We start from the raw sequence: 57,671 nt of genomic DNA on the forward strand, positions 1-57,671 counted from the left end.
CATCACGGCCTGTCCCTGCTTCATGTAGACTGCAGTCGCTGCTGGCATGTGGACTGCCGGCAAGTGCTCAATGGCCTTGTCGGCTGGACGCAATAACGCATCAACAGCCTCCAGCCCCCGGGCTTCATGCAGCTCTTTCAGGGCGTCGAGCGTCACGCACTCGTCAATTCCAAAAACGCCGGCCTGCAGTCTTCGCAGCTCCGTCACGTGCCCGCCGCAACCCAGGCTTTCTCCCAAGTCGTCAGCAATGGTACGCACATAGGTTCCTTTGCTGCAACGTATTTCCAGTTCAGCACTGTCACCGTCGAACGACTTCAGCCGAAGCTCGTGAACCGTCACCAGGCGTGGTGTCCGCTCCACCTGTTGCCCCGCCCGGGCGAGTTTGTACAAGGGCTGACCTTTGTGCTTCAGGGCAGAGTACATCGGTGGCAACTGCTCAATTTGACCGACAAACTGTGTCAGCGCCGTGACAACATCTGACTCACTGACCGAGACCGGTCGGCGACTGATTACTTCGCCTTCAGCGTCTGCAGTGTCAGTCCTTTCTCCAAACTTTACCCGTGTCAGATATCGCTTGTCCGCTTCCAGCAGAAACTGCGACACTTTGGTTGCCTCTCCAAAACACAGTGGCAACACGCCGGTAGCCAGAGGATCAAGCGCCCCGGTATGTCCTGCCTTGGCGGCCTGCAACAACCTTTTGGCTTGCTGCAGACAGGCATTGGAGCTAATACCCTGAGGCTTGTCTACCAGCAGAATACCGCTTATCGGGCGGCCTTTCTGCTTTCTGCCAGCTGCCAATTCAGTGCCTCTCTTCCTGACTGTCACCCGTATCCGGGGTGTCCGCACCTTCACCGTGCTCGCTATCCTCTTCAAGCGCCCTGTCGATCAGGCTGGAGAGGTACCGCCCACGGGCAATACTTTCATCGTAGCGAAACTGCAGGGCGGGTGTTGTTCGCAGGCGCAATTCTTTGCCCAGCAGACTGCGCAGATAGCCAGAGGCTTTGTTGAGAACCGCCAGGCTGTCATCAATCTGCTTGCGGTCCAGCTCGCCCATATCTTTAAGCTGGCTGTCCAGACCAACTGCGTCGCGCGTCATCACAGTCACAAATACTGTGGCATGCGCAAAATCACGACTTACATCAACACCTGTTACCGAAACCATGCCAAGCCGGGGATCACCTATTTCGCGCATGATCAGATCCGCGAGAATTCGCTGGATCTGATCGGCTACCCGTTGTGCGCGCGGAGATGTATTACTCATCAGAGTGTTCTGGCTACCTCAATGGTCTGGTAAACCTCGATCTTGTCGCCTACTTTGACATCGTTGTAGTTCTTCACGCCGATACCACATTCCATGCCGTTGCGGACTTCACTGGCGTCGTCTTTAAAGCGGCGCAGAGATTCCAGCTCGCCTTCAAAGATCACCACGTTGTCACGCAGAACACGGATGGGACGGCTGCGGTATACCGTGCCTTCCACCACCATACAGCCGGCCACCTGGCCAAACTTTGGTGAATTGAACACGTCACGAACCTCAGCCACACCCAGGATTTCTTCACGCAGCTCAGGCTCAAGCATACCGCCAAGAATGGCCTTCACGTCATCAATCACGTCGTAAATGACGTTGTAGTAACGCAGGTTGATGCCTTCGTTTTCGATGACATCACGGGCAGACTTATCCGCACGGACGTTGAAGCCGATCAGCATCGCATTGGAGGTTGCCGCCAGGTGCGAATCGGTTTCGGAAATACCACCGACGCCAGCGGCTACCACGTTGACTTCTACCTCATCGGTACCAAGCTTCTGCAGCGAGCCGACGATGGCTTCCATCGAGCCACGTACATCTGCCTTGATGATGACGTTGAGGATGCTCTTACCCGCTTTGCCGATACCGGCAAACATGGCTTCCAGCTTATTGCCCTGTTGCAGTGCGTTTTGCTTTTCCTTGTGCTTTTCACGGCGGAATTCAGCAACTTCCTTGGCGCGCTTCTCGTCAGCTACAACAACAAATTCATCGCCTGCTTCAGGAACGCCATTGAAACCCAACACCTCAACGGGGATGGAGGGTCCAGCCGACTTAACCTGGCGACCCGCCTCATCAATCAGTGCTCGTACACGGCCAAATTCGTAGCCGGCAAGAATAGTGTCGCCAACATTCAGCGTACCGTTCTGAACCAGAACTGACGCAACCGGGCCACGCCCCTTGTCCAGACGTGACTCGATCACAACACCTTTGCCTGGTGCATCGACAAAGGCCTTGAGTTCCAGCAGCTCAGCCTGAAGCAGAATGGCTTCCAGCAGTTCTTCAATACCCTGGCCAGTATGAGCAGATACCTGAACAAACTGGACGTCACCGCCCCAGCTTTCCGGTATCACGTCTTTGGCAGCCAGCTCACTGGTCACTTTATCAATATCGATATCTTCTTTGTCGACCTTGGTAATGGCGACAACGATTGGCACCTCCGCAGCGCGGGCGTGCTGAATTGCTTCCTCAGTCTGCGGCTTGACGCCATCATCTGCTGCAACCACCAGTACTACAACGTCAGTTGACTTGGCACCGCGTGACCGCATGGCACTGAAGGCCGCGTGTCCCGGGGTATCCAGGAAACAGATCATGCCGTGGTCTGTCTCAACGTGATAGGCGCCAATGTGCTGGGTAATACCACCGGCTTCGCCGGCAGCAACAGATTCTTTGCGAATGAAATCCAGCAACGATGTCTTACCATGGTCAACGTGACCCATGACAGTAACCACAGGTGCGCGTGTGATTGCTTCATCACCGCCTTCATAGACCAGTGACTCGTACAGATCGTCTTCGATTGCATCCGCCGAGACGAATTTTGCGGTATGACCCATCTCTTCAATCAGCAGTGTCGCAGTATCCTGATCCAGAGCCTGGTTGATGGTTGCCATGACACCCATCTTGAACAGCGCCTTGATCAACTCAGCCGACTTGACTGACATTTTTTGAGCGAGGTCGCCAACGGTATTGGCTTCACCGATGGTGATTTCGCGAGAAATAAACTCAGTGGGCTTCTCGAAACCGTGCTGCTTGTTGCGCGACTTCTTGCGGGGACCGCCGCGACGACCACGCCCACCATCGTCGAACTCGCCATCTTCGAGCACAAAATCATCAATCCTGGCTTTACCAGGCTTCTTGCCAGCAACCGCCTTTTTGCGGAAACCGGATTTCTTTTCTTCATCCTTGTCATCGACATCAGCTTTACGCCCGCTTTTTGCAGCGGGTTTCGCTTTACCACGACCGGGTTTGGCGCTGTCTGGATCCTGAGCCGGAACATCGGCAACCGGGGCGGCTGGCTTAGCCTCTGCTGTATCAGCAGCTGGTGCCTTTTCCGGCTCCGCGGCGTCGGAAGTTTCAGCCGGGGATGCATCAGTAGCAGCATCTTTCCTGCCCACGTCTGCGTCTTTACCAGATTCTTCTGCTGGAGAATCAGTCGTCGCTTCAACTGCAGGCTCTGCTGCTGCCAGTTCCTGATCCAGCGCCTCTGGTGGAACAATCAGTTCCTCTTCAGCCGGCTTCTCTGGTTGCAGTTCACTGCGTTTTACATAGGTACGCTTTTTACGTACTTCAACGCTGACGGTTTTTCCGCGCCCCTGACCGGAGGCGGTTTTTAGGGTTTCAACCGTCTTTCGCTTCAGCGTAATTTTCTTCGGTGAAGCATCGGCGCTGGCCGCGGCTCCATGACTGCGACGCAGGAACAGCAGCAATGTATTTTTGTCTTCATTGGAAATAGGCTCCTCCGCACGCTTATGCGGGAGACCTGCCTCCTTAATCTGGGCAAGAAGCCTTTCTGTGGTCACACCGACCACTTTGGCCAGTTCACCGACTGTTACATCTGCCATCTAGTTACTCCTGTCTGCTCTTGCCGCCTGGTTATTCAAACCACGGTGCACGAGCCGTCATAATCAATTTGCCGGCACGCTCTTCAGTCATGCCGTCAATATCCATCAATTCGTCGATCGACTGTTCAGCCAGATCTTCCATGTTGAGGATGCCTTTCTCTGCCAGCGACATCGCCAGCGCATCATCCATGCCTTCCATGTTCAGCAGGTCTGCTTCCAGATTGGCGCTGGACAGTCCTTCCTCGGATGCTATCGCCTGTGTCAGCAGCGCATCACGGGCACGATCCCTAAGTTCTTTAGCGATATCTTCATCAAAGCCGTCGATACTCAGCAATTCGTCCATCGGAACATAGGCAATCTCTTCCAGTGAGGTAAAACCCTCACTGACCAGCAGTTCGGCGACATCTTCATCCACATCCAGCTTGTTCATGAATGCAGTGATGTAGGTGCTTGCCTCACGCTGCTGTTTGTCCTGCGCTTCCTCAATGCTCATTACATTGATCGCCCAGCCGGTAAGCTCAACGGACAGACGCACGTTCTGACCGTTGCGACCGATTGCCTGTGCAAGATTGTCTTCTTCAACAGCAACATCCATTGTGTGGCTGTCTTCGTCCATGACGATAGACGCCACTTCGGCAGGCGCCATCGCATTGATCACCAGCTGCGCAGGGTTGTCGTCCCACAGAATGATGTCGATACGCTCATTGGCCAGCTCGTTAGAGACCACCTGCACGCGTGAACCGCGCATACCTACGCAGGCACCAACCGGATCGATCCTGCCATCATTGGTACTGACGACGATCTTGGCGCGCGAGCCAGGATCTCGCGCTGCTGCGCGAATTTCGATTACACCATCAGCAATTTCCGGCACTTCAATCTTGAACAGCTCGATCAGCATGGCCGGAGCGGTACGACTGAGAAACAGCTGAGGCCCACGGATCTCCTGACGGACATCCTGAAGCAACGCACGAATGCGATCACCAGTGCGGAACATCTCTCTGGGGATCATCTGATCACGAAGCAGAATCGCTTCTGCATTGCCACCCAGATCGACGAGCACACTTTCGCGAGTAACTTTCTTGACAGTACCCGACACCAGCTGACCGATACGATCGCGGTATTCACTGACGACCAGTTCGCGCTCAGCCTCACGCACCTTTTGCACGATAACCTGTTTGGCGGTCTGGGCAGCGATTCGACCGAATTCTACGTTTTCGATTTTCTCTTCCCAGACATCACCGATGTCCAGATCCGGGTTCTTTTCGCGCGCCTGATCCAGAGTCATTTGATGACCTGGCTCTTCCAGATCTTCATCAGCCACTACATCCCAGGTGCGAAATGTTTCGTACTGACCGTTCTTGCGATTAATGGCAACCCGGCAGCTGGCTTCTTCGCTTTCAAAACGCTTTTTGGTCGCAGTCGCCAGAGCAGTCTCAATGGCTTCGAAAATAACGTCGCGTGACACTCCCTTCTCGTTAGAGACCGCGTCTGCAACTGCCAGAATTTCTTTACTCATCATAGTAGTGTCACCTTACAAACGAAACACGCGAATCAGAACGCGATGTTGGCCTTGTCAATCTGGTCAAACGGGATTTCAACCGGTTCGTTATCGACGATCATGGTGATATTGCCCGCTTCAGCGTGCTGCAATAAACCTTTAAATTTACGTCGCCCATTGATCGGACCACGCAAGCGCAAACTGATTACCTCACCAAGGAATTCCTGATACTGCTTGAGCGTAAACAGCGGTCGGTCGAGGCCGGGCGAGGAAACCTCCAATGTATACTCACCAGGGATGGGGTCTTCAACGTCAAGTACCGCACTGACTTGTCGACTGACGCTTTCGCAGTCGTCGATTGTGACACCCTCCGGGCTGTCGATATAAATACGCAGGAGTGATGAGCGCCCTCTGACGAGGTACTCCACACCCCACAGTTCAAGGCCAAGGGCCTTAACCGTCGGTTCCAGCAGCTGTGTAATCTTGTCAGTTGATGTCGCCAAATTTCCGCCAATCCATATCGACTGCACAAACAAAAAGTGGGCCTGCGGCCCACTTTGAAGAATGCTATCACTTGCTTTCGGGGCCAGCCAGTTACAATTCGTCCGCTCTCGGACGACCTGTTTCAGACCACCTAACAAAAAGCCCCATCATGGGGCCTTTTGTAGCAGCGCCGGCAAACGGCTCGGCGGCTGCGAATTGGTAGCGGGGGCAGGATTTGAACCTACGACCTTCGGGTTATGAGCCCGACGAGCTGCCAGACTGCTCCACCCCGCAACAAAACTTTAATTATTTCAATTTGATGCAAAAGATCTTCGCTATTTGCACCCAGATGGCTTCTGGCGTTGCCATCATCTGAGGGTGGGTATTCTAGCGCCGGGCCGGAGAAATAGTCAAGCCCGATTTTACTTTTGCGGTAAGTTGGTGCCGAAGGCGAGACTTGAACTCGCACGACCAAAAGGTCACTACCCCCTCAAGATAGCGTGTCTACCAATTCCACCACTTCGGCTAAAGGTTTACTGCGGCTCCGACTCCGGGACCGCCGGTATATCTGACGAATCTACAGGCGCACTCACCTGCGGAATATCTGATTGCTGCTCCATTTCACGCAGCAACTCCGGATTTACCAATGGCGCGCCGTCTTCCGCACCTGCACCAATGCTGTACTGCTTTGCGTAAATCGCAAGAACCAGACTGGTCGCAAAAAATATCACAGCAGCCACGGTTGTGGATTTAGTCAGGAAGTTACCGCTTCCGGACGCACCGAACACCGTCTGCGAGGATCCGCTACCAAACGCCGCTCCGGCGTCTGCGCCTTTGCCCTGCTGCAAAAGCACCAGCCCGACAATCGCGATCGCGGCGATGACATGCACTACAACTATCAGCGTTTCCATAATTAACTCACGCTCTTACAAATTCGTATAAAGGCCTGCGCGTTCAGCGAGGCACCACCCACCAGACCACCATCTATGTCCGGGCATGCAAACAGCTCTTCAGCGTTATCAGCTGTGACGCTACCGCCATAGACAATCTGCACAGCATCGGCGACTGCTGCATCATGTCTGGCCAGGTACTGCCGGATCACTGCATGCATATGCTGCGCCTGCTCACTGGTTGCGGACAATCCCGTTCCTATCGCCCAGACTGGCTCATAGGCAATCACCGAATCAGCGAACGCGGAGACCCCGTGTGCCGCTACCACGCTCGCAATCTGCGCCAGCACCGTCTCTTCAGCAGCACCTCTGTCGCGCTGCTCACGCGTCTCACCCACGCATAAAACCGGAATCATTCCCGCTTCCGATACTGCCCCGACCTTGCTGGCAATCAGCTGGTCGGTCTCGCCGTACAGCTGGCGACGCTCCGAATGCCCTACGATCACATAGCGCACATTGAAGTCGCGCAACATACTAGCAGCAACCTCGCCTGTGTAAGCCCCCGAAGACTGTTCGCAGACATTCTGGGACCCAACAATCAGTTCGCTGCCGTGTGCGGCTTCGGTCACCTGTGTCAGATAAGGGAACGGCGGACAGACAACGACATCGACACCGTTGACTCCCTCGGACAGACCGGTCAGCAGACCCTGCATCAAGTCATTGATATCGGCTCGCGAGCCATTCATTTTCCAGTTGCCGGCCACCAGCGCCCGTCGCATACGCTCAACCCTCTATCCTTCGGCTGCCTGTCCTCGACAGAGCGGGGGCGACACTATAACCACTTTGCTGAAGGCATGCAAGCAGACTCAATACAGGCATGATTCTGCACCTGACCTACTCGACAGCACGCACGATATCTGCCAATTGTGTGGCATACCGGCTGACCTGCTCAGCCTGCTCACCCTCGACCATGACCCTGATCAGAGGCTCGGTCCCTGACGGGCGCAGAAGCACTCGACCACGACCAGCCATTTCAGATTCGAGCTGCTTGACTGCATTGATCACATTGATGTCATTCATCACCCGCTGCTTGTCCGCAATACGGACATTGATCATGGTCTGCGGCATTTTTTGCATTTCAGTGCACAGCGCGTTCAGCGAACTGCCTGTCTGCACCATCGCCGCCAGAACCTGTAGCGCAGAGACGACGCCGTCGCCAGTAGTCGTCGCATCCAGGCAGATGATATGGCCGGATGACTCCCCACCGAGCTGCCACTGGTGCTGCTTAAGAGCCTCCATTACGTACCGGTCGCCCACACTGCTGCGCACAAACGGCACTGCCAGTGACTTCAGGCCCAGCTCAAGACCCAGATTGCTCATCTGTGTGCCAACCACACCACCCAGGTTGACGCCTCGTCGTCGACGGTCCTTCGCAATGATAAACAGCAATTCATCACCATCAACGATGTTGCCCAGGTGGTCGATCATGATGACACGGTCACCATCACCATCGAAGGCAATACCCAGGTCGGCCTTCTCGGACAGCACCTCTCTAACCAGTTGGTCGGGCGCTGTGGAGCCGCAGCCCTCATTGATATTCAAACCATCCGGCTTCACGGAGATTGCCTTGACACTGGCACCCAGTTCAGAAAATACACTGTTGGCAATGTGATAGGTTGAACCGTTGGCACAATCGACCACAATCCTCAGGCCTCGCAGCACACTGCCACCAGGAATCGTGCGCTTGCAGAACTCGATGTAACGCCCAGCCGCATCAGAGATTCGCGACGCCTTGCCCAGCTGCTGGGAAGGAACCGTGGTCAGGTCGCGCTCAAGGTATTCCTCGATGGCAAGCTCGGTTTCGTCAGGCAACTTGGCGCCGTCCCCAGAGAAAAACTTGATGCCATTATCCTGGAAAGCGTTGTGGGAAGCACTGATGACGATACCTGCTTGCGCCTGAAAGGTTCGTGTCAGATACGCAATAGCGGGCGTTGGCATCGGACCAAGCATGTGGATATCTACGCCTGCGGAGGCGAGCCCCGCCTCCAGCGCCGACTCGAACATATAGCCGGAGATGCGCGTATCTTTGCCGATCAGAATCTTGCTACGACCACCACTCTCCCGCGCAAAGACCTTGCCAGCGGCCCATCCCAGTTTCAGCATGAAATCAGGCGTGATGGGATACTCACCTACGTGCCCGCGAATTCCGTCAGTACCAAAGTATCGTTTTTCCTGCATCGTAGACGATTCCTTATTGTTCTTTGATCGTTGTGATATCTGCCATCAGTGTTTACTGCCGCAGATTCAGCCAGCGAACGCCATCAGCGCGCTAGCCATGTTGTACTGTTGCCGCCAGAACCCGCATGGCATCGACTGTCTCTGGCACATCGTGAACACGTATGATGTCTGCGCCATTCGCAGCCGCTATGACTGCCGCCGCCAGACTGCCCGCCATACGCTGATCAACCGGCCGATCCACGACACGACCAATCATCGATTTTCGCGACATACCGACCAGCACCGGCAGATTGTGCCGCCCCCGAAAATAGCTCAAGTGTGCCAGCAGATGATAATTGTGTTCGTCAGATTTACCAAACCCGAAACCAGGATCAACACACAAACGTGATCGGTCGATTCCTGCGGCCTCTGCACTGATAACGCGCCGACTGAGAAAATCATCCACTTCTTCGAGAACATTCTGGTAGCTCGGCTGATCCTGCATATTGGATGGCTGGCCCTGCATATGCATCAGGCAGACGGCCATTTCGCTGGCGGCGGCAGCGGCGAGTGCACCTTCACGCTGCAGGGCCCGCACGTCATTAACCATGCCCGCACCCGATGCAGCTCCCGAGGTGATGACCGACGGCGTGCTGGTGTCGATCGAGATGATGACATCCAGCTCTCCGGCAATCGCCTCAACAACCGGTATTACCCGGTCGAGCTCCTCCTGCTCTGAGACCGGTCTGGCGCCAGGCCGGGTCGACTCACCGCCAACATCAAGCAAAGCAACACCCGCCGCGACCATGGACTCTGCCTGGCGCAGTACTTTGTCGATTGATACGGAGAAGGAGGTTTTTCGTGCGGCAAATTGACCGCCATCCGAGAAGGAGTCAGGCGTTACATTAATGACGCCCATGACAACAGGCGTAGAGAGATCAAGCCAGCGGCCTGAACAACACAGCCCCCGTTGCCGGGGGCGTGCCAGATTGGATCTATCAGTTGTCATTCGTGCCGACTAGCTGCCACTCATGAAAGGACGATCAATGTTCGCTGGCCGGACCACCGATCGGATTGTCAGTCCGCTCGCTTTCATCGCTGACCTTGTCGTCGCTCGCATCAGAGCGCGCAGAGCCGGACCCACTGCTCGGGTCAGACCAGTCAGCTGGTGGACGGGGCTTGCGCCCGTCCATGATGTCATTGATCTGCTCAACGTCAATGGTTTCGTACTCCATCAAGGCGTCTTTCATCAACTCAAGCTTGTCGCGGTTCTCATCCAGCAAGCGCTTGGCAGTGCCATAGCAATAATCAATGATACGCTTGATCTCTTCGTCGATCAGTTTTGCGGTTTCGCCCGAATGCTGAGTCTGCGACCCACCAGCTGAGCGCCCCAGGAACACTTCACCATCGTCCTCGGCATACATCAGTGGTCCCAGTTTTTCGGACAGACCCCACTTGGTTACCATGTTTCTGGCCATCTCGGTCGCGCGCTGGATGTCGTTGGACGCACCCGTAGTAACGCCTTCCTCACCCAGAGTCATCTCTTCCGCGATACGACCACCATAGAGGCTGCATATCTGGCTGATAATCGCGCGTTTGCTGATGCTGTAACGATCCTCTTCAGGCAGGAACATTGTCACACCCAGCGCACGGCCGCGCGGGATGATACTGACTTTATAGACAGGATCATGTTCCGGCACCAGGCGCCCCACGATCGCATGACCTGCTTCGTGGTAGGCAGTATTGGTTTTTTCTTTCTCGGACATGACCATGGACTTGCGCTCTGTGCCCATCATGATCTTGTCTTTGGCTTTCTCGAACTCCTCCATGGTGACCAGGCGCTTGCTGGCACGCGCTGCAAACAATGCAGCCTCGTTAACCAGGTTGGCAAGGTCGGCACCGGAGAAGCCGGGCGTGCCGCGCGCAATCACTGCTGCATCAACGTTGTCCGCGATCGGCACTTTACGCATGTGCACCTTGAGAATCTGCTCGCGACCACGAATGTCCGGCAACCCTACGACAACCTGTCGGTCGAAACGACCAGGGCGCAGCAGAGCCGGATCAAGCACGTCAGGACGGTTGGTAGCTGCGATAACAATAATGCCGTCGTTGACCTCGAAACCGTCCATCTCAACCAGCAACTGGTTCAATGTCTGCTCGCGCTCATCGTGACCACCACCAAGGCCGGCACCACGGTGACGACCTACTGCATCGATCTCGTCGATGAAGATAATACAGGGAGCCTGTTTTTTGGCCTGATCAAACATGTCGCGTACACGAGACGCACCCACACCTACAAACATCTCGACAAAATCAGAACCCGAGATGGAGAAGAATGGCACTTTGGCCTCACCGGCGATGGCTTTTGCAAGCAATGTCTTACCGGTACCCGGCTGACCGACCATCAGAATGCCGCGCGGGATGCGGCCACCCAGGCGCTGGAATTTGTCGGGCTCGCGCAGGAAGTCGACCAGCTCTTTGACGTCTTCCTTGGCCTCTTCAACACCAGCCACATCCGAGAATGTCACTTTGATCTGGTCTTCACCCAGCAGTTTGGCCTTGCTCTTGCCGAATGACATGGGACCGCCCTTGCCGCCGCCAGCACCACCCTGCATCTGCCGCATAAAGAAAAAGAACAGCGCAATTATGATCAGAATCGGGAAACTGGCCACGAGCAGCTGCGTCCACAGGCTCTGCCGCTCAGGTTCCGAGGCCCTGATCTCAACGCCATTGTTAAACAGGTCAGACATCAGTTCATCGTCACCGATCATCGGGATCGTGGTGGTGAAACGGCTGTTGTCAGTACGGACGCCACTGACGGATACGCCGGAAATATTGACCGACTCTACCTGCCCGCTGCGGACTTCCCGAATAAATTCGGAGTAATTAACCTGCGAAGTTGCCGGCTCCTGATTGATATTGTTGAACACTGTCAGCAATACCGCTGCAATCACCATCCAAAGCAGTAAATTCTTCGCCATGTCGTTCAAGGGAGACCCCCTTTTAATGTGTCATTTTCAAACTGATAAGACCGCCTAAACGGCCTTTGCCATTCCCTCAGATCCCGACGTCATTATTGTTGAGTTCGTGACTGCTGCGCTTGGCAACAATGAGACAACCGCGTCTCGCCGGCTGGATTTTCACTATCTGATACGTTATTAAGATGGGGACCGGATTCGATATTACAAGATACAACTCTTGATTGTCCAAGAAATGCTGACCTACAATGCGCGTCCTTTCTTCAAATCACCCGGATTTTTTATGAGCAATCGCAAGCAACCACTGAGTAATCAGGAACTTAAAAAGCTTCGCGCTATCGCACACGGGCTCAAACCAGTCGTGACCATCGCCCAGAACGGGCTCAGCGAGGGCGTTTTGAAGGAAATAAACCGGGCTTTGGCACAGCACGAACTGATTAAAATAAAAGTCAGCGTCGGAGACAGGGATGCTCGTCAGGAAGTAACCGAAGAGGTGTGCCAGCAAACCGGCGCGCAATGTGTGCAGAGTATCGGCAATGTTGTGGTGCTGCTAAAGCCTGCCGCCAAACCCGATCCCAAACTGTCTAATCTGCTTCGTTTTGGCGGAACTCCGCAGTAATCGGGGCGCCGTCACCAATCTGGAGGGCCAGGCACTTGGCCCGGCCCGCCAGCGATTAGAGGTGTTCTACCTGATCCACCTCGTACTCGATGTCGCCTGATGGTGCTTTGACCACCACAACGTCACCTTCTTCCTTACCCATGATGGCTCGCGCGATCGGTGAGGCAACAGAGATTTTTCCGGCTTTTACATCAGCCTCATCTTCACCCACGATCTGGTAACGCACGGTCGCATCAGACTCCAGATTCAGCAGCGTCACGGTAGAGCCAAAGATGACCTTGCCAGACTCGGCTATGGTCGTAACATCAATGATCTCAGAATCGGCGAGTTTGCCCTCGATCTCCTTGATGCGACCTTCGCAGAAGCTCTGCTGCTCGCGGGCAGCATGGTACTCCGCGTTTTCGCGCAAATCGCCGTGTTCACGCGCCTCCGCAATAGCCTGGATGATTGCTGGTCGTTTCACCGTCTTCAACTCATTGAGTTCTGCGCGCAGTTTCTCCGCGCCGCCAATGGTCATGGGCACTTTTCTCATATCACTCTCACAGATTCCCCTGGAATCTAAAATCAAGGAATAAAAAAAATACCGGCGGGACTTCCCCAGGGAAGCCCCGCCAGCACTCTCGACTCTATATAATGCTTAGTTTGGACTGCGTTGTCCAGCCACCAGGAATCAGCTCACCGTCAGGCGCGCATGCAGCTCCTGTAGGGTGTAGACGGAAAGCTGATCACCGAATGCCAATGCATCACACACTGCGCTGGCACTGGCCAGTGTCGTCGTGCAGAACACATCATGTCGCAGAGCAGTCCGGCGAATCGTTGATGAATCGGCGATCGCCTGCTTGCCTTCGGTTGTATTGACGATAAGGTCAATTTCCTCATTTTTGATCATATCAACAACATGAGGACGCCCTTCCATCACCTTGTTGACACGCTTGACCTCAAGACCCGCTGCCTCGATGACCGCCGCCGTGCCTGTCGTCGCAACCAGCGAGAAGCCCAGCTCATGGAAGCGTCTGGCAACCGCCGCCACTTTGGGTTTGTCTGCCTCACGAACACTGATGAAGACCGTGCCGCTGCGGGCAATTTCTTCACCGGCACCAAGCTGCGACTTGGCAAAGGCTTCCGCAAAAGTCTCACCAACACCCATTACTTCGCCGGTAGATTTCATCTCCGGACCCAGAATGGGGTCTACACCCGGGAACTTGTTGAACGGGAACACAGCCTCTTTAACTGCATAGGTTTTCGGTATGATCTCTTTGGTGAAGCCCTGTTCCGCCAGTGATGTACCGGCCATGCAGCGCGCCGCAACCTTGGCCAGCGACACACCGATGCACTTGGACACAAACGGCACGGTACGCGAGGCACGCGGATTGACTTCAATCACATAGATTTCACCGTCCTGGTAGGCCAGCTGCGTATTCATCAGGCCAACCACGTTCAATTCTCTTGCCAGGCTGGCAACCTGCTCACGAATCAGATTCTGAACATCCGCCGGCAGGTTGTACGGTGGCAGCGAGCACGCTGAGTCACCTGAGTGAACACCGGCCTGCTCAATATGCTGCATGATGGCACCGACGACGACATCCTTGCCGTCGCTGACCAGATCGACATCGATTTCGATGGCGGCATTAAGGAAGTAATCCAGCAGCACCGGACTGTCATTGCCGACCTTGACGACGTTGCGCATATAACGATTGAGTTCTTCCTCGTTATAGACGATCTCCATCGCGCGACCACCCAGCACGTACGACGGACGCACGACCAGCGGGTAGGAAATACGCTCGGCTTCTGCGATGCACTGTTCGACGCTGCGCACGATACAGTTCGGTGGTTGCTTCAGGCCCAGCTTCTGGATCAGTTTCTGGAAGCGCTCACGATCCTCGGCCAGATCGATGGCATCCGGGCTGGTACCAATGACAGGTACGCCAGCCTGCTCCAGTCGGGTCGCCAGGTTGAGCGGTGTCTGGCCGCCAAACTGAACTATCACACCCACTGGTTTTTCGACTGCCACAATCTCCAGTACATCTTCCAGCGTTACCGGCTCGAAGTACAGGCGATCGGAGATGTTGTAGTCTGTAGAAACAGTTTCCGGGTTGCAGTTGACCATGATGGTCTCGTAACCGTCTTCCCGCATCGCCAGTGCCGCGTGCACGCAGCAATAGTCAAACTCAATGCCCTGACCGATGCGGTTCGGACCACCGCCAAGCACCATGATTTTTTTCCGGTCACTGGGCCGTGACTCGCACTCCGGCTCGTAGCATGAATACATGTAAGCGGTTGTTGACTTGAACTCGGCGGCACAGGTGTCAACGCGCTTGTAGACCGGCCGCACACCCAGAGAATGCCTGCACTCGCGCACAGCCTGTTCGGTCTCAGCGAGCAGATCAGCCAGGCGTGCATCCGAGAAACCCTTACGTTTCAGCGCAAACAGCTGTTCCTTGTTCAGATCCTGCAGGCGCAGCTGCGTTATGTTCAGCTCATCCTTGATCAGGTCTTCGATCTGCGCCAGGAACCAGGGGTCGATGCCCGTCAGCTCAGCCACGGTATCAACTGACCAGCCCTGCCGGAAAGCGTCGCCCACATACCGAATGCGGTCACTGCCCGCATCCATCAGCTCGCCTCTCAGGATATCCATGGCATCACTGACGCCCGTATCCAGAATCGGATCGAGACCATTGATGCCTACTTCCAGTCCACGCAAGGCTTTCTGCAGCGACTCCTGGAAGGTGCGACCTATCGCCATGACTTCACCGACCGACTTCATCTGGGTCGTGATGCGGTCATTGGCTTCCGGGAATTTTTCAAAGGTGAAGCGCGGGATCTTGGTAACCACATAGTCGATGGATGGCTCAAATGAGGAGGGCGTGGCTCCACCCGTGATTTCATTGCGCAGCTCATCCAGTGTGAATCCCACAGCCAGCTTGGCTGCAACGCGGGCAATCGGGAAGCCGGTTGCCTTGGACGCCAGCGCCGATGAACGCGACACGCGTGGATTCATTTCGATAACTACCAGCCGGCCGGTCTTTGGGCACATACCGAACTGAACGTTGGAACCACCGGTTTCCACACCGATCTCGCGAAGTACCGCAATCGACGCGTTTCGCAGAATCTGGAATTCTTTGTCCGTCAGGGTCTGTGACGGCGCCACCGTGATAGAGTCGCCGGTATGCACACCCATCGCATCGAAGTTTTCAATGGTACAGACGATGATGCAGTTGTCATTTTTATCGCGGACAACTTCCATCTCATACTCTTTCCAGCCAATCAGCGACTCATCAATCAGCAGCTCATTGGTAGGGGACAGCTCCATACCACGCGTGCATATTTCAACAAACTCTTCCTTGTTATAGGCAATACCACCACCAGTGCCGCCCATTGTGAACGAGGGACGAATAATGCAGGGGAAACCCACTTCATCCAGCGCTTTGAAGGCCTCCTCCATGCTGCGCGCAATGCCGTGGCGTGGCGTTGCCAGCCCGATGGCTTTCATCGCGTCATCGAACAGCTCCCGGTCCTCTGCCTTGTCGATTGACTCGGCGCGCGCGCCAATCATCTCGACATTGTACTTGGCCAGCACGCCATGCTTTTCAAGATCCAGCGCGCAGTTGAGCGCCGTCTGACCTCCCATTGTTGGCAATATGGCGTCAGGACGCTCTTTTTCGATGATTTTTTCCACGATCTGCCAGGTTACCGGCTCGATGTAGGTCGCATCGGCCATCGCCGGATCGGTCATGATGGTTGCGGGATTGGAGTTGACCAGAATGACGCGGAAACCTTCCTCGCGCAGCGCCTGGCAGGCCTGGGCGCCCGAGTAGTCAAACTCACAGGCCTGGCCGATGACAATCGGACCGGCCCCGATGATCAGGATACTTTTGATATCTGTACGTTTAGGCATAACTGAACCGTATCTGTATGTTGTGTTGGCCGGCGGATCATCGCGCGGCGCGTTTTTCCATCAGGTCAACAAATTTGTCGAACAGCGGTGCAATATCGTGCGGACCGGGACTGGCTTCCGGATGCCCCTGAAATGCGAATGCTGGCTTGTCTGTCCGCTCGATGCCCTGCAGGGTGCCATCGAACAGTGATCGATGCGTTGCCCGCAGGTTAGCCGGCAGCGTTTTTTCATCCACGGCGAAACCATGGTTCTGACTGGTGATCATCACCGTGCCATCGTCCAGGTTCTGTACCGGGTGGTTGGCGCCGTGATGCCCCAGCTGCATTTTGACGGTTTTGGCGCCACAGGCCAGGCCCAGCAGCTGACAGCCCAGACAGATTCCGAATACCGGAATATCTGTTTCCAGTACTTCGCGGATCGCAGCGATTGCGTAATCGCAGGGCTCCGGGTCACCGGGGCCATTGGACAGGAATATGCCATCGGGATTCATGGCCAGCACTTCGCTGGCCGGAGTCTGCGCCGGCACGACTGTCACCTTGCAGTTGCGCTGCGCCAGCATGCGCAGAATATTGCGCTTAACGCCGTAATCGAAGGCCACCACATGGAAGGGTTTCTCGTGCTGCATTTCCGGATAACCTTCGCCACCCGGACGCCACTCACCCTGCGTCCACTCATAAGGTGACTTCACTGACACCACTTTGGCCAGATCCATACCTTTCAGCCCAGGGAAACCCTTGGCCTGGTCGATGGCATACTGTTCACCTTTCTCAGCCAGCATGTCGCCGCTGAGAATACAGCCATTGAGAGGACCTTTGTCGCGTAACAGCTGCGTCAGTGCACGCGTGTCAATTTCTGCAATCGACACAACATTCTGGTCTTTCAGAAATTCTTCGAGACTCTGCTCGCTGCGCCAGTTACTGACAGTCATTGACAGATTGCGGATGACCAGGCCTGCGGCCCAGACGCGATCAGATTCATTATCTTCGGCATTGGTGCCGGTATTGCCGATATGAGGATAGGTCAGTGTAACAATCTGTCTCGCGTAGGAAGGGTCAGTCAATATTTCCTGATAACCGGTCATTGCCGTGTTAAATACCACTTCTCCACTCGCCAGACCCAGGGCACCGATAGCCCTGCCTCTGAAGACACTACCATCCTCAAGGGCCAGAACTGCTGGATTATTCAATGTGATCTCCCGGATAAGTAGACAGGCGAAAAAAAGCGGAATGAAAGCTGTCTCTCATTCCGCTTTTTCAAAAAATCTGTCTAGTGTTGTGCTCAGTGTTAATCATACTGAGGCGTAATTATACGGAAACCGATGCCATACTGTCTATGACGAATCTGGCCTTTATCCGACATTAAGTCCCAGCACATCATCAATTGAGTACAGCCCCGGAGATTTTCCGGATAGCCAGATGGCAGCACGGACTGCGCCACTGGCGAATGTCATGCGACTGCTGGCCTTGTGTGTGATCTCCAGTCGCTCCCCGTTGCCCGCGAAAATGACGGTGTGATCACCTACAATATCCCCTGCGCGAATGGTCGCAAACCCAATGGTCTTGCGATCACGCTCATCGCTGATACCTTCCCGGCCGTATACTGCCACCTCGTCCAGCTTGCGACCCAGCGCATCAGCAATCACCTCACCCATGCGCAGTGCAGTACCGGATGGCGCGTCCTTTTTGTGACGGTGGTGGGCTTCGACGATCTCGATGTCCACATCATCACCCATCGCCCGTGCCGCCAGCTCCAGCAATTTGAGACTGATATTGACGCCAGCACTCATATTGGGCGCCATTACCACCGGCATGCTGCCAGCCGCGGCGCTGATCTGCTGCTTCTGATCCGGCGTAAAACCGGTAGTGCCGATGACGATGGCCTTGCCAGCCGCCTGGCAGATGCCGAGATGTTCGAGCGTCGCCTCAGGCGAGGTGAAGTCGATCAGAACATCGAAGTCCTGCACGCAGTCGGTCAGCGCGGCGCTTGCAGCCACTCCCAATACACCGGTGCCTGCAATCAGGCCGATATCCTGGCCATGCTGGGGGTCGTCCGGCAGTGTTGTACCGGCTCCCACGACTGCCACATCGTTCTTGTCGACAACGGCCTGTACCAGCGTGCGTCCCATGCGCCCTGCGACGCCGGCAATTGCTATACGAATCATTGACTTGATATTACTCATGTTGGAATGGACGGAATGAAGGTCGGAAGTATAACGCGATAACACCTCGGGGCACTAATAGGTCGCTGCCATGGTCAACGGCACGACAGTCAGCTAAGCTAGAAACCGAATATGGAGTCAGCACGGAATAAAATGAGTAAATCTACGGTCTCAGGACCCGACAACGAGCGACGTCAACGCTATCAGGCGATGGTTGATGAGCTGTATCAGGATGTCTATCGTTACGCATTTTGGCTGACACGCAATCAAAGTGTCGCTGAAGACCTGGTGCAGGAGACCTTTCTGCGCGCCTGGCGGTCTTTCGACAGCCTGCAAAGCCAGGGAGCAGCCAAAGCCTGGCTATTCACTATTTTGCGGCGCGAGAATGCGCGCATGTATGAGCGCTACCGCCCCGAGCTGGTCGATATAGAGGATGTGTCTGTCGCTGAAGAAAATGAGATGGAGCCAGACCAGCGCCAAAAACAGGTGGAGCTGCATCAGGCCATCATGCAGCTGGACAAGGATTATCGAGACCCTTTGTTATTGCAGGTAATCGGCGGCTTTAGCGGGAAAGAAATTGCCGAAATTCTCGATCTTAATAACAACACGGTCATGACTCGGCTGTTCCGGGCACGTAGCAAGCTAAAGGCAGTGTTACAGGATGACGAAGCAGTAGACACCGGCGAGGATGTCACTGTCGACTGATCCGGCATTCAAGAGCAGCAAAACAACAATACGATCGGCGAACATCAGAGAGCATACAAACAACTATGGATGATTTGGAATTCCGGACCCGGGCGTACAGCAATCCGAGGGACGACCGGGCGGATTTTATCTCGGCAATTGCCACTGACCCGTCCAGACAGAAGTTAGTCGCAGAACTGCGCGCCCTGGACGATGAGCTGCTGGCCAGTGTCAGCGCTATCAGGGTACCTGACGGCCTGCGTCAGCGGCTGCTTGAGCAGACCCACGGTGAGGCTTCACGGAGCAACACCGTTAGCGACATCCCAGCCGCAAACCAGCCCTGGTGGCGATTCCGCAGCCGCGGTGCCTATGCGCTGGCAGCCAGCATGGTGATCACTGCCGGCCTTGGCTTGAGCCTGTTGCCGAACCGCCCAAGCGCGCAGGACCTGGAGTTTCACGATCAACTTGTCGAACACCTGTACAGCGAAGCCCCCAGCTTCAGCAACAGCGACGCTATAGCCTGGGAGCAGGTCGAACGGGTACTGACTGATGCGGGCGCTTCTCTGGTGATGGACGATGCGACACGGGCATTGCACATGACCTTTGCCAACTATTGCGGACTTGGCGGCGCGCAGCATGGCGCCCATCTGGTAGCCCGCGGCGAACACGGGCCAGTATCCATCATCTTTGTAGACAACACCCCGGTCAGCACGCGCGTCAATCTGAAAGACGAGCGGTTTCAGGGTCGCATCATCCCATTGAGCCAGGGCAATATTGCAGTGATTGGGGAAAAGAACGAATCGCTGGACTATTATGAGCAGTTAATGGTCAGCCATCTGCATTGGTCAATCTGACATCTGATAATGCCCGCACCGGCGCCCGACGCGCAGGTGCGGCCCTCATCGTCGACCATTCAATCAGAACAGTTCGGCATCCATCGCCATCAGCACGTCACTGCCCGCCTTGATTTCTGCCGACAGAGCTTTATAGCGCGGCATCAGCCGATCCAGGAAGAAGCAGCCCACATGGATCTTGGCATTGTAAAACGCCGTATCCCCTGATTTGTCAGACAGTGCCTGCTCAGCAGTTTTAACCATCCGCGCCCACATATAGCAGTAAAGCACCAGAGTCATCAGCTCCAGAAACGGCACTGATGCAGCACCAACTTCATGCGGATTATCGATATTGGCCTGTTTGACCCAGTTGGCAGTGTCTTCCAGACAATCAACGGCGTCAGCAAGGACGCTTGCAAAAGCGGCAACCCGTCCGCTCTTTTCCTTCTCCACAAAAGCGCGAATTTCAGCTGACATCTCGGCCAACAGGCCGTCACGATCAAAAACCACCTTGCGGCCCATGAGGTCCAGTGCCTGAATGCCATTAGTGCCTTCATAAATCTGCGCAATTCGGGCATCCCTTACATGTTGCTCCTGCCCCCATTCGGACACATAGCCGTGCCCCCCCAGAACCTGCTGCCCCAGCACAGTCGCCTCAAAACCACGATCAGTGAAGGCGGCTTTGGCAATTGGCGTCAACAGCGCGACCAGTTTACTGGCTCGGTCACGCTGCGCCGCATCCGGGTGAAAGTAGGCGATATCCAGCTGGCTACCCACATAGGCAGCCAGCGCACGGCCACCTTCGGTATAGGCCCGCATGGTCAACAGCATGCGTCGCACATCGGGGTGAACCAGAAGCGGATCGGCAGCCTTCTCTGGCTGCTCAGGGCCCGCCGGCGAGCGACCCTGGATTCGTTCTTTGGCATATTCAGCTGCCGTGGTGTAGGAGGCTTCTGCCAGACCCAGACCCTGCAGCCCAATAGTCAGTCGCTCATAGTTCATCATCGTGAACATGTAGGTCAGGCCCTTGTGCGGCTCACCAATCAGATAGGCCGTGGCGTCGTCAAAGTTCATCACGCAGGTTGCCGACCCCTTTATACCCATCTTGTGTTCAATCGAACCGCAGCTGACGCCATTGGCTGCACCCGGATTACCGTCAGCATCAGGCATCAGTTTGGGGACCAGAAACAGTGAGATGCCTTTCGGACCAGGGGGCGCATCAGGCAGCTTGGCCAGCACCATATGAATGATGTTGTCAGTCAGATCATGCTCGCCACCGGTGATAAAAATCTTGGTTCCGGTCAGCTTGTAGCTGCCGTCTGCCTGCGGCTCTGCGCGTGTTTTGATAATACCCAGGTCGGTGCCCGCATGTGGCTCAGTCAGGCACATGGTGGCGCTCCAGCTGCCTTCGTAAAGTTTCGGCAGATAGGCCTGCTTCAACTCGTCGCTGGCGTGCCGGGCCAGCGCCAGTGTCGCGCCAGCGCTGAGGACAGCGTACAGCGCCAGCGAGCTGTTGGCGCCCATGATCATTTCCTCAAAACAGACTGACAGCATCTTGGGCATGCCCTGGCCGCCATAAGCCGGGTCACCAGACAGACCGATCCAGCCACCGGAAGCAAAGGTGCGATATCCCTCCACAAAGCCTTGCGGCGTTGTCACTTTGCCCTCTTCGAAGCGACAGCCAATCTCGTCGCCCTGCCGATTCAGTGGCGCCAGCAGTGTCTCTGCAACTTTTGCTGCCTCATCTAGAACGGTATTCATCAGCTCGGCGTTTACCTCACTGGTTTTTGGCATTGACGCCAACAGTTGCTCGGCGCCCAGCACCTCATGGAGGACAAACTTCATATCACGCACGGGGGCTTTGTAATCTGGCACAGGTGACTCCACTCACTTAGGAACGTTGGATTGAAAGGGAATGCGAGTCGATAACTTACCGAGACCTGACGTTAACGTCAACGTCAACTTGTCGGACGCAGCTCAGCTCAGCAGCGGGTCCAGATCAAGATGACGGGCAACCTGCCCGGGGTCTGCGCCTGGCTCAAACGGCAGGACCCCCAGCAACGGTCCTGGCAAGAGCGACTGCAGAGTTGCCACGTTGGCATCAGCAACTTCGTCCGCCTCACTCAGATGATTGGCGACCCAGCCCGCCAACGGTACTCCGTCAGCCCGGATCGCCTCTGCCGTCAGCACTGCATGATTGATACATCCGAGACGAATGCCCACCACCAGAACAACTGGCAGCTTGAGCTCAACCGCCAGCGATGACAGCATTTCGCGCGAGTTCAGAGGTACACGCCAGCCACCAGCGCCCTCGATTACAGTAAAATCTGCCGGCGCCATCAAAACGCCGCGCGCCAGCCCCACCAGGCGGGACAGGCTGAGACTTCGGCCCTGCTCGGCAGCTGCCAGATGTGGTGCGATTGCCGATCGCAGAGCGACCGGGTTGATCTCCTGATAACTTAGTGGGGCACTGCAGAAGCGCTGCAAGGTCAGGGCATCTTCGTTGCGCAGCTCCCCGTCTATCTCCTCGCAACCCGACGCAACCGGCTTCATGGCCGCCGTGTTCAGCTCACGCTGTCTGGCCGCCGCCAACAATGCTGCAGCTACTCGGGTTTTGCCCACCTCGGTGTCAGTTCCAGTCACAAAAACGGCAACTCGCCTCAAATCCGCACCTCCTGACCAGCCTTAGTAAGCGCAGCTGGTTGACCCATTGAAAACAATTGCCGCTGAACTGATTCCAGAGCATGCAGCAACCTATACAGCTGTTCGTCACTGTGAGCTGCTGACAGAGTAATGCGCAGTCGCGACTGCCCCTGCGGCACAGTTGGTGGCCGGATAGCACTGACCTGCACACCCTGAGCGCGCAACAGCTGGCTGGCTCTGACGGCCGCCTCGGCAGAACCCATCATGACTGCCTGTACCGGCGTCTCCGATGGCAGCAGAACAAGTCCCAGCTCTGCGGCCCCGCGCCTGAAACCTGAAATCAGTTGCTGCAGACGATCGCGCCGCCACTGCTCGCCGACCACCAGCTTCAGACTGGCCCGGGTCGCCTCTGCCAGAGCTGGCGGCATCGCCGTGGTAAACACGTAAGTCCTGGCGAATTGTGCCAGATAATCGATAAGCACTGCATCACCGGCAACGAATGCACCGGCAGTACCAAATGCCTTACCGAGTGTCCCAATCAGAATCGGCACCTGCGTCTGGGACAGACCCGCTGCGCTCACCGTGCCACTGCCATTTCTACCCAGCACACCCAGCCCATGGGCATCGTCGACCATCAATGCGGCGCGATGCTCATCGGCGATCTCTGCCAGCAGCGCCAGCGGCGCGCAATCGCCATCCATGCTGAAGACTCCGTCAGTAACGATCAGCCTGGATGGGGCGGCTGCGGCCTGCCTCAACTCCAGTTCCAGACTGTCTGTATCACTGTGTGCGTAACGGATGCTGCGTCCACGACTCAGCCAGCCGCCATCCAGCAGGGACGCGTGATTCAATGCATCCTGCAGCACCAGTCCATCGGGTTCAGTCAGTGCGTTTATGACGCCCACATTGGCCATGTAACCACTGCAGAACAGCAGGGCTTTTTCTCTGCCAGTGAATGCCGCCAGCTCTTCACTCAATTGATCATGAACGCGGCAGTGACCTGTGATCAGATGCGAAGCACCGCTGCCAACGCCATAATCGCGCGCCCCCTTCTGAAGTGCCGCAATAACATCCGGATGATTGGCCAGCCCCAGATAGTCATTGCTGCAGAAACCAAGCAGCTCCTCACCATCGACACTCATGGTGACCTGATCCGCGTTGCCACGGACCAGGTGCGTGCGAAGTAATTGCTGTTCGCGCCTTTGGGCAAGACTGGACTGCAGGCGCGACAGGAGCAGCGCAGAGCCCCTGGAATGATTACTCATGTCAGGCATTAACCGGCCGCTCAAACGGCAGAATAAAAGCGATGGTCACCCGTAATCGGTCGTTCAGGCTGCAGGCCCAGACGATCAAACAGCGCGATGTCCCGGTGCTCTTCCGGCAGCGGCGTAGTGAGCAGCTTGTCACCATAAAATATCGAGTTGGCACCAGCCATGAAACACAATGCCTGGGTCTGGTCGTTCATCTGCTGCCGGCCGGCCGACAGCCTGACGTAGGACTGTGGCATCAGGATGCGCGCCACCGCAATGGTGCGGATAAAATCGAAGGGGTCAATTTCCTCGACATCCTGCAGCGGGGTGCCTTTGACCTTGACCAGATTGTTGATCGGAACGCTGTCAGGGTGCACTGGCATATTGGCCAATTGTTGCAACAGCCCGACGCGATCCTCGGCCTTTTCACCCATACCAACAATGCCACCACTGCATACTTTCATACCAGCGTCCCGGACTCGACCCAGGGTTTCCAGGCGCTCCTGGTAGCTTCGAGTAGTGATAATCTCGCCGTAGTATTCCGGTGAGGTATCCAGGTTGTGGTTGTAATAGTCCAGCCCTGCCTCTGCCAGCGCAGCAGTCTGCTCGCTGCTCAGTGCCCCCAGTGTCATGCAGGTTTCCATGCCCAGCTCTCGCACCTGCCTTACCATGTCCAGCACATAGGGAAAATCTTTTTCCGAGGGATGCTTCCATGCAGCACCCATGCAGAAGCGCGAAGCCCCGCGATCGCGCGCGATACGAGCCTGCGCCACGACTTTTTCGACCTCCATCAGCTTCTCTTTCTGCAGACCTGTGTTGTAGTGGCCGCTTTGCGGGCAGTACTTGCAGTCCTCCGGGCAGGCGCCGGTTTTTATCGACAACAGCGTACTCATCTGCACTTTGTTGGGATCGAAATGGGTACGATGGATGGTCTGAGCCTTGTGCAGCAGGTCCATAAAAGGCAGGTCAAAAAGCGCCTGAATCTCTTTGCGCGTCCAGTCATTGCGAAGCCCTGTCGCTGGCATGGCATTGTCGGACAGTGATGCCTGGCGGATGGCTTGTACCTTATCAGTCATAATGGGTGAAATCCTTGTGCCACAGCGACATGGCGGGTCGCTGGCTATACTCGATTGGAAAGCGTCCAATTCTAAGTCCGGACAGAACATTGTCAACCAGATGAGTGCACTTTGATTTACAATCCATTTCATTTCAGGAGTATCAGCAAGCGACTTCAACGCGCGGCCAGCACCCTCCTGGGCGAACCCTGTCTGTTTTGCCTGGGACTCGAGGGCGTTGATCGAGGAATCTGCGATCGCTGTCTCGCCTCACTTCCCTGGCAAGCGCCGGGATGTCTCCGGTGTGGCGTCGTGTCAGAAACCGATGGCGAGCAGGAACCTCTCTGCCATCGCTGTCGCAGCGCCCCCCCTCCATTTGACAGATGTTTTGCGGTGTTCAGCTACCAACAGCCCATATCGCGCCAGATCTCGCGGTTAAAGGATAACGGAGCTTTCCAGGCGGGGCGTGTGCTGGGCAGACTGCTGGCTGACGCCATGTCGGTACACTATCAGGTTGTTGCCTCCACCAAGCCCGGGCTGCTGCTGCCAGTACCCCTGCATGCAGGACGCCTGCGTATGCGTGGCTTCAACCAGGCATCAATTCTGGCTGATTGTGCAGGGCGACGGCTGGGGATACGGGTTCTGCGACAGGCCTGCCAACGATTGCCGGGCAAACATGCCCAGCGCGCACTGAATTCTCAAGCCAGACTCGCCAATCTGGGCAAGTTGTTCACTACAAATGAATCATGCAGGTTGACATATGGCAAGCACGTCGCCATCATCGATGACGTTGTGACGACTACAACAACCACTCGGGATATGGCCCGCGTCCTTCGTGATGCCGGCGCCCGACGAATCGATGTCTGGGCGCTGGCCCAACGAAACCTGACCCTGTCTGATACTCACACTTATGAGCTATAACGCCGAATCGCAGCAACTGCTGGATTTTGACCGCAAACACATTTTACACCCCTACACTTCGATGACTGATCCGCTGCCTGCGCAACTGGTAAGCGCGGCCAGTGGTTGCAAACTGCATCTGGCCAATGGCCGGACACTGATTGACGGAATGAGCTCCTGGTGGGCAGCCATTCATGGCTACAATCACCCGGCACTTAACCAGGCGGCCGCTGAACAGCTTCAGTCAATGTCGCATGTTATGTTTGGTGGATTGACTCATGAACCAGCCATCAGGCTTGGACAACAGCTGCTGGATATCTGCCCGGCCGGCATGAGCAAGGTGTTTCTGGCTGACTCTGGCTCGATCGCGGTCGAAGTCGCCATCAAGATGGCCTTGCAATACTGGCATGCCAAAGCCCGGCCGCAGCGGCATCGATTAATCAGTCTGCGCCGCGCATACCATGGCGATACCTTTGCCGCCATGTCAGCCTGCGACCCGGTCACCGGCATGCATACCCTGTTTTCCAGCACGCTCAAGCAACAGCTGTTTGCCGACGCACCGCGCTGTCGCTTTGAAGCCGAGTGGGATCAGACCGATATCACAAGCCTGCAGTCATTGCTGGAACAACATCACGAAGAAGTGGCCGCCGTCATTCTTGAACCAGTGGTACAAGGCGCTGGCGGCATGTTTTTCTATTCGCCAGAATACCTCAGGCAGGCCCGTATCCTGTGTGATCAATACGATGTACTGTTGATCGCCGACGAAATCGCCACAGGCTTTGGCCGCAGTGGGAAGCTGTTCGCCTGCGAGCATGCCGGCATTACGCCAGACATACTATGTGTTGGCAAAGCGCTGACGGGCGGATACATGACGCTGGCCGCAACGCTGACAACGGAGAAGCTGGCCGACACTATCGGGCAGGCAGGGCTGCCGTTCATGCATGGCCCAACCTTTATGGGCAATCCACTGGCATGCGCCGTGGCCTGCGCATCGATCAAGCTGTTATTGGCAAATCCCTGGCAAGATCAGGTCACTGCGATCGAGACGAGAATGCGGTCATCGCTAGAGTCGTGCCGACACCATGATGCCGTCAGCGATGTAAGAGTCCTCGGCGCGATCGGCGTGGTGGAAATGCAGGAAGCGGTTGATATGCGCTGGATCCAGCAACGCTTTGTGGAACTGGGCGTGTGGGTACGCCCATTCGGCCGGCTGATATATATCATGCCGCCTTATATCATCACTGATTCAGAGCTGGACTTGTTGTGCGGGGCGATTCGGACAGTCGTGGCGGAAATAGACAGCGGGAGCCAAACAGGGCGTTAATCAGAACTGATACTTGATTGTACCGTAGGCAACATGTTCCGAGCCTTCCGGGTTGCCGCCAGTTACGGACCCCGGGCGAAGAGAGTTTACGGGGCGGCGGTCAAACATGTTGCGCACACCCAATGAGAATGAGGCATTACTCTGTCGACCTGTTGACAGATTATAGCCATAGCGCAGATCAACAGTGGTCATCTGTCCGACCAGCTCGTTGAGCTGATCCAGATTCAGCTGCCCGACATTCAGACGCCCGAAGTGATCAAGCCGGTCATTGTAGCTGGTCACTGCTGTGGCAGAGTGATTACCAAACTGCCAGGTCAGCGTTACGCTGCTAAGCAGCTCTGGTGTTTTGCCAAACAGGGCGGCGTTTTCAGGAGCAGTGCGCGCAGCCACCGTGTCACTGACCGCATCAGTGATGCGGGTGTTGTATACATAACTGGTATTGGTGCTGACAACAAACTGCCCGAAGCGTGGTGACTCCCAGACGTAGGAGGCGCTCACATCCAGCCCCGGTACCTGGCCATTACCAATCAGCAAGGCACGCTCATGACTGACATCAACTGCCTGCAGGGTGTTGTCGGTGGCGCTGAGCGCCGGGAATGCATCCAGCCGTAAGGCCGGAGAAATCAACAGATCTTCAGCCACCTGACCCAGAGGCGATGAATCCACCTGTGAGGCTGCTTGTGTGCTGGCCTGTTCCTGACTCACGGCAGACAGACTGGAGAGACTGTCTGCGATCTGCAGCGTACCTGGTTCGGCATGATTGAGCTGCTGAGATTGCGCGAACACATGCGGCGCGACCAGCATCATAGCTGTCACGATCCCTGTTCGGGCAATATGTCGCAGTGCTCGCGAAGTCAATTTCTGTGGTTCCATGTCCAGGCCGAATGGCTTTTGGTTTTTATCAATCGGCCTTTCAGTATACAGAGTTGCAATCCAGTATCAAGAGTCTGACAGCGCTGTCAGCAGGGATTTTACGGTCTGGTCGGAACCCGGAAATCGATAGTCCGGCCAGATCTGGGAAAGGGGCATCAGCACAAACTCGCGCTGAGTCGCCCGGGGATGCGGAAGCTGTAGTTTATCGTCATCGACGACGGCACCACCAAAGGCCAGCAGATCGAGATCGAGAGGCCTTGCCTCATTACGCAGGCCGGAGCGCTGGCGGCCAAAGACCTGTTCGATACTGTGCAGGTCTGACAGCAGCTGCATCGGAGTGCAATCACCTTTGGGCAGTACAACAGCAACTGCGTTGCAAAAGTCAGGGCTGCCCGGCGGACAGTCGACTGGCCGGCTTGTCATGATTGGCGATAGAAGAACAGGTATGGCAGACAGGCCATCAAGATGCCGCTTTGCCGCAACCAGGGTGTCTGACGGGCCACCTGCCAGAGAAGGCAGGTTGGCACCCAGCCCGATCAGGGCCAGCCCCGCCGCCTGATCTGTCGACTGACCAGACTGGCGAAGCCAATCAGCGATGGTAGTCGACAGACAACTCATGGACAGCGTCAACAAATGCAGACACGTTATCCGGGTCCACGTGAGGCGTAATACCATGACCCAGGTTGAAGACATGACCATTGCCGGAGCCAAAGGACGACAGAATGCGTGACACTTCTGCGCGAATACTTGCCGGCGATGAATACAGCACTGCCGGGTCCATATTGCCCTGCAGGCAGACACGGTCACCTATCAGTTCGCGCGCCCGACCAATCTCCATGGTCCAGTCCAGACCCACACAGTGGCAACCTGAGCCAGCAATTTCATCCAGCCACAGACCCCCATTTTTGGTGAACAGGATAACGGGAACCGGCCGACCGTCTGCCTCGCGCGTCAGCCCGGCGACAATCTTTTTCATATAGGAGAGCGAGAACTCCTGGTACGCAGGCGTGCTGAGAATTCCGCCCCAGGTATCGAATATCTGCACGGCCTGGGCACCTGCCGCGATCTGTGCATTCAGATAGGCAGTCACGGTCTGTGCCAGCTTGTCCAGCAGGGCATGCAGCACCTCTGGCTGGTTGTACATCATCGCCTTGGCATGACGAAAATCTTTGCTGCCACTGCCCTCGATCATGTACGTAGCCAGTGTCCAGGGGCTGCCGGAAAAACCGATCAGCGGGACTGAACCATTCAGTTCACGGCGAATCAGAGAAACCGCATCGGTCACGTAGGCCAGATCTCTTGCCACATCTGGCAGTGGCAAGGCCGCAACGTCCTGTTCGCTGCGCACGGTTTTGCGGAAGCGGGGACCTTCACCGGTTTCGAAATACAGGCCCAGACCCATCGCATCTGGAATGGTCAGAATGTCAGAAAACAGAATGGCAGCATCAAAAGCATAGCGGCGCAGCGGCTGCAGCGTGACCTCACATGCCAGCTCGGGCGACTGACATAGACTCATGAAGTTACCCGCCTGCTCGCGAGTTGCGCGGTATTCAGGCAGATAGCGACCCGCCTGGCGCATCATCCATACTGGGGTGACGTCTACGTCCTGTCCCATCAGGGCTCGCAAAAATCTGTCATTCTTCAACGGTGTCACCAGCAACTCCTGCCTCTAGTCCGTAATGCAATTAAGGGGTCGTTATTCTACACGGTTACGATCGACAAAGCGCGTCGCCGGCCGCCAGTGTCTGCTGCAGCAGCTCTGCGGGAACGTCGCCATCAACCACGGCCTCACCCAGGTTGCGCAGCAAAATAAAGCGAATTTTTCCTGACTGCACTTTCTTGTCAACTGACATCAACTCGACAAAGCGCCCGACGCTGATCTCAGATGGCGGCACGGCGGGCAACCCGGCTCTTTCTATCAATCGTCGCGTTCGTTGCGCATCTTCCTGCGTTATCCAGCCGAGTCGCCAGGACAGATCAGCGGCCATTACCATCCCAGTAGCCACAGCTTCGCCGTGCAGCCAGACTCCGTAACCCATGGCCGCTTCGATGGCATGCCCAAATGTGTGACCAAGGTTGAGCAGGGCCCGTTTGCCACCTTCGCGCTCGTCTTCCGCAACTATCCGTGCTTTTTCCTCACAGCAGATACGAACGGCCTCGGACAGCAGCTTGCCATCCAGCTTCAACAGCTCATCGATGTGTTGTTCCAGCCACTCAAAAAATGCGAAATTACCGAGCAGCCCGTATTTGATGACTTCCGCCAGCCCCGCCTGCAACTCTCTTGGCGGCAGCGTGTGCAACACATCAATATCAGCCAGCACCACCTGTGGCTGATAAAAGGCGCCAATCATGTTCTTGCCCAGGGGGTGATTGACCCCCGTTTTGCCACCCACAGAAGAGTCCACTTGCGCCAGCAACGTGGTCGGCACCTGAATAAAGTTAACGCCGCGCTGATAGCAGGCCGCTGCAAAGCCGGTCAGGTCCCCGGTGACACCTCCACCCAGCGCGATCAGTGTGGTACTGCGCTCATGACGATCACGCAACAGGCGATCAAACACCTGATTCAGGGTATCAAGGTTCTTGGTTTGCTCACCGTCAGGCAGCACCAGCACATCAAAATCGATGCCCGACAGAGACTGCTCCAGCTTCTCCAGATGCAGCGGAGCAACAACTTCATTGCTGACAACCAGCGCGCGGCCGCCTTTAACGTAGGGCGCCAGCAGGCCCTGCTGGCCAAGCAGACCGGGACCTATCAGAATCGGGTAACTGCGCTCACCCAGCTCGACAGTCAATTCATTCATCTTGTTTCATTTCCATCGGTTTTCAGGCGATTGACGATTTCGTTCACGACCGTGCGAGGTCCACGCCGACTGGTTTCAATGATCAGGTCAGCGGTCTCCAGATATAGCGGCTCACGGATGGCCATGAGCTCTTTGATACGCGCCAGCGGATCGGCAGTCTGCAGCAGAGGGCGATTGCGATCTTTGCTGGTGCGCTCAAACTGCTGGGCGATACTGGCTTTAAGGTAAACAACCGTGCCACGCTGCTTCAGGTGCTGGCGGGTCACCGCTGATAAAATGGCGCCACCACCTGTGGCCATGACGATACCGTCCTGCGCACTCAAGGTGTCGATCATGCGCTCCTCACGAACCCGGAAACCGGCCTCTCCCTCGACGTCAAATATCCACGGGATGTCAGCACCCGTGACAGCTTCGATCTCGCGATCCGAGTCCAGAAAGGGTTTATGCAGAGCAGCGGCCAACATTCGTCCGATCGTGCTCTTGCCGACCCCCATGGGCCCTATCAAAAACACATTTGTCTGCTTGCTCATGGATTACCCGTCGACCTGTGCCACGCAAGCGCGCAATCTAACCCGCATGCCTGTCAAACTCAAGCAAAAGCATGTACAAACGCGGCCCTGCGCTAAGGTGCCGGGATGATGGTCGGCGTGATGAATATCAGCAATTCTGTGCGTCGCTCCGACGCTACGGTACGTCGAAACAGCGGACCGATGACAGGAACTGAACGCAGTCCCGGCGTGCCGGTCACGGCCTCGGTCTGCTCCTCACGGAAAATACCGCCGAGCACCAGGGTGTCCTCATTGTCGATCAGGACACGGGTTTGCACGGTGTTTGTGTCAATGGCGGGCGTGTCACCACTGCCTGAAGCCACGGAGTCCTGCCTCACACTCAGGTCCATGATGATTCGCCCATCGGGCGTAATCAGGGGTTTGACATCAAGAGACAACACCGCATCAACAAACTGTGTTATCGAGCCACCAGCAGTCCCGCCCGCCTGGGCCTGATAGGGTATTCGCACACCTGAGCTGATACTCGCTGGCGAGTTGTCCTGTGTCATGACCCGGGGTCGGGCTATCAGTTCGGCCTGGCCGCGCCGCTCAAGCAGGGAGAGCTCCCACTCGAGCAGCCGCGAGTCACGTATCAAAGCCGCTGTCACCGAGCCGGCATCCCGATGCCCGAGCTCAAGGGCAAACTGCGAATTGTCGACGATCGAACCTGCCGCTGCCGACAAACTTGTGGCACCCCAGCGCACACCCAGCTCCCTTCCGGTGTCCAGCGATGCACTGACAATACGAGCCTCGATCAGGACCTGACTGACTGGCACATCCAGCTCGGTCAACAGCACATCTACCTGAGCCAGACCTGCGGGCTGATCCCGGACGATCAGCGTATTGGTGCGACGGTCCAGCATCACCGAACCCTGATCACTCAGAATGCCATTACCTGCAATCAGCTCCAGCAGCTCGTCAGCGTCGGCGTAGTTGATCTGGATATAACGGATCTGCACATCTGCCGAATCTGAAATATAGAGAACCCCGTCATCGACACGGTGGCTCAATCCAGTTGACTCCAGTAGCTGAGAGAGCAGGCCTTCGAATGTCGCGGCTCCGGCAGACACATCCACCTCCTGATTCAGGACAGACTGCGCACCGCTGACATGGAGCTGGAGATTCTGATTCTGTGCCAGCATCTCCAGCACGATCCGCAAAGGCGTAGCTGTCAACTCGAGCGTCAGGTGCTCATCGGCAACTGCCGAGTCCTGCCCTCGCCCGGCAATATCAGCCGTCTGCGCTGACAGCATCCGGTTGCCCGACAGGACGTCATACACAGACGCTGACATGAGGAGCAGTATGAGGTGGCAACACGTCTTTATAGCTCTCTCGCGCCGGCGGCGCTTACCTGACCTCATTGGCATCGTCCCTGTGATCAACATTCTTGTTATACAGCGGAGATAACTGCCACTGACCCTCAGCATCGACCAGCAGATACCAGCTCTGGCTGCCGCGGCGCACCGCGCCTGCAGACCTTGGGTCATGACTGTTCACGATGGCTGTATCAGGCACCATGCGATCGCTAGTAAGCGGTGCAAACTCCATGACCAGCTGCCATCGTCCGGCGCGAGCTGAAGCTCCGCTGACGTCCCGTGCAAACTGCAAATGATGCAAAACAGCCGTCTGTGCCCCGATTGCATCAGCTCCTGCATACATCGCCAGGAAGCTGGCTGTCTGCGCAAGCGATCCAGACAGATCCAAAACCAGCATGGTTTCGGTTGGTCTGATGATTTCTGTGTGAGTGAGACCCGACCTTTCGCCTGCCTGTATTTCGGATTCCTCGTTGCGCATTGGCATCACCGAATGCAGCTTAAGCCCCTGGCGGTCCGCCATATGCATGACGCCCTGGAGTGGCGAAGCGGGTTCTTTTCGTGAGCTGTACCCAGCTCCGGGAAACCAGGCCGACGCTGCCCAGCCTGTCAGCGTGAGGCGTGATCGGCGCCCGGCATTGTCCGACAGCTGCGCCTGCAGCTCCTGCTGCAAATTCAACAGCGCCTTATCAAGTCCGATTCGCTCCGCTTCCAGATCCTCCAGCATAAGCCAATGGAACAGCCCGGCCAGCCCAGTGGCCACAGTTGCCAGCACCGCAGCTGGCAGTAGCACCCACACCCTGCTCATGTTTTCCACACACGGATATCGAGATGCACACCTGTGCCCTGCTGATAGACAGGAGGCTCTGTCTGCAAAAGCCAGCCTGCATCCGATGCCCAGGTTTCCAGCACTTTTCGCAGCCCGGGCAGGTCTTCTGGCTTCTCGATGTATGCTGTAATCGTGAGCTCAAAGTCCTGCCAGTCTATTGTCTGAAATACTGCCGCGTTATCGAAAGGCGCAAGCAAGGCAAACAACTGTGATACCTGCGCTGATCGACGGCGTGATCGCAGGCGCTGCGCAGCACGGCTAAGAGATTCGTCAGCCTCGGCAGCGAATTGGGTCTGCTCATGCAAATACGACCGCATCGCCCGCTCTCGATCCTGCAGTTGCTCGACGATTGCTGACTGTATCACCCATTGCCGCCAAAGCTCTGTCCCTGCCCAGGCCACGACTGCCCCAACCCCCGCCATACTGGCGACCACGACAATCAGCAACCGAATGCGCCGCATCCGGCGCACTTGCGCCCGCCAGGGCAAAAGGTTGAGCTCGATTTCAGCTTCGGTGGCAGACATCAGGATCTGAACCACTGCGAGCCATTTACACCACGACGCATCGCCGCCGCTGTCGCCAGCGCCAGTGCCGGACGTTTGACAACAGAGACTTGCAGGCCAAGTGCCTCAACAGTCGCCCTCACCACAGGCAAGGCTGCGAATTCACCCATGGCCAGCACACTGGTAACTTTGCTGACACTGGTATGCAGCCCGATCCGCTGCAACACTTTGCCAAGCTCTGCAGCGATCCGTCTGCCGGTTTGGCTCTCCGGCCCACCTCCCTGATCAGAGTGCAGTGAAGCCGGGCTGTCTGCAGCGATGGCACTCGAAAGCGCATTGCCGAGCGGGTAATGGCGACTGAAGCTCAACATCTGCTCTGCAAGCAAATGTACGGATATTCCGTCAGCATCAATTTCCAGAAACAGACTTTGCGTATAGTCGACGCCAGAGAGTCGAGAGAATCGCAGCAGGGCCAGGCCCTCCACGTCCAGCACCGAAGGCTGCAGTCTCGCCTCGCCGCAGAGCTCCAGCCATCGTTGCAGCTGTTGCCTGCGGCAGGCATAGATGTGCAGGGTGGCAGTTTCAGACTCATCAGACAGCGATCGACCTAGACCCCGCTCGGCCTGAGTTTCCGCCAACAGATAGTCAATCAGCAGCTCATCACGATCAACGCCCAGCCATTGCCCGCAGTCTGCCCTGACCAGCGCCTGCAGATCCTCATCAGTGAAGGATCGCGGTACCTTTTCCGTATGCGTCAGCATGAAGGACGTTGGTACACAGAGCGCAACGCGGCGCTGATGCCAGGGCAGTTCGCCAAGCAATGGCCTTACCCTGTCTCTCAGCAACTGCGCCATATTGTCCGCGTTTTCTGAGCCGGGAATATCCACAGCAGCTCCAAAACGCCAGCCATCGCCGGGGCTGCGCATTCGACCCGGGAGACTGTACCGGCACCGTGCCTGACACATGGCCACGGCCCTGATACGCCGGCCTCGCAAATCCAATCCCAACATCTCGACATCCTTGTCTGTATGTTTTCATTGTTGTAGACCAAATGTGGCGGTTGTGCACAGTGCATGGCTAGTGTCTAATGGGGAAGAAAATCATTCCGTTTCCGTTATATACTGGTTAGCCGCAGTCTCACTGGCCTGTTATGAAGAAGTTAGTCAAATTCCTGTTCCTGTTCGGCGTATTCTGTGCCTGTGGCATCTTCATGGTTGCCGCAGCCGGCTATTTATACCTGGCCCCACAACTCCCGCCTGCGGAAACCTATCGAAATGTGCAGCTGGAGACGCCGCTGCGCATTCTCACCGCTGATGGCATGCTGATTGAGGAAATTGGTGTGCGACGCGACCCGCTGCGCTATGAAGACATCCCGCCGATGATGGTCAATGCGCTGATTGCCAACGAGGATGAACGTTTTTACTCGCACCCCGGCGTGGATCTGCGCGGTCTTATTCGCGGCTTTATCGGCTTTGTGACCGGGGTAAATCGCGGCGGCGGCAGCACCATCACCATGCAATTGGCCAACAACATCTCCTTTGATAGCGACAGTGTGTACTCGCGAAAACTGAAGGAGATCCCGTTTGCTTTGCGCCTGCAGCAGGAACTGACCAAAGAAGAAATACTGGAACTGTACCTGAACCTGGTCTTTTTTGGTCAGGGTGCGGAAGGTATTGGCGCGGCGGCGGCTGTGTACTACGACAAGCAGGTCAGTGAAATGACCATCGGCGAAATGGCGACCATGGTCTCTCTGCTGCCATGCCCGTCCGTTTGTAACCCGGTCAGCTCGCCAGACAGAGCCGAGCGACGCCGCAATAATGTTATCGATAAAATGCGCGACCAGGGCATGATCACAGCCGCCGAGCACGCCGCAGCGATTGCCGAGCCGATCCAGGCCAGCCGCCATACGCGCAACGCCGAAGTCAGCGCGCCCTACGTAGCGGAGATGGTTCGCCAGGAACTCTTTGAGCAGTACGGCGACGAAATTTACCGGATGGGCATCGAAGTCACCACCAGTGTCCGCGGTGAACTGCAGCGCGCAGCCACCAGCGCGCTGCAAAATGGACTGGAGAACTACTACGACCGCCGGCATGGCTATCGCGGTCCGGAAGCTCATATCCCGCCGGTTGGCGATGACCCGATTGAACGCTGGCAAAGTGAACTGAATGTTGTGCCGACGCTGGGCAATCACGAGCCTGCGTTTGTGACCCGCGTTCGGGAGCGCGCCATTGATGTGCTCAGGCGCGATGGCTCGATCGCCACTATTGAGTGGCCCGGCCTGGAGTGGGCACGGCCATTCATCACGCGCAACAATGCCTGGCCACCACCCCAGCAGGCCAGCGATATAGTCGAAGTCGGCGATCGCATTCGCATTCGCGTGGGGCCTGATGGCAACTGGCAACTCGGTCAGGTGCCGGAGGTTCAGGGTGCAATTGTGTCTGTATCACCTCATACCGGGGACATACTGGCGCTGACCGGCGGTTACGATTTCAGACACAGCCAGGTCAATCGCGCACTGGCCAGTCGCCCCCCAGGCTCTGGATTCAAAGCCTTCCTGTACGGGGCGGCGCTGGAGGCAGGTTATACGCCAGCCACACTGATCAATGACGCACCCTTTGCACGCGGCGATTATCGCCCACAAAATTACGAACGTAACTTTGTGGGTCCGATTACTTTGCGCACTGCGATAAAGGATTCCCGCAACGTCCCGGCGGTAAGATTGATCGACCAGCTGGGCTGGGAAAAAGTCATCGATTTTGCCGACCGCTTTGGTTTTGATACCCGCAATTTCCCGCGCGGCGATCTGACCATCGCGTTGGGCAGTCAGGATGTGCAGCCGCTGGAAATGGCAACCGGCTATGCCATGATCGCAAACGGCGCCAAACCCCTGACACCAACCCTGATCAAGAAAATCGAAACATTTGATGGCGTCCTCTATGAAGCGCCAGAGCCCTGCCTGGACTGCGACGTGGAACCTGTCACTGACCCACGCGTCACCTACATTCTCAGCACACTGCTGCGCTCCGTTGTAGTGGAAGGCAGTGGCCGACGCGTTAACCGCGACATGGGCCGTTCCGACCTGATGGGCAAAACAGGTACCACCAATGGTCCGGCCGAACTCTGGTTCACCGGATTCAATGCGGATATCGCCACCAGTGTATTTGTGGGTCTGGACCAGCCGGAACCGCTTGGCGAATCAGAACAAGGTGCAACCGTTGCCGTGCCTATCTGGATCGACTACATGAGCAAAGCCTTGCAGGGTCAGCCTGAACGGGGCGTGACAAGGCCCGAAGGGCTTGTTGATATTCTAATAGACGAGGATTCCGGTCAGGTGGCCAGACCGGGTCAGGCCAACACCATGTTTGAGGTATTCCTGGCCGAGAACGCACCGTCAGTGCGTGATACACCGCGACAGCCGGAAAGAGTGGAAGAGCGCAATAACGAAGATACCCTGTCGACCGAGATCATATTCTGATCAGGGCGGACAGGGCATTGGGTAGCGGGACCGGACTTTTCGGACCCGCTAAAAACAGCGGTCAGGCAGCGATTACTTGAGTGATCGGTTACCGAAGCGCTTGTTGAAGCGATCAACACGACCGGCGCTGTCTACGATCTTCTGCTTGCCGGTATAGAACGGGTGGCAGGCTGCACACACGTCGAGCATCATGTCTTTACCCAAAGTGGATCGGGTTTCAATCACGTTACCGCAGCTGCAGGTGGCCTTCATGGCCTGATACTTTGGATGGATATCCGCTTTCATTGGTATTACCTCATCAATACTGGCATCGCCACACAGCCCCTGCCGTGCACCATACCTGTAGCGTCAACCAATGCATTCACACTGGTGAACCGTGGAAAAAGGGGCGTCATTGTATCAGAGAATGCAAGGCACGCAAGTAGATTCAGCGCCCGGACTCCAGTCCGGAGCGAATGCGGTCATGATTCTTGACCGTCTCACGCATTATCTGGGCAAGCATCTCGGCAACCAGGTCGCCGTTTACGCCATGCCGTTCGCAAAGCTGACGAATATCGGCAAGTTTCTCTGCCTCACGCTTTGGGTCGAACGACTGCAGACCGACCCTTGCTTTGATGTTGCCGACGCGGCGAGTCAGCGCAAAACGGTTTGCCAGCATCAGCACCAGCCCGTGATCCAGTCGATCGATCTGTTTGCGCAACTCAAGCAGCTCTGCCTGCCATTCTGCCGGACTCCATTCGACCGAGGGTTGCTCGGCGGACGACTGCCCGTCAGTTTTCTGCTCCGCCACAGAAGCATCGGTGGGCGCTGATTCCTGTTTCATTTGTTCTCTCTACCGATTGGGCATTAGTGCACACAGTATAATGGAAGCAGCCATCCGCTAAAACCAGTTATACTTGGCAATCAATCCGCCCTCTGTTCAACTCCGGATCTGCTGCGTGTCCGCTTCCCCAGAATCACAACATCGAATCCTCAGGGTTGCTGTGCCCTCACCCCTGCGGAGGCTGTTTGATTACCGGCTGCCTGATAGCTTTGAAACTCCCCAGCCCGGCACACGGATTCGTGTCCCGTTTGGTTCGCGCGAATTGACCGGTATCGTAGTGGACGTCTCAGTGAGCTCGGATGTGTCGTCAGACAAGATCAAGGATGTACTGGACGTACTGGACGAGGAGGCTCTGTTGCCGCCCCATTTGCTTTCGCTGTGGTTATGGGCGGCACAATACTATCAGCACCCGATCGGTGAAGCGCTGCACACCATTTTGCCAGCCGGCCTTCGCAATAAGGGCGTAGCCACCATCAAGCGGCGAAAATCAGATCTGCGCGACGGACAGGATCAACCTGATCAACCACTTTCACTGAACACCATGCAGCAACAGGCAGTGAATGCCATTGTTGCAGAACCGCAGCGGTTTAACTGCTTTCTGCTGGATGGGGTAACGGGCAGCGGCAAGACTGAAGTTTATCTGCAGGCTATCCAGCAGACGTTGGACCGGGGCAGACAGGTGCTGGTCCTGGTGCCGGAAATCAGCCTGACACCACAAACCGTGTCTCGTTTCCGCCAACGCTTTAAGGTCCCGATTGCCATCATGCATTCTGGCCTGACGCCCCGACAACGCCTGAATGCCTGGCTGGAGTCAGCTCAGGGCAGTGCACGCATCACAATTGGCACTCGCTCGGCGATTTTTACACCACTGGCAGACCCGGGCCTGATCGTCATCGATGAAGAACACGATAACTCCCTAAAGCAGCAGGATGGGTTTCGATATTCAGCCCGGGACCTGGGCGTTATGCGGGCGCGTCGTGAGTCCATCCCGATTGTGCTCGGTTCGGCGACGCCATCACTGGAAAGTCTGTTGAATGCCAGGTCTGGTCGCTACAGACATCTTCGCCTGACTGAACGGGCGGGATCTGCCACCATGCCCCATTACATGCTCATAGACACGCAGCGCCAGCCACCGGCGCCAGACGGGCTGACTCAGGAACTGCTAAGCTGCCTGCAGGATCATCTGCGCCGGGGTAATCAGGCACTTATTTTTATCAACCGGCGTGGCTTTGCGCCTGTGCTGCAGTGCCAGGACTGCGGCTGGACAGCAGAGTGCCGAGACTGCGATGCGCGCCTGACGCTGCATCGACATCCCCCACATTTGCGCTGCCACCACTGTGATCGTCGCGAGCCAGTGCACAGTCATTGCCCCGGCTGTCAGGGCAAAGCGCTGACGACCACCGGCGTCGGCACAGAACGATGCGAGGTCGCCCTTCAACAGCATTTCCCGGACATACCGGTACTCCGTGTCGATCGCGATGCGACGCGCCGAAAAGATGATCTTGATAAACTGCTGGCTAAGGTGGCGACCGGAGAGCCCTGTATCCTGGTGGGAACGCAGATGTTGGCCAAGGGCCATCATTTCCCGAACGTTACACTGGTGGGGATACTCGATGCCGACAGCGGGCTGTTCAGCGCCGATTTTCGTGGGCCGGAATTCATGGCACAACTCCTCACACAGGTATCCGGTCGTGCGGGTCGGGCCGAGCAGCCTGGCCAGGTGATGATTCAGACTCGTCACAGCAGCCATCAGCATCTGCGGACTCTGGTCACCGAGGGGTATCATGCACTGGCTGGCGCACTCCTGGAGGAGCGGCAGCTGAGCGACATGCCTCCGTTCAGCTACATGGCTGTGCTTCGCGCAGAAGCAATTAACGCGTCAGCCCCGGCCCGGTTTCTGAACGACGCCAGGCAGATGATTGAGCAAATGCATCAGTCACCATCAGGTGCTGCCGGACGCTTGAAGATTCAGTTGAATGGCCCGCTGCCCGCACCAATGGAGCGCAAGGCGAACCGTTTTCGGCAGCAGCTGACACTTCGCAGCCATTCGCGACAGCACTTGCAATCGGTGCTGACTCACTTGTGTAATGAGCTCGAACAACACCCCGGGCAACGACGGGTGCGCTGGTCAATTGACGTTGATCCGCAGGACATGATTTAAGGCACTGGAAAATCGGGGAATGACAAATTGACCCGGACTCATCCGCGACAGGATAATAAGATTCATGGAACAGGATTTTGCAAAGCGCCGTATTCGAACCCCGCTGGCGGAGCCCAGCCCTCCCCCCCGATCATCGGGACTGGCGCTATTGCTGACCGGCCTGATGACCGGCGTTGTCATTGGCCTGTTCCTGGGTCTGCTGATTTATATGAGTGGTATGCTGCCGCCGGCACCGGGCCAGCAAATGGCAGACGCAACGCCGAGAGACTCAGAGTTCCTCACCCAGGATGACGCCACCGTCGCCGAGGATGGCCTGACCGCGGAGCAGGAGCGGGAAGCAGCCCGACTTCAGCTCGAGTTTTATCAGGAGCTACCAAACTACGAAGTAGTCGTTGATGTCACCCCGCTACCGGTGCCAGCGTCCCAGCGTAGCACACCAGATCCAACAACTGAGCCGCCCGCTGAGTCTTCAAACGCTCCAGCGACCGCTGAATCAACTACTGCAACCGTGGTGGCCACATCAGAAACCGTGCCACCCAGCCTGTCCAACGGCGCCTTCCTCCTGCAGGCTGGAGCCTTCCAGCAGCAGGGAGCTGCCAGTGCGCAACTCAACCGGCTGCTGGCACTCGGCCTGGACGCTCGTATCCGCCAGGAAAACATGCCCAACCGCACACTCTACCTGGTACAGGCCGGGCCCTATGACACCCGCGAGCAGATGCTCCAGGCCGAAAGCACATTGCGCGGCAATAATATCGATACCATGCGCATAACGCTCAACCGGCCTTGAAACCAGTCAGCTGCATCCCCACTTAATTATTTAAACATTCCTGCCTGTTTAAAGGAGATGCGGTTTGGAGCAATTCCGTGGAACAACTATTTTATCTGTGCGCCGTGGCAACACTGTCGTGGTCGGTGGCGACGGCCAGGTATCTCAGGGCAACACCGTCCTGAAAGGCAATGCACGCAAAGTCAGAAGGCTTTACAAAGACCAGGTGATCGCCGGCTTCGCCGGCGGCACCGCCGACGCATTCACGCTGTTTGAGCGATTCGAGGAACAGCTGGAGAAGCACCAGGGCAAGCTGGTCCGTGCCGCAGTGGCGCTGGCCAAACTCTGGCGCACAGAGCGATCTCTGCGCCGCCTCGAAGCACTTCTGGTTGTTGCAGATAAAGATGCTTCACTGATCATTACAGGCAATGGCGATGTCATCGAACCGGAAGACGGCCTGATGGCAATTGGCTCGGGCGGCTCATTCGCTCTATCAGCAGCCCGTGCACTTTATTACAACACCGAAATGGACGCTCGCAGCATTGTGGAAAAAAGCCTGGGAATTGCTGCCGACATCTGCGTCTACACCAACCAGCAGCACGTGATTGAAGAACTTGAGTATTAGTGCGACAGGATTTTAATACATGACAACCATGACTCCGCGAGAAATCGCCTCCGAACTTGACCGCCATATCGTTGGCCAGAACAAGGCCAAACGTGCTGTTGCCATAGCCCTGCGCAACCGCTGGCGGCGTATGCAGCTTGGCAGTGAGATCCGCCAGGAAATTACTCCCAAGAATATTCTGATGATCGGCCCGACCGGCGTCGGCAAAACTGAAATCGCCCGACGCCTGGCCAAACTGGCCAATGCGCCGTTCATCAAAGTTGAAGCCACCAAATTCACCGAAGTGGGCTATGTCGGCCGTGATGTGGAATCCATTGTCCGCGACCTGGTGGACATCGCTGTCAAAATGCTTCGTGAAGAACAGATCCGCAAAGTCCAGCACCGTGCCGAAGATGCTGCGGAAGAGCGCATCCTGGACGCCCTGCTGCCGCCAGCGCGCAGTGTCGCGCAGGATGAGTCAGAGCCTCAGACCAACAACTCTGCCAGTCGGCAGATGTTCCGCAAAAAACTGCGCGAAGGTCAGCTTGACGACAAGGAAATTGAAATCAGCGTCAGCGACAATGCGGCAGGCGTCGAGATCATGGCGCCGCCGGGACTGGAAGAGATGACCAGCCAGCTAAAGAACATGTTCTCTTCGATGAATACGGGTCGCAAGAAAACGCGTCGACTGCCCATCAAGGTCGCGTTCCGCATGCTCAAGGAAGAAGAAGCGGCCAAGCTGGTTAATGAAGAAGAAATCAAGAACCAGGCCATTGACGTCACAGAACAGACCGGTATCGTATTCATCGATGAGATAGACAAAGTTACCGAACGCAGTGAGAGCGGACACAGCGGTGGCGTGTCTCGCGAAGGTGTGCAACGTGACCTGCTGCCATTGATAGAAGGCTCAACCGTGACAACCAAGTATGGCAGTGTCAAAACTGATCATATTCTGTTTATTGCATCTGGCGCCTTTCACCTGTCCAAACCTTCGGACCTGATCCCCGAGCTTCAGGGCCGTCTGCCAATTCGTGTAGAGCTTGACGCGCTGAGTGCCAGAGACTTCGAGCGCATTCTGACTGAACCTAATGCAGCATTGACAGAACAGTATCGCGCCTTGCTGGCCACAGAAGGGCTGAATGTCACCTTCACCGACGACGGCATTGCCAAGCTGGCCGAGACCGCCTGGGAAGTAAATGAGCGCACTGAAAACATCGGCGCCCGTCGCCTGCATACTGTCATGGAGCGCTTGCTGGAAGAAGTATCATTCACTGCTGCAGATCTGGGCGTTGGCGAAAACCGCGACCTGACCATCGATGCCGCATACGTTGAAAAACAACTGGGTGACCTGGCGCGTAACGAAGACCTGAGCCGTTTCATCCTGTAATGGACAAGACGCCCGTCAGCATCCGACTTCGCAAAACCAGCAATGTGCTGGAGCTCGCGTATGCTGACGGCGCCGCTTACCAACTGCCCGCTGAATTCCTTCGCGTACACTCCCCCTCTGCTGAAGTGACCGGTCATGGCCCAGAACAGGCCGTCCTGCAATGGGGAAAACGCCATGTATGCGTGACCGGCGTTCGCGGCGTCGGCCACTATGCCATACAGCTCAGTTTTGATGATGGACACGACAGTGGCATTTTTACCTGGGATTATCTGTTCGACCTCTGCTCCCGTCAGGAACAGTTGTGGCAGGACTATCTTGAACGCCTGAGGCGGGCGGGTCGATTGCGTGATGATGCACAAGTGATTACCATTACAGATCCGACCAGGACCAATCACTCATGAGCAACCACCAACATAACGATTCCCACAGCACACATGCGGATGCGGATAGCGAAGCGGGTACCCACTTCGGCTACCAGACTGTAAGTCCCGCGGAAAAAACCCGGCGTGTGGGCCAGGTATTTCACTCAGTCGCCAATCGCTATGATGTGATGAATGACCTGATATCCATGGGCACGCACCGTGTCATCAAGCAGTTTACGGTACAGCTCAGCGGCGTGCGGACAGGCCAGCGTGTTCTCGACCTGGCCGGTGGTACGGGGGATTTTTCCATGAAATTTTCCCCGCTGGTGGGCCCCAGCGGCCAGGTGGTGCTGGCTGACATCAATGATTCCATGCTCAAGGTGGGTCGCGATCGACTGCTGGACCGGGGGCTGACAGGCAATATCAGCATCGCGCAGGTCAATGCCGAACACCTGCCGTTTGAGCCGGAAAGTTTTGACTGCATTGTTATTGCCTATGGTTTGCGCAACGTCACTGACAAGGATGCCGCGCTGCGCTCCATGTACCAGACACTCAAACCTGGCGGCCGCGCGCTGGTGCTGGAGTTCTCAAAACCGGTCAACCCGGTTCTTGGCAAGGCCTACGATGCCTGGTCAGCGCTGTGGCCGGTAGCAGGCAAAGCAGTCACCGGCGATGCCGACAGCTACCGTTACCTGGTGGAATCGATTCGTATGCATCCAGATCAGGAAACCCTCAAGTCCATGATGCAGGAAGCCGGTTTCCGGGATTGCAAGTATCACAACCTGCTGGGCGGAATCAGCGCCATCCATATTGGTTACAAATAGGCAGCCTGCCATGAGCGCACTGTTGAAGTTTGCGATGCTGCAGCCCATTGAGGCGGGACTGAACCTGTTTCTCAAGCGGGACCCCCATATCATCGCCTCACTGCACAAGGTTGCGCCCGACAAGCTGATTCAGCTGGAGTGTACCAGCTCCCCACGCCTTTCACTCGCACTGCAAATAAGCGCCGATCGCATTCACCTGCTTGTCGAACCCGAAGAGCCAATTGATGCCACTATTCGTGGCACCCGTGCCGCATTGCTGGGCCTGCTGCAAAGCGATGACCCGGCTGCTGCACTTTACCATCCGGAACTGCAGCTCAGTGGTGATGTGCATCTGATTCAGGCACTGCACCGCGCGGTGACGCAACTTGAGCTGCAGTGGCAGGATCTGTTCGACAATCCGGCATTCCACCTGGCTGCCTCCGCACTCACAAAAGCCCGCCAGCAGACAGAGATGACGATTTCGTCACTGCGGCAGGACACCACTGACTTCCTGCAACAGGAGGCCGCGTTGCTGCCCAGCCGACATGAAATTGCCGGTTTTCAGTCCAGAGTTGACGATCTGCGCCTGCGCATTGACCGTCTGGAGGCCCGTACCCGGCTTTTTCTGGAAAAACAGTAGCTCCATCAGGGAAATCGTGACATCAACCCCACTGTGACATATTGACGCAGTGACTTGTTTGCGCGCATGTAGATGCGATAATCCGGGAAACGTTGCCATTCGTAACAATATTAAGGCGCCATTAAGTTGCTCTACGCGCATAATGGTTGCCACATAACGATATGGTTATCGGACTGTTGCGGTGTCAACGCAGTCCGGAATTATAGAAATGTTCAGGAGAGTCAGTATGAATGCAGCAAATAAGTCAGAAGGTTGGAAACTCGCCAGCGCGGCGGCCGCGTTGCTGATGTCCGGTACCGCCGCGGCTTCAGCCTTCGATTCGCTGGATAACAACCCGGACCAGCCGGTCAAGGTCAGCGTGTGTCAGGACGTTCCGGACACTGCCTTTGCCGCCGTCAGCACCGGCAATGAAAACTTTTCCTCAGTCATGTGTCAGGTCATGGGCGGTACTCAGGCCAAAGCGCTGACAGCAGCTGCAGGAACTGACCTGGCATCGGACGCTGTACAGGTGACTTACTGCAATGACGTTTTCACCTGCGCAGGTCTCAGTGCCTGTAAGGGCAATGCCAACGCCAATTGTGCGGGTCAGAACACCTGTCATGGCATCGGATTTGTTGGCGTATACAGCGATAGCAAAGACATCTCTGACTCACTGTGCGAGAAGCTTGGCGGCACGGTGCTGTCGTCGCTGTAAAGCCACCCCCTGCCATGCTTGGCTTCGGATTGGGTCTTCGCAGTCAGCACTACAATGACGTGCTGACTGGGTGGCCCGACGTCGACTGGTTTGAGCTGATAACCGAGAACTACCTGGCCCCCGGCGGGCGCCCGCGCGCGATTCTGCGCCAGGTTCGCGAACACTACCCTGTTGTTTTACATGGCCTGTCATTCAACATTGGCACAGCCGAAGCGCCCGACTTTGACTACCTGAAGCAACTCAAGGCGCTGATTAAAGAAGTACAACCGGCCTGGGTGTCCGACCATCTCTGCTGGACAGGACTGCACGGCAAAACCTCACACGACCTGCTGCCCATCGCCTACAATCAGGAGACGCTGGATCAGGTTGCCGGTAAAGTAAGCCAGATTCAGGACTACCTCGGCCACCACATCGTGCTGGAAAACCCGTCAGTCTACATTCAGTTCCGGTCTGCCAGTATGAGTGAGGCCGAGTTCATCAACACCCTGGTGGAGAGAACCGGCTGTCAGATACTGCTGGATGTAAACAATCTCTATGTCAGCTGTTTCAACCTGGGGCTTGATCCCTATCAGTCCCTGCAGGCGCTAAGACCAGACTGTGTTGCGCAGTTCCATCTGGCCGGGCACACGCATAACAGCAGTCATATTATCGACACCCACGACCAGGCCGTCAGCGACCCTGTGTGGGAACTGTATGCCGCAGCCTGCAAACGATTCGGTGCCACAGCAACCCTGCTGGAACGGGACGACAATATACCCCCGCTGCAGGAGCTGATTGCTGAACTGGCACAGGCCAGAGCGATTCAGCAGCAGGCGCTGGACACCCAATGACATACGCAGCATCGTGCCCGTGGAGAGCAGGCTGATGACCTGGTCAGAGGAACAGGAAGCTTTCTGGAAGTGGATAACCCGGCCGCAGGACCTGCGCGAGAGCGCCGATGATATCCAGCAGCTATTCAAACCTCACCGGGAAATAAGCCAGGTCGAAGCGCTGGCGATTTACAACAACGCCTACCACCAGCGACTGATACAAATTTCCTCCGAGCTTTTCCCAGTGACCCATCACACCCTGGGTCAGGATGTGTATACCCGACTCTGGATCGAGTACCTGGCAAGCTCACCACCGCGCCCCGGGCCTATGGGCCTGCTGGGCGAAAACCTGCTGGCTTTCGTTCGGCAACACCAGCAGTTCGGAAAGCTGCCAGCCCTGATCAGCATCATCGAGCTGGAAAGCCTGCTGATCGAGCTGTTCGATCGCGCTGACGAACCTGCCTACACCCAGGCGCAGCTTCAGTGTCTGCCGCCTGATCAGTGGCCGGAGACGCGCTGGCAGGTTAAACAGGATTGGGCCATCATGAGCAGTGCATTTGACCTGGAACAGTACTGGAGTCAGATGCAGCAACACATGAACTCTCCGGACCCTGTGCCAGGAGAAACCAGCTTCTCTGCAATGAAGTTTACGGATACTGATTGTGCATGGTATCTGGTGCGCAGATCAGATTATCGGATGCAGTTCCACCGTATCAGCGAACTGATGGCAGGTTTTCTGCAGAGACTGCAACAGGGAGTTAATTTCGCTGGACTTTGCGACTACCTGAACAGCGAGCGTCCTGATGAGGACATTCCCACACTCAGCCTGCAGCTGCTGCTCAAGACAATCGAGCTGCAGCTGCTGCATCGCTAGAGTGGTTCAGGCTTCAACGATCTCGAAGGTATGCGTCATCTTTACGCCAGCGCCAGCCAGCATGATGGAAGCCGAACAGTATTTTTCAGCCGACAGCGACACTGCCCGCTCAACCTGTTTCTCACTCAGCTCTTTGCCGGTCACGATAAAGTGCATGTGAATGCTTTCGAACACAGCCGGCACAGCGTCTGCGCGCGTGGCCTGCATGTCGACCTGACAATCAGTCACCTGTTGCCGGGACTTGCGAAGAATATTGACCACGTCAAATGAAGAACATCCCCCGGTGCCGATCAACAGCATCTCCATCGGGCGCACACCCAGATTCCGGCCACCGCTGTCCTCAGGACCATCCATGACCACCGTATGGCCACTGCCGGATTCGCCCAAAAACATCGCGTTGTTAACCCAACGAACTGTTGCTTTCATCACTTGCTCCTGTACTCCTGTCAGCGGGTGCGAAAGATTACCACAGCCTGTGCGTCAGAGTTAGCCGTGAGCTCATGGCTTGCGTTACAATCAAGTGACATCCGGACAAGGGAATTCCGACCAACAACCAGGAGAGCACCGATATGGCGCTGATGGCCATCACTCCCCACATTGATGATCTGCACAATTTTCTGGCCTTCTGCCAGATCCGCAAGTATGAGCGAGGTCAGACTGTCATCTACGCGGGTGATGAACCCACTACGCTCTACTACATCATGAAGGGCACAGTGTCCGTGTATCTGGAAGAAGAGGAAGGCAAGGAAGTGATCATAGCCTATCTGAACCCAGGGGACTTCTTTGGCGAGATGGGCCTGTTTGATTCCCTGCAGTCACGCAGCGCATTCTGCCGCGCCCGCACCGGCTGCGAAATTGCAGAAATTGAGTACGCCAGGTTCAACAGCTATGTGCGGGCCCACCCCGAAATCCTCTTCACCATTGGCAAGCAGATGGCCAACCGTCTGCGACATACGACACGAAAACTGGGTGATCTGGCTTTTTATGATGTGACGGGCCGCATCGCGCGCACGCTGATTGAGCTCAGTAAAGAACCGGCGGCAATGACCCACCCCAATGGCATGCAGATCAAAATTACCCGACAGGAGCTGGGCAGCCTGGTTAATTGTTCGCGGGAAATGGCCGGACGTGTTTTAAAGACACTCGAAGAGCAGCAGCTGATTTCGGTTCACGGACAAACCATTGTGGTTTTTGGAACCCGCTGATTATTCGCCGGAAGCCAGCATCAACAGGCCGCGCCCACCATTGGCAAACAGTTTCTCCCGTTCGGCCTTGATGTAGGCGAGCTTGTCGCGCTTTTCATCCTGCGGCAGCCCCCTCATGCCCAACAGACTCTCGGCACGCCGATAGCATGACATGGCCCGAATGCCATCCTCATGCTCAATTGCTTTCTGAGCCATCAGCAAACTGGAATTAACCGCTACCCGAAGGCCCAGTGTTCGCAGTTTGTCACGGGCTGACTCAAACTGACTGGCACTGATTTTTTCGCCTTTGTACAAATCCATGAATATCTGCAACGCGCGCTGTATGTGTCGCTGGGCAACACTCAGCTCCTGCTCGGTTGCCACCGCAGCACTGCCGCCAGCCGAACCGCTGCCGCGTTTGCGGCCGGAGGTCTCCGCTTCTTTTAGCTGAGCATCCAGGTCACGCCGGGACGGATCCAGGCGTTGAATGGTTTTTATGTCGTTAGTCAGGGTTTCGTAGAGCGGCTGCAGGATTTCAGGATCGGTGTCCATCTGCAGCAGGGCACGACTGGCTTCGTATATCTGACGTCGCCGCTCATCCACCGTTGCCAGCTGGCGAAGCCGCCAGTATTGCTCGGACTGATGATGCAAGGCCCACTTGGCCAGCAGCAACCCCGCCCACAGCAGAAGCAGCAAAAAGAAGATGGTCAGCAGGTTGGGTACGAACATTTACGGCCCGAGTCGTCATTATTGAGATCGTTCTCATAGTGACTGGTATCGGCTGTTCGCAGGGAATGTTTAGTCAGTCAAACAATTCGCGCAGCTTTTCACCCGGATCGTCGGCGCGCATGAATGTCTCACCTATCAGGAATCCATAAACTCCACGTGACACCATGTGTTTAACATCAGCGGCCGTGCTGATACCACTTTCGGTGACAATCAGTTTATCTTCCGGCACCCGCTCTGCCAGGCGCAGCGTGGTATCCAGATCGGTATGAAAGGTATGCAGGTTTCGGTTGTTGATACCTATCAGATCGAAACCTGCAGACAGGGCTACATCCAGCTCGGTCTCATTGTGAACTTCAACAAGCACATCAAGGGCAAAGTCTGCGGCGCACTGCGACAGCTCTTTCAGGCGCACCGGGTTCAGGGCCGCTACAATCAGCAGGATACAATCAGCCCCGATGGCGCCAGCTTCTGCCACCTGATAGGGGTCAACGATGAAGTCCTTGCGAATAACAGGCAGGTCACAGGCCGCGCGCGCCTGCTTGAGATATTCATTGCTGCCCTGAAAAAAATGTTCGTCGGTCAGCACAGACAGGCAATTGGCGCCAGCTGCCGCATACTGAGCAGCAATACGTGCCGGGTCAAAGTCTTCGCGAATCAGGCCTTTGCTCGGAGACGCTTTTTTAATCTCGGCAATCACAGCCGTTTGCTGCTGATCCATGCGCTCTCGCAGTGCGCTAATGAAACCCCGCCTGTCGTCCATGGTGTCGCGCGCCAGCTTTTCCTGCATGGCCAGGCTGACCTGCTGGCTGTTCTGCTGAATCTCCCACTGCTTGCGGTCGAGTATTTTTTCCAGAATCGTGCTTGTGCTCACTTGGCAAACCCTTGTGTCATTTCAGCCAGCTGCTGCAGTTTCTCCAGCGCAGCACCACTTTTCAGTATCTCTTGTGCCCGTGCCACACCTGCCGGCAGATCGTCGCAGAGGTTGGCCGCGTAGATGGCAGCACCGGCGTTCAAAGCCACAATATCTCCTGCAGCCTCGTCCTGGTAGCTCAGTGCTTTTTTCACCAGCTCCAGGCTCTGCTGTGGAGATTCCACCTGCAGGGCACGATAGTCACTGCGCTGCTGCATGCCGAAGTCCGCTGGCGACACGGTATACCGTGTGATATGTCCATCTCGCAATTCACCGATCTGCGTACTCGCGGACAGGCTGATTTCATCCAGTCCATCGTCAGCGGCCAGCACCAGCACATGCCGGCTGCCAAGCTCCTGAAGGACATCCAGTATCGGCTCGATCCATTCCGCAGCAAATACTCCCATCACCTGATTCGGAGCACCCGCTGGATTCGTCAATGGCCCCAGCATATTAAAGATAGTACGCACACCGATTTCACGACGCGGACCAATTACATGCTTCATGGCGCTATGGTGTCCGGGCGCGAACATGAAACCGACTCCCAGGGTCTGAATACATTGCGCGACCTGTTCCGGGTTGATACCAAGGTTGACGCCAGCCGCCTCCAGCAGATCAGCGCTGCCGCTTTTGCTGGTGGCTCCACGGTTGCCATGCTTGGCCACCCGGGCGCCAGCGCAGGCTGCCACCATGGCCGCCGATGTAGAAATATTGAAGGTGTCTGTGCCCGTACCACCGGTACCGCAGGTGTCCACCAGATGCGCGTCCGGCGGCACTGCAACAGGCGTTGCCAGCTCCCGCATCACGCGTGCCGCACCCAGCAATTCAGCTGTTTTTATGCCCTTGATCTGCAGGGCGACGAGGAAGGCAGCGATCTGGGCATCCGTGCACTGGCCGGTCATCATCTCGCGAATCAGCTCTGCTGTCTGGCCTGCATCCAGATCCTGACCTGCTGACAGGTGCCGTATCGCCTGTTTGATATCCATGTGGCTGTTATCCTCTTTCCAGAAAGTTCTGCAGCAACTGATGACCGTGTTCGCTCAGGATGGATTCCGGGTGAAATTGCACGCCTTCCACGTCCAACGTTCTGTGACGCACGCCCATAATCTCGTCGACACTGCCATCAGGCAGCTGCGTCCATGCCGTCACTTCGAGGCAGTCCGGCAGGGTTTTACTGTCAATTACCAGTGAATGATAGCGGGTCGCTGTAAAAGGACTGGGCAGTCCGCTGAATACGCCAACATTCTGGTGGTAGACCGGAGACAGCTTGCCGTGCATCACCTGACGAGCACGAATGACGTCACCGCCGTAGGCCTGCCCGATTGCCTGATGACCCAGGCAAACGCCGAGCAATGGAATTTTTCCGGCAAAGTTCTTGATGACATCAATCGAGATACCCGCCTCAGAGGGCGTGCAGGGGCCCGGTGAAATGACGATTTTCTGCGGCGCCAGCTTTTCAACATCAGCCAAGGAGATGGCGTCATTACGGTACACCTGGACATCCGCTCCCAGTTCACCCAGGTACTGCACAATGTTCCAGGTGAAGGAATCATAATTGTCGATCATCAATATCATGCGCGGCGGCCCTCAGTGTTCCAGCCGGCTATTTTCGCTGAAATCGGGCAGAACATAAACCATTGAAACACAATTGCGGCTGCCTGAGCGTCTGGGCAGTGCCGGGTCGCCGGTCCATCAGAGCTCGCAGGCCTGACTCAAGGCTGTTGCGTGATATGGTCTGCCAACAGGGCGCGGATTTGAGCCCGACTGGCACTGGCATCATAAGTCGTCGCTTCTGCCGCCTCACCAGCAAGCCCGAACACAGATACAAAAAGTGGCATGCCGTTGGCCGTTTCCGAAAAGGCGAATGCCTCATCAGCATCAATATATTCCTGCCAGACGGCTCTGACGTCGCGCCAGAATTGCTCGGTTGCCTGCCAGTACTCATCGCCAGCCGTAAAGTCAAAGTCCGCCAGACGCTCATAGCGCGCAGCGCCCAGCTCCTTGGAGAGGTAGGGTTGCGATTCGCGCAATTGACCGGGCGCATCCAGTGCAACCTTGAAATTCTCTTCTTCCTGCACCCAGCCAGTGGGCGTGATCGTATGCCGGTTGGTTCCCACAAGAACCTGATAGTCCTGCCGAACACTGGATTCCCTGCGCGGCAATGGTCTCCAGGTAGTCGAGCTGAGCCACGAGGAGATATTGTGATCGTGCTGCCAGCGACCAACAGCGGCGTATCGTGGCGAGTCATCAACCTGATAGACGGATTGCGACCAGACGCCCTCCATCTCCTCCGCGACCAGCGGCTGCGACACGAATTCATCAAAACCATTAAAGACTCGAATGCTGGACGGCTCGTACTGCCAGTCCTGCCGCCAGTGCTTTTGCACCATCGGCGCTGACACATTCCCCGACTCGTCTACGTACTGCATCACCATAATGTGCTGCAGACTGATAAAGTCATCACGGTCTTCAATCACATAGACATATTCAGTGGCCCAAGACTGATAAGGCCGGTCGGGCTCGAATCCGGGCGTGTAACCGACGGTTTCCAGAAAATCGAAGCTGACCCGATATCCCCCCGCCATTGCCAGAATGGCCAGCCGGTCGCGCTCAAAGTCTTCCAGACCGTCATTTTGCAGCGCCTGCCATGCATCGCTCGGCGCTTCTGCCAGCTCAAGCTCTGCACCCTGTGTTGTGCCCCCGCGCACCTGCATGTCACAGGCCGGTGAGAACTGCCAACTGAAAGTAAACAGACGTGCCTGTGAGCAGTCCGTGTCCTCACTCTGTGCCGATGCGCTAGTGAGCGAGCCCAGTAGCAGAATCAGCAACAGGACCACATGTGATTTCATCAGAAAACTCCTTGATCAACATACAAGTGCAAGTACACATGATATGAGCGCGAGTCTACAGTACTGGCAGTATATTATTAACGGCGAGAGCAGGAGCGCTCCCCAGGAATCAGAACCTCAGTTGGAACTCTGCGCCTGAGCCGCCTCTTCCAGCCGCGCCCCGGCCAGAATGCCGGGCATCGCGTAATTGCCTTCGTGGCAGGCGTATTCGTAGATACCCTCACTCTGCTTCATTTCCAGCTCACCGGTCCAGGCCTCCCGGTACAGGTCAGGATCCTCAATGGTGAACTTGTAATTCAACACGTTCTCGCGGCTGATGCGAAAACGCTCGGTGATGGTGGCATTTTCCGAGGTATAGCCGCCACCACGGGCAACCTGCAGTGGATGAAACCCTTTGGTGACCACCACCAGTTCATCGCCTTCATAATAGCCAACGGAGTTGCCATGCCACTTGGGAATCATGTTTTTGGAGAACTCGGCATCAATCGGCACAATACGGGCGTCGTTGACCATCTCGGCCATGATCACCACGTGAGTAGGCGACTGCACAATCTGCATGTTGTTGTTATACAGAGAGGGGGTAAACGGGATGACGCTGGAAAAACTGATCAGGCAGCGCTCGGAGAGTGGAAAACCTTCGGGACCTGCGTTTTTTTCGATGTGATCGTAGTTCATGCGGGCGCGCTGGGCATTGCGGTTGTCCCGGCCATCTTCACGCCAGGGAATGCGGCCATCTTCGGGATAGATGACAAAGGAGGTGCGCAGCTCGCCGTCCACACTGCCCAGGCCATCACGAATATCAATCCAGAACGAGTTGTAGGCACCAACATTGTCCGGGCCCGGCGCCTCTGCACCGGTGGCCTCCAGGGCCTCTGCCCACTGCTCGAAACTCGGGACAAGTTCGGCCATGCGCTCCGGACTGATTACCAGCGCACCCTCGAATACCGGCGAGCGTTCCATGCTGGTGCGGGAGGAGTAGTCCCACATACCCTGCACATCAGGCACTCCCCAGGATGTTCTGGGCACTTCGAAATCGTTGGCAAGGGCAATAGTACAGGCCAGCATTGCCGATCCACTCAGGGCTAAACGCAGGAAATTACGAGGTGTTCCATTGAGCATGGTCATACGGTCGGCCTCTTTTTTATTGTGATTGTTTTTTGAGTATAGCCACCCCAAGCGATCTGACAATAGGCCAGAATACCTATTCTGAATCCGTTCATCCAGCCGGCGCGCTGCATGAGGCGCCAAACCGGTAACAACTGAAACAGCGCGGGTGACGCAGCATGATGCGCTTGCCAAGGCTCTCGGTCAGCGTTGCACCAAGATCGTAATCAGGGTCATCATCCACCAGTGTACAGGCGTATACACGCACGCCGGCATTGGTATTGATCAGCATGCGCGTATAGGTGCACATGAAGTGCGCACGACTTTCCCGCGTCGGGTATTTTTCCATGCAGCTGGCGGTGACTTCCGGACTGCCATTTTCTGTGCCAGGTGTCCCAAGGTCAGGAAAGGAAGTAAACAACAGATTCTCCGGTACGTCGTGCTTGCGAAAAACCTCCCGAAAGCGGCTTTCCACCTGGTGAAGATCTTCGTCCGGATCGCTCTGCCTCGCGATTGACACTTTGAATCCGTTTTCATGCAGCCATCTGATGCTCTGCAGAGATTCCTGGAACGATCCATCGCCACGGCCGGCGTCGTGACGCTTGATGTCAGGATAATCCAGGCTGATACGGAAATGTATTGGATTGGGATTGGCAAGCAACGGCAGTATCTGATGCGATCGCTGCATGACGACGCGTGTCCCGTTGGTCAGCACAAAACAGGGCCGATGGCGGCTGGCATAATCCAGAATGCTGACAAACTCACGGATTACAAAGGGTTCCCCGCCAGTGAAAGAAAACTGCTCCACGCCCATCTCAACCGCCTCATGAATAAACGGTTTAAGCTGCTCAAGCGTCATCGCCGGGATCCGGCTGTCACCTGGGTGTGAGCCCTCCAGACAGAAAGGGCAGGCCAGATTGCATGCTGTGCCGGTGTGAATCCACAACTCTCGCAACTGATCCGCGTCAATATGACCGCGTGGCTCACCGGCTCGAGTGTGGGTCCAGCTGTCGGCATGTCGCGGTGACAGCAGCTGCTTTATGTCTAATGTCTGCACATCACTACTATTTACTGTCATTTCTGGATCCATTGAGCATCATTCAGGATTCACGGCTTTTCTGATTTTGCTTTGACTTCGCCAGTATGCGATCAAGGGCGTTGGCGAACTGCATACGATCGCCATGATTTAATGGTGCTGCCCCGCCGCTCTGAATGCCACTGCTGCGCATTGTTTCCATGAAGTCTCTGATATTCAGTCGGGCCTTGATGTTGCTGGCAGTGTATTCTTCACCACGCGTGCTCAGCGCCAGTGCACCTTTGCCAATGATTTCGTCAGCCAGCGGGATGTCGCTGGTGATCACCAGATCACCAGGCTGCACACGCGCAGCGATCCAGTTGTCAGCCTCATCAAAGCCGCTGGCGACCTGCACAAGCTGCACATTCTTGCGCCGCGACAGATTCAAGGCATGATTGGAGACCAGCGTCATCTGAATTCCTGTGCGTTCTGCAGCTCGTAGCAGAATGTCCCGGATAACTACCGGACAGGCGTCTGCGTCCACCCAGATATTCACGTTGATGCCACTCCCCGGCCAGCTTAGTTGAACAGTTTAAGATATCAGAATTCCATGTGACTTGGCACGGTGCGGGACTGATCCTGAGCTTCGCATGCACCGTATCTAGGCTAAATATGAATACGCGAGATGCACGCACCGGCGTGCAGCCAACCAATACAGGGAGTAGTGATATCCAATGAGCCAGCATGCCGAAAACTCACAAATCCTGGTCTGGTTTAGACAGGACCTGAGGCTGGCGGATAATCCGGCCCTTGCGGTTGCCTGCCAGACGGGAAAAATCGTGCCGGTGTATATTCTTGACGACACCAATTCAGCCGATGCCGCCATGGGTGGCGCCAGTCGCTGGTGGCTGCACCAGTCGCTGCGGTCACTCTCCAAAGGCCTGCAGGGTAATCTTGTGGTGCTGGCTGGCGATCCGCAAACGCTGCTGCCTCAACTTGCCAGTGCGTGTCAGGCTACCCACGTCATGTGGAACCGCTGTTACGAGCCCTGGCGCATAACACGCGATAAGAACATCAAGGATGCGCTTCGCAGCTCTGACATTGAGGTCAGAAGCTTTAATGGCTCCCTGCTCTGGGAGCCGTGGGAAGTGCTGAAAGACGACGGCACAGCCTACAAGGTTTTTACGCCGTTTTACCGCAACGGATGCCTGAAAGCCGGCGAACCACCAACGCCCCGCCCCCGGCCACGGGACATCGATATTGCGCCGCTTGGAAAAATCGACTGGGAAAGCGGCAAACTGCAGGATCAAACTGGAGACAGGGCGCTGGATCGCCTGCAACTGATGCCGGACATCCCCTGGTACGAATCGATGGCAGATGCCTGGGAAGTTGGCGAGCAGGCCGCCGATAAGCGTCTGGACTGGTTTCTCGACGAGGGCCTGCCCGGCTACCGGGACGGGCGCAACTTCCCGGCTCTGGCGCATGTCTCACGATTGTCGCCGCACCTGCATTTTGGTGAAATATCGCCCCGACAGGCCTGGCACAGGGCCAAGGCCGCCGGCCTGAGTGCGCGCTGGGAGAAAGATCTTGAGACCTTTCTGAGTGAGCTGGGCTGGCGTGAATTCTCTCACTCGCTGCTGTATTTCAACCCTGATCTGCCAGAGAACCCGATTCAGGAGAAATTCCGCCACTTTCCATGGGCAGGCGGCAAAGCCAGCAAGGACCTGTTGAAGGCCTGGCAGCGTGGCCAGACCGGTTTCCCGCTGGTCGATGCCGGAATGCGCGAGTTATGGCAAACCGGCTACATGCATAATCGTGTACGCATGGTGGTTGGCTCGTTTCTGGTCAAGAACCTGCGACTGCACTGGCATCACGGACAGGCATGGTTCTGGGATTGCCTGGTGGATGCTGACCTGGCCAATAACAGCGCCAGCTGGCAATGGATAGCAGGCTGCGGCGCCGACGCAGCACCGTACTTCAGGGTTTTCAATCCGATTACTCAAAGCGAAAAATTTGACCCAAAGGGCGAGTACATCCGCCGCTACGTGCCGGAGATCGCCAAACTGCCGGATCGTTGGCTGCACGCCCCAATGCAGGCACCGCGCAGTGAACTGGAAAAAGCGGGGATTGTGCTTGGGGAGACGTATCCGGAAGCCATAGTCGATCTCAAGGAATCGCGGGTCGCTGCACTCGACGCGTTCAAGTCACTGAAGTCTATAGAAGACCCAGGTTGATCGCGCGCAGCACTGCCTGGGTGCGATCGCGCACACCCAGCTTCTCGAGTATGGAAGACACCTGATTCTTTACGGTACCTTCTGATTTAT

At 56.2% G+C, this 57,671-nt stretch carries 57 protein-coding genes, 2 tRNA genes and 1 pseudogene (2 of these 60 only partly in view); 19 read left to right on the forward strand and 41 right to left on the reverse strand.

Annotated elements, in window-relative coordinates:
• From truB to ftsH, 12 genes are all read right to left on the reverse strand, one after another.
• Positions 1-798: the 5' portion of a tRNA pseudouridine(55) synthase TruB gene (gene truB, locus LVD14_RS00740; protein ID WP_237132116.1), read on the reverse strand. It extends 126 nt beyond the left edge of the window; 798 of the gene's 924 nt are visible here — the first part of the coding sequence; the start codon lies at positions 796-798; its stop codon lies beyond the left edge, outside the window.
• A 1-nt stretch (position 799) separates the two neighbouring features.
• Entirely contained in the window at positions 800-1,261 is a 462-nt protein-coding gene (gene rbfA / locus LVD14_RS00745) for a 30S ribosome-binding factor RbfA (protein ID WP_237132117.1), read from the reverse strand.
• On the reverse strand, positions 1,261-3,864 hold the full coding sequence (infB, locus tag LVD14_RS00750; protein ID WP_237132118.1) for a translation initiation factor IF-2: 2,604 nt from the start codon (positions 3,862-3,864) through the stop codon (positions 1,261-1,263). The genes rbfA and infB overlap by 1 nt, the downstream gene beginning before the upstream one ends.
• Before the next feature lie 31 nt (positions 3,865-3,895).
• Positions 3,896-5,380, reverse strand: coding sequence for a transcription termination factor NusA (gene nusA, locus LVD14_RS00755; protein WP_237133384.1), 1,485 nt, complete (start codon positions 5,378-5,380; stop codon positions 3,896-3,898).
• A gap of 35 nt (positions 5,381-5,415) precedes the next feature.
• Positions 5,416-5,865 carry a ribosome maturation factor RimP gene (gene rimP / locus LVD14_RS00760; RefSeq protein ID WP_237132119.1) on the reverse strand — a complete coding sequence of 150 codons (450 nt, stop codon included), beginning with the start codon at positions 5,863-5,865 and terminating at the stop codon, positions 5,416-5,418.
• Positions 5,866-6,062: 197 nt separating this feature from the next.
• A tRNA-Met gene (locus LVD14_RS00765) sits at positions 6,063-6,139 on the reverse strand.
• Between the two features lie 145 nt (positions 6,140-6,284).
• A tRNA-Leu gene (locus LVD14_RS00770) sits at positions 6,285-6,371 on the reverse strand.
• Between the two features lie 7 nt (positions 6,372-6,378).
• Entirely contained in the window at positions 6,379-6,756 is a 378-nt protein-coding gene (gene secG, locus LVD14_RS00775) for a preprotein translocase subunit SecG (protein WP_237132120.1), read from the reverse strand.
• Between the two features lie 2 nt (positions 6,757-6,758).
• The gene (gene tpiA / locus LVD14_RS00780) at positions 6,759-7,514 is read right to left on the reverse strand and encodes a triose-phosphate isomerase (RefSeq protein ID WP_237132121.1); all 756 of its coding nucleotides are present in this window, start codon (positions 7,512-7,514) and stop codon (positions 6,759-6,761) included.
• A gap of 115 nt (positions 7,515-7,629) precedes the next feature.
• Complete coding sequence (glmM, locus tag LVD14_RS00785; protein ID WP_237132122.1) at positions 7,630-8,973, reverse strand: phosphoglucosamine mutase; 1,344 nt, start codon at positions 8,971-8,973, stop codon at positions 7,630-7,632.
• A gap of 91 nt (positions 8,974-9,064) precedes the next feature.
• A complete protein-coding gene (gene folP, locus LVD14_RS00790) occupies positions 9,065-9,961 on the reverse strand; it encodes a dihydropteroate synthase (RefSeq protein ID WP_237132123.1) in 897 nt (298 codons plus the stop codon).
• Between the two features lie 34 nt (positions 9,962-9,995).
• Positions 9,996-11,933: an ATP-dependent zinc metalloprotease FtsH gene (ftsH, locus tag LVD14_RS00795; protein ID WP_237132124.1), complete on the reverse strand. Its 1,938-nt coding sequence runs from the start codon at positions 11,931-11,933 to the stop codon at positions 9,996-9,998.
• A 280-nt stretch (positions 11,934-12,213) separates the two neighbouring features.
• Between ftsH and yhbY the strand changes: the two genes are divergently transcribed.
• Positions 12,214-12,549, forward strand: a complete 336-nt coding sequence (yhbY, locus tag LVD14_RS00800; protein WP_237132125.1) for a ribosome assembly RNA-binding protein YhbY — start codon at positions 12,214-12,216, stop codon at positions 12,547-12,549.
• Between the two features lie 55 nt (positions 12,550-12,604).
• Here yhbY and greA read toward each other — a convergent pair whose 3' ends face one another.
• From greA to dapB, 4 genes are all read right to left on the reverse strand, one after another.
• A complete protein-coding gene (gene greA / locus LVD14_RS00805; protein WP_237132126.1) occupies positions 12,605-13,081 on the reverse strand; it encodes a transcription elongation factor GreA in 477 nt (158 codons plus the stop codon).
• Between the two features lie 138 nt (positions 13,082-13,219).
• On the reverse strand, positions 13,220-16,444 hold the full coding sequence (gene carB / locus LVD14_RS00810) for a carbamoyl-phosphate synthase large subunit (RefSeq protein WP_237132127.1): 3,225 nt from the start codon (positions 16,442-16,444) through the stop codon (positions 13,220-13,222).
• 37 nt (positions 16,445-16,481) lie between these two features.
• The gene (gene carA / locus LVD14_RS00815; protein WP_237132128.1) at positions 16,482-17,630 is read right to left on the reverse strand and encodes a glutamine-hydrolyzing carbamoyl-phosphate synthase small subunit; all 1,149 of its coding nucleotides are present in this window, start codon (positions 17,628-17,630) and stop codon (positions 16,482-16,484) included.
• Positions 17,631-17,792: 162 nt separating this feature from the next.
• On the reverse strand, positions 17,793-18,605 hold the full coding sequence (gene dapB / locus LVD14_RS00820; RefSeq protein ID WP_237132129.1) for a 4-hydroxy-tetrahydrodipicolinate reductase: 813 nt from the start codon (positions 18,603-18,605) through the stop codon (positions 17,793-17,795).
• 129 nt (positions 18,606-18,734) lie between these two features.
• On the opposite strand from dapB, the gene LVD14_RS00825 reads away from it, so the two are divergent.
• Together LVD14_RS00825 and LVD14_RS00830 are read left to right on the forward strand one after the other, a co-directional pair.
• On the forward strand, positions 18,735-19,307 hold the full coding sequence (locus tag LVD14_RS00825) for a sigma-70 family RNA polymerase sigma factor (protein ID WP_272907147.1): 573 nt from the start codon (positions 18,735-18,737) through the stop codon (positions 19,305-19,307).
• A gap of 65 nt (positions 19,308-19,372) precedes the next feature.
• Positions 19,373-20,140 (forward strand): DUF3379 family protein, encoded by a 768-nt coding sequence (locus LVD14_RS00830; protein ID WP_237132131.1) that lies wholly within the window; start codon positions 19,373-19,375, stop codon positions 20,138-20,140.
• A 63-nt stretch (positions 20,141-20,203) separates the two neighbouring features.
• Here LVD14_RS00830 and LVD14_RS00835 read toward each other — a convergent pair whose 3' ends face one another.
• The 4 genes from LVD14_RS00835 to bioB all read right to left on the reverse strand — a co-directional run bounded on the left by LVD14_RS00835 (position 20,204) and on the right by bioB (position 25,037).
• Positions 20,204-21,994 carry an acyl-CoA dehydrogenase C-terminal domain-containing protein gene (locus LVD14_RS00835; RefSeq protein ID WP_237132132.1) on the reverse strand — a complete coding sequence of 597 codons (1,791 nt, stop codon included), beginning with the start codon at positions 21,992-21,994 and terminating at the stop codon, positions 20,204-20,206.
• 102 nt (positions 21,995-22,096) lie between these two features.
• Entirely contained in the window at positions 22,097-22,762 is a 666-nt protein-coding gene (gene bioD, locus LVD14_RS00840; RefSeq protein WP_237132133.1) for a dethiobiotin synthase, read from the reverse strand.
• A gap of 17 nt (positions 22,763-22,779) precedes the next feature.
• Complete coding sequence (gene bioF, locus LVD14_RS00845; RefSeq protein ID WP_237132134.1) at positions 22,780-24,027, reverse strand: 8-amino-7-oxononanoate synthase; 1,248 nt, start codon at positions 24,025-24,027, stop codon at positions 22,780-22,782.
• 20 nt (positions 24,028-24,047) lie between these two features.
• Positions 24,048-25,037, reverse strand: coding sequence for a biotin synthase BioB (bioB, locus tag LVD14_RS00850; RefSeq protein ID WP_237133385.1), 990 nt, complete (start codon positions 25,035-25,037; stop codon positions 24,048-24,050).
• A 162-nt stretch (positions 25,038-25,199) separates the two neighbouring features.
• On the opposite strand from bioB, the pseudogene LVD14_RS15600 reads away from it, so the two are divergent.
• From LVD14_RS15600 to bioA, 3 genes and pseudogenes are all read left to right on the forward strand, one after another.
• Positions 25,200-25,415, forward strand: a pseudogene (locus tag LVD14_RS15600) (double zinc ribbon domain-containing protein); the annotation flags it as partial.
• A gap of 120 nt (positions 25,416-25,535) precedes the next feature.
• A complete protein-coding gene (locus tag LVD14_RS00855; RefSeq protein ID WP_237132135.1) occupies positions 25,536-25,988 on the forward strand; it encodes a ComF family protein in 453 nt (150 codons plus the stop codon).
• On the forward strand, positions 25,978-27,291 hold the full coding sequence (gene bioA / locus LVD14_RS00860; protein WP_237132136.1) for an adenosylmethionine--8-amino-7-oxononanoate transaminase: 1,314 nt from the start codon (positions 25,978-25,980) through the stop codon (positions 27,289-27,291). The genes LVD14_RS00855 and bioA overlap by 11 nt, the downstream gene beginning before the upstream one ends.
• Here the strand turns inward: bioA and LVD14_RS00865 are convergent, their stop codons facing one another.
• The 9 genes from LVD14_RS00865 to pilM form a co-directional block, all read right to left on the reverse strand.
• Positions 27,292-28,098, reverse strand: coding sequence for a hypothetical protein (locus tag LVD14_RS00865; protein WP_237132137.1), 807 nt, complete (start codon positions 28,096-28,098; stop codon positions 27,292-27,294).
• A gap of 132 nt (positions 28,099-28,230) precedes the next feature.
• On the reverse strand, positions 28,231-28,782 hold the full coding sequence (gene folK, locus LVD14_RS00870) for a 2-amino-4-hydroxy-6-hydroxymethyldihydropteridine diphosphokinase (protein ID WP_237132138.1): 552 nt from the start codon (positions 28,780-28,782) through the stop codon (positions 28,231-28,233).
• The gene (gene hemE, locus LVD14_RS00875; protein ID WP_237132139.1) at positions 28,754-29,818 is read right to left on the reverse strand and encodes a uroporphyrinogen decarboxylase; all 1,065 of its coding nucleotides are present in this window, start codon (positions 29,816-29,818) and stop codon (positions 28,754-28,756) included. Before hemE ends, folK begins: the two co-directional genes overlap by 29 nt.
• Before the next feature lie 55 nt (positions 29,819-29,873).
• Complete coding sequence (gene aroB / locus LVD14_RS00880) at positions 29,874-30,965, reverse strand: 3-dehydroquinate synthase (RefSeq protein ID WP_237132140.1); 1,092 nt, start codon at positions 30,963-30,965, stop codon at positions 29,874-29,876.
• Positions 30,962-31,495 carry a shikimate kinase AroK gene (gene aroK / locus LVD14_RS00885; protein ID WP_237132141.1) on the reverse strand — a complete coding sequence of 178 codons (534 nt, stop codon included), beginning with the start codon at positions 31,493-31,495 and terminating at the stop codon, positions 30,962-30,964. The genes aroB and aroK overlap by 4 nt, the downstream gene beginning before the upstream one ends.
• A gap of 92 nt (positions 31,496-31,587) precedes the next feature.
• Positions 31,588-32,805 carry a secretin N-terminal domain-containing protein gene (locus LVD14_RS00890; RefSeq protein WP_237132142.1) on the reverse strand — a complete coding sequence of 406 codons (1,218 nt, stop codon included), beginning with the start codon at positions 32,803-32,805 and terminating at the stop codon, positions 31,588-31,590.
• A gap of 55 nt (positions 32,806-32,860) precedes the next feature.
• Complete coding sequence (locus LVD14_RS00895; protein WP_237132143.1) at positions 32,861-33,634, reverse strand: hypothetical protein; 774 nt, start codon at positions 33,632-33,634, stop codon at positions 32,861-32,863.
• On the reverse strand, positions 33,631-34,179 hold the full coding sequence (locus LVD14_RS00900; RefSeq protein WP_237132144.1) for a hypothetical protein: 549 nt from the start codon (positions 34,177-34,179) through the stop codon (positions 33,631-33,633). Before LVD14_RS00900 ends, LVD14_RS00895 begins: the two co-directional genes overlap by 4 nt.
• The gene (gene pilM / locus LVD14_RS00905) at positions 34,179-35,168 is read right to left on the reverse strand and encodes a type IV pilus biogenesis protein PilM (RefSeq protein ID WP_237132145.1); all 990 of its coding nucleotides are present in this window, start codon (positions 35,166-35,168) and stop codon (positions 34,179-34,181) included. Before pilM ends, LVD14_RS00900 begins: the two co-directional genes overlap by 1 nt.
• Positions 35,169-35,308: 140 nt before the next feature.
• Between pilM and LVD14_RS00910 the strand changes: the two genes are divergently transcribed.
• Positions 35,309-37,633, forward strand: coding sequence for a penicillin-binding protein 1A (locus LVD14_RS00910; RefSeq protein ID WP_237132146.1), 2,325 nt, complete (start codon positions 35,309-35,311; stop codon positions 37,631-37,633).
• Positions 37,634-37,705: 72 nt separating this feature from the next.
• Here LVD14_RS00910 and rpmE read toward each other — a convergent pair whose 3' ends face one another.
• Positions 37,706-37,918, reverse strand: a complete 213-nt coding sequence (gene rpmE / locus LVD14_RS00915) for a 50S ribosomal protein L31 (RefSeq protein WP_237132147.1) — start codon at positions 37,916-37,918, stop codon at positions 37,706-37,708.
• Between the two features lie 142 nt (positions 37,919-38,060).
• Positions 38,061-38,456 (reverse strand): chorismate mutase, encoded by a 396-nt coding sequence (locus tag LVD14_RS00920; RefSeq protein ID WP_237132148.1) that lies wholly within the window; start codon positions 38,454-38,456, stop codon positions 38,061-38,063.
• A gap of 115 nt (positions 38,457-38,571) precedes the next feature.
• Here LVD14_RS00920 and LVD14_RS00925 point away from each other — a divergent pair, with 115 nt between their 5' ends.
• The 10 genes from LVD14_RS00925 to LVD14_RS00970 all read left to right on the forward strand — a co-directional run bounded on the left by LVD14_RS00925 (position 38,572) and on the right by LVD14_RS00970 (position 47,556).
• Complete coding sequence (locus tag LVD14_RS00925) at positions 38,572-40,617, forward strand: primosomal protein N' (RefSeq protein WP_237132149.1); 2,046 nt, start codon at positions 38,572-38,574, stop codon at positions 40,615-40,617.
• A 64-nt stretch (positions 40,618-40,681) separates the two neighbouring features.
• Positions 40,682-41,404: an SPOR domain-containing protein gene (locus LVD14_RS00930; protein ID WP_237132150.1), complete on the forward strand. Its 723-nt coding sequence runs from the start codon at positions 40,682-40,684 to the stop codon at positions 41,402-41,404.
• Between the two features lie 64 nt (positions 41,405-41,468).
• Entirely contained in the window at positions 41,469-42,008 is a 540-nt protein-coding gene (gene hslV / locus LVD14_RS00935; RefSeq protein WP_237132151.1) for an ATP-dependent protease subunit HslV, read from the forward strand.
• A gap of 19 nt (positions 42,009-42,027) precedes the next feature.
• Entirely contained in the window at positions 42,028-43,374 is a 1,347-nt protein-coding gene (gene hslU / locus LVD14_RS00940; protein WP_237132152.1) for an ATP-dependent protease ATPase subunit HslU, read from the forward strand.
• Entirely contained in the window at positions 43,374-43,775 is a 402-nt protein-coding gene (locus LVD14_RS00945) for a gamma-butyrobetaine hydroxylase-like domain-containing protein (RefSeq protein ID WP_237132153.1), read from the forward strand. Before hslU ends, LVD14_RS00945 begins: the two co-directional genes overlap by 1 nt.
• A complete protein-coding gene (gene ubiE / locus LVD14_RS00950; protein WP_237132154.1) occupies positions 43,772-44,560 on the forward strand; it encodes a bifunctional demethylmenaquinone methyltransferase/2-methoxy-6-polyprenyl-1,4-benzoquinol methylase UbiE in 789 nt (262 codons plus the stop codon). Before LVD14_RS00945 ends, ubiE begins: the two co-directional genes overlap by 4 nt.
• A gap of 10 nt (positions 44,561-44,570) precedes the next feature.
• Positions 44,571-45,179, forward strand: coding sequence for an SCP2 domain-containing protein (locus LVD14_RS00955; RefSeq protein ID WP_237132155.1), 609 nt, complete (start codon positions 44,571-44,573; stop codon positions 45,177-45,179).
• A 226-nt stretch (positions 45,180-45,405) separates the two neighbouring features.
• Complete coding sequence (locus tag LVD14_RS00960) at positions 45,406-45,873, forward strand: hypothetical protein (RefSeq protein WP_237132156.1); 468 nt, start codon at positions 45,406-45,408, stop codon at positions 45,871-45,873.
• A 14-nt stretch (positions 45,874-45,887) separates the two neighbouring features.
• Positions 45,888-46,703: a DUF692 domain-containing protein gene (locus LVD14_RS00965; protein WP_237132157.1), complete on the forward strand. Its 816-nt coding sequence runs from the start codon at positions 45,888-45,890 to the stop codon at positions 46,701-46,703.
• Positions 46,648-47,556, forward strand: coding sequence for a putative DNA-binding domain-containing protein (locus tag LVD14_RS00970; RefSeq protein ID WP_237132158.1), 909 nt, complete (start codon positions 46,648-46,650; stop codon positions 47,554-47,556). Before LVD14_RS00965 ends, LVD14_RS00970 begins: the two co-directional genes overlap by 56 nt.
• Before the next feature lie 6 nt (positions 47,557-47,562).
• Here the strand turns inward: LVD14_RS00970 and LVD14_RS00975 are convergent, their stop codons facing one another.
• Complete coding sequence (locus LVD14_RS00975; protein WP_237132159.1) at positions 47,563-47,982, reverse strand: OsmC family protein; 420 nt, start codon at positions 47,980-47,982, stop codon at positions 47,563-47,565.
• Positions 47,983-48,125: 143 nt separating this feature from the next.
• On the opposite strand from LVD14_RS00975, the gene crp reads away from it, so the two are divergent.
• Complete coding sequence (crp, locus tag LVD14_RS00980; protein WP_237132160.1) at positions 48,126-48,761, forward strand: cAMP-activated global transcriptional regulator CRP; 636 nt, start codon at positions 48,126-48,128, stop codon at positions 48,759-48,761.
• On the opposite strand, the gene LVD14_RS00985 is transcribed toward crp, so the two are convergent.
• The 8 genes from LVD14_RS00985 to LVD14_RS01020 form a co-directional block, all read right to left on the reverse strand.
• Positions 48,762-49,469, reverse strand: a complete 708-nt coding sequence (locus tag LVD14_RS00985; protein ID WP_237132161.1) for a hypothetical protein — start codon at positions 49,467-49,469, stop codon at positions 48,762-48,764. It abuts the gene before it with no gap.
• A 73-nt stretch (positions 49,470-49,542) separates the two neighbouring features.
• The gene (trpC, locus tag LVD14_RS00990) at positions 49,543-50,340 is read right to left on the reverse strand and encodes an indole-3-glycerol phosphate synthase TrpC (RefSeq protein ID WP_237132162.1); all 798 of its coding nucleotides are present in this window, start codon (positions 50,338-50,340) and stop codon (positions 49,543-49,545) included.
• Positions 50,337-51,365: an anthranilate phosphoribosyltransferase gene (trpD, locus tag LVD14_RS00995; protein WP_237132163.1), complete on the reverse strand. Its 1,029-nt coding sequence runs from the start codon at positions 51,363-51,365 to the stop codon at positions 50,337-50,339. Before trpD ends, trpC begins: the two co-directional genes overlap by 4 nt.
• A gap of 7 nt (positions 51,366-51,372) precedes the next feature.
• Entirely contained in the window at positions 51,373-51,954 is a 582-nt protein-coding gene (locus LVD14_RS01000; protein WP_237132164.1) for an anthranilate synthase component II, read from the reverse strand.
• A 137-nt stretch (positions 51,955-52,091) separates the two neighbouring features.
• Complete coding sequence (locus LVD14_RS01005; RefSeq protein WP_237132165.1) at positions 52,092-53,228, reverse strand: DUF6607 family protein; 1,137 nt, start codon at positions 53,226-53,228, stop codon at positions 52,092-52,094.
• Between the two features lie 117 nt (positions 53,229-53,345).
• Positions 53,346-54,353 (reverse strand): hypothetical protein, encoded by a 1,008-nt coding sequence (locus LVD14_RS01010; protein WP_237132166.1) that lies wholly within the window; start codon positions 54,351-54,353, stop codon positions 53,346-53,348.
• A 91-nt stretch (positions 54,354-54,444) separates the two neighbouring features.
• Positions 54,445-55,410, reverse strand: coding sequence for a radical SAM protein (locus tag LVD14_RS01015; RefSeq protein WP_237132167.1), 966 nt, complete (start codon positions 55,408-55,410; stop codon positions 54,445-54,447).
• Between the two features lie 22 nt (positions 55,411-55,432).
• Positions 55,433-55,903 (reverse strand): YaiI/YqxD family protein, encoded by a 471-nt coding sequence (locus tag LVD14_RS01020; protein WP_237132168.1) that lies wholly within the window; start codon positions 55,901-55,903, stop codon positions 55,433-55,435.
• 178 nt (positions 55,904-56,081) lie between these two features.
• Between LVD14_RS01020 and LVD14_RS01025 the strand changes: the two genes are divergently transcribed.
• The gene (locus LVD14_RS01025; protein WP_237132169.1) at positions 56,082-57,581 is read left to right on the forward strand and encodes a cryptochrome/photolyase family protein; all 1,500 of its coding nucleotides are present in this window, start codon (positions 56,082-56,084) and stop codon (positions 57,579-57,581) included.
• Here LVD14_RS01025 and LVD14_RS01030 read toward each other — a convergent pair.
• On the reverse strand, positions 57,562-57,671 hold the 3' portion of the coding sequence (locus LVD14_RS01030) for a response regulator transcription factor (RefSeq protein ID WP_237132170.1). Its footprint extends 550 nt past the window's final position; the window shows 110 of its 660 coding nt (coding positions 551-660); its start codon lies beyond the right edge, outside the window; it ends in the stop codon at positions 57,562-57,564. The two genes, LVD14_RS01025 and LVD14_RS01030, sit on opposite strands and share 20 nt — an antisense overlap.

The sequence above is a fragment of the Pseudohongiella sp. O18 genome, assembly GCF_021729085.1.
GTDB lineage: Bacteria > Pseudomonadota > Gammaproteobacteria > Pseudomonadales > Pseudohongiellaceae > Pseudohongiella.

What these genes read in the sequence shown, in the direction of transcription:
- carB (WP_237132127.1), bottom strand. Translation starts at nt 16,444, where the DNA reads ATGCCTAAACGTACAGATATCAAAAGTATCCTGATCATCGGGGCCGGT.
- LVD14_RS00830 (WP_237132131.1), top strand. Translation starts at nt 19,373, where the DNA reads ATGGATGATTTGGAATTCCGGACCCGGGCGTACAGCAATCCGAGGGAC.
- bioB (WP_237133385.1), bottom strand. Translation starts at nt 25,037, where the DNA reads ATGCCAGCGACAGGGCTTCGCAATGACTGGACGCGCAAAGAGATTCAG.
- glmM (WP_237132122.1), bottom strand. Translation starts at nt 8,973, where the DNA reads ATGCAGGAAAAACGATACTTTGGTACTGACGGAATTCGCGGGCACGTA.
- ftsH (WP_237132124.1), bottom strand. Translation starts at nt 11,933, where the DNA reads ATGGCGAAGAATTTACTGCTTTGGATGGTGATTGCAGCGGTATTGCTG.
- LVD14_RS00965 (WP_237132157.1), top strand. Translation starts at nt 45,888, where the DNA reads ATGCTTGGCTTCGGATTGGGTCTTCGCAGTCAGCACTACAATGACGTG.
- hslU (WP_237132152.1), top strand. Translation starts at nt 42,028, where the DNA reads ATGACAACCATGACTCCGCGAGAAATCGCCTCCGAACTTGACCGCCAT.
- pilM (WP_237132145.1), bottom strand. Translation starts at nt 35,168, where the DNA reads ATGTTGGGATTGGATTTGCGAGGCCGGCGTATCAGGGCCGTGGCCATG.
- LVD14_RS00865 (WP_237132137.1), bottom strand. Translation starts at nt 28,098, where the DNA reads ATGATGCTGGTCGCGCCGCATGTGTTCGCGCAATCTCAGCAGCTCAAT.
- LVD14_RS01000 (WP_237132164.1), bottom strand. Translation starts at nt 51,954, where the DNA reads ATGATATTGATGATCGACAATTATGATTCCTTCACCTGGAACATTGTG.
- LVD14_RS01015 (WP_237132167.1), bottom strand. Translation starts at nt 55,410, where the DNA reads ATGACAGTAAATAGTAGTGATGTGCAGACATTAGACATAAAGCAGCTG.
- rpmE (WP_237132147.1), bottom strand. Translation starts at nt 37,918, where the DNA reads ATGAAAGCGGATATCCATCCAAAGTATCAGGCCATGAAGGCCACCTGC.
- greA (WP_237132126.1), bottom strand. Translation starts at nt 13,081, where the DNA reads ATGAGAAAAGTGCCCATGACCATTGGCGGCGCGGAGAAACTGCGCGCA.
- bioF (WP_237132134.1), bottom strand. Translation starts at nt 24,027, where the DNA reads ATGAGTAATCATTCCAGGGGCTCTGCGCTGCTCCTGTCGCGCCTGCAG.
- yhbY (WP_237132125.1), top strand. Translation starts at nt 12,214, where the DNA reads ATGAGCAATCGCAAGCAACCACTGAGTAATCAGGAACTTAAAAAGCTT.
- LVD14_RS00890 (WP_237132142.1), bottom strand. Translation starts at nt 32,805, where the DNA reads ATGTCAGCGTCTGTGTATGACGTCCTGTCGGGCAACCGGATGCTGTCA.
- LVD14_RS00910 (WP_237132146.1), top strand. Translation starts at nt 35,309, where the DNA reads ATGAAGAAGTTAGTCAAATTCCTGTTCCTGTTCGGCGTATTCTGTGCC.
- ubiE (WP_237132154.1), top strand. Translation starts at nt 43,772, where the DNA reads ATGAGCAACCACCAACATAACGATTCCCACAGCACACATGCGGATGCG.
- LVD14_RS00895 (WP_237132143.1), bottom strand. Translation starts at nt 33,634, where the DNA reads ATGAGCAGGGTGTGGGTGCTACTGCCAGCTGCGGTGCTGGCAACTGTG.
- crp (WP_237132160.1), top strand. Translation starts at nt 48,126, where the DNA reads ATGGCGCTGATGGCCATCACTCCCCACATTGATGATCTGCACAATTTT.
- aroK (WP_237132141.1), bottom strand. Translation starts at nt 31,495, where the DNA reads ATGAGCAAGCAGACAAATGTGTTTTTGATAGGGCCCATGGGGGTCGGC.
- LVD14_RS00825 (WP_272907147.1), top strand. Translation starts at nt 18,735, where the DNA reads ATGGAGTCAGCACGGAATAAAATGAGTAAATCTACGGTCTCAGGACCC.
- LVD14_RS00960 (WP_237132156.1), top strand. Translation starts at nt 45,406, where the DNA reads ATGAATGCAGCAAATAAGTCAGAAGGTTGGAAACTCGCCAGCGCGGCG.
- LVD14_RS00900 (WP_237132144.1), bottom strand. Translation starts at nt 34,179, where the DNA reads ATGTCTGCCACCGAAGCTGAAATCGAGCTCAACCTTTTGCCCTGGCGG.
- LVD14_RS00975 (WP_237132159.1), bottom strand. Translation starts at nt 47,982, where the DNA reads ATGAAAGCAACAGTTCGTTGGGTTAACAACGCGATGTTTTTGGGCGAA.
- folP (WP_237132123.1), bottom strand. Translation starts at nt 9,961, where the DNA reads ATGACAACTGATAGATCCAATCTGGCACGCCCCCGGCAACGGGGGCTG.
- secG (WP_237132120.1), bottom strand. Translation starts at nt 6,756, where the DNA reads ATGGAAACGCTGATAGTTGTAGTGCATGTCATCGCCGCGATCGCGATT.
- LVD14_RS00930 (WP_237132150.1), top strand. Translation starts at nt 40,682, where the DNA reads ATGGAACAGGATTTTGCAAAGCGCCGTATTCGAACCCCGCTGGCGGAG.
- infB (WP_237132118.1), bottom strand. Translation starts at nt 3,864, where the DNA reads ATGGCAGATGTAACAGTCGGTGAACTGGCCAAAGTGGTCGGTGTGACC.
- LVD14_RS01010 (WP_237132166.1), bottom strand. Translation starts at nt 54,353, where the DNA reads ATGACCATGCTCAATGGAACACCTCGTAATTTCCTGCGTTTAGCCCTG.
- tpiA (WP_237132121.1), bottom strand. Translation starts at nt 7,514, where the DNA reads ATGCGACGGGCGCTGGTGGCCGGCAACTGGAAAATGAATGGCTCGCGA.
- LVD14_RS01005 (WP_237132165.1), bottom strand. Translation starts at nt 53,228, where the DNA reads ATGAAATCACATGTGGTCCTGTTGCTGATTCTGCTACTGGGCTCGCTC.
- LVD14_RS00920 (WP_237132148.1), bottom strand. Translation starts at nt 38,456, where the DNA reads ATGAAACAGGAATCAGCGCCCACCGATGCTTCTGTGGCGGAGCAGAAA.
- nusA (WP_237133384.1), bottom strand. Translation starts at nt 5,380, where the DNA reads ATGAGTAAAGAAATTCTGGCAGTTGCAGACGCGGTCTCTAACGAGAAG.
- bioA (WP_237132136.1), top strand. Translation starts at nt 25,978, where the DNA reads ATGAGCTATAACGCCGAATCGCAGCAACTGCTGGATTTTGACCGCAAA.
- aroB (WP_237132140.1), bottom strand. Translation starts at nt 30,965, where the DNA reads ATGAATGAATTGACTGTCGAGCTGGGTGAGCGCAGTTACCCGATTCTG.
- dapB (WP_237132129.1), bottom strand. Translation starts at nt 18,605, where the DNA reads ATGATTCGTATAGCAATTGCCGGCGTCGCAGGGCGCATGGGACGCACG.
- trpD (WP_237132163.1), bottom strand. Translation starts at nt 51,365, where the DNA reads ATGGATATCAAACAGGCGATACGGCACCTGTCAGCAGGTCAGGATCTG.
- LVD14_RS01025 (WP_237132169.1), top strand. Translation starts at nt 56,082, where the DNA reads ATGAGCCAGCATGCCGAAAACTCACAAATCCTGGTCTGGTTTAGACAG.
- folK (WP_237132138.1), bottom strand. Translation starts at nt 28,782, where the DNA reads ATGAGTTGTCTGTCGACTACCATCGCTGATTGGCTTCGCCAGTCTGGT.
- LVD14_RS00945 (WP_237132153.1), top strand. Translation starts at nt 43,374, where the DNA reads ATGGACAAGACGCCCGTCAGCATCCGACTTCGCAAAACCAGCAATGTG.
- LVD14_RS00985 (WP_237132161.1), bottom strand. Translation starts at nt 49,469, where the DNA reads ATGTTCGTACCCAACCTGCTGACCATCTTCTTTTTGCTGCTTCTGCTG.
- LVD14_RS00955 (WP_237132155.1), top strand. Translation starts at nt 44,571, where the DNA reads ATGAGCGCACTGTTGAAGTTTGCGATGCTGCAGCCCATTGAGGCGGGA.
- rbfA (WP_237132117.1), bottom strand. Translation starts at nt 1,261, where the DNA reads ATGAGTAATACATCTCCGCGCGCACAACGGGTAGCCGATCAGATCCAG.